Here is a 57,671-nt window from a genome sequence, read left to right on the forward strand (position 1 = left end):
CCATGGTAGGTGCCCTCCGTGTCCATGACGCCGAGCGTGCACGTTCTTGCATGCAAATCTAAACCGAGGTATGCTGTGTTCATCGGAATGAGAGGATGCTTGTGAGCAGATGTTGAGACCTTGATCATCTCAAGTTACTGCTGCAGGTGTCCTCTCTTCCACGTTACCCGTTATGCGGCGCAGACGCAGGTAAACCGCAAACGCAAATGAGCCCACAAGACTGCTCTTTCTGCAACATCGTATCAGACGGTTTGCCACCCCATGGGCTTTTTGAAACCGACAACTCGTTTGTTGTGCTCGATCGCAAACCGTTGAGCTTTGGGCATTGCATGGTCGTGCCGAAACGGCATGTCGTAAAGCTTTACGAACTCACCCCACACGAACACGCCAACGTCCTCGCACTTGCGCAGCGGTTTGCCCTTGGGCTGCATCGGTCGCTTGGGTGCCGATCCGTAGCGTATCTCGCGTTCGGTAGCGGCCTTCCCCATGCGCATCTTCATTTGGTTCCGCACGACGATCCGAATACGGTGCTGGAACCGCTCAAGCATGTGCGTACGCGCACAGACGAGCAGTTGGAGCGTGATGCAGATCGTCTGCGCGGGTTGCTGTCTGACGGATGGCACCAAGGCGAAAGCTAGCGCCACATAACCCCACGCTGCTTCTGACGAAGGGTGTTAGCTCTTTTCCAGCGATGGTGAATCCGGTACCGGGTTCGTATTATCTCCTTCCCTTCGCATTAGAACTCGACCGTTTAACCGGGTGCAGGAGCCACCACGATGATCGAAGAACTTCCGATCCCAGAAGGCTACCGCCGGAAAATAGATTCCGTCTTTCTTTCGACCGATCCGTTTACGGATGCGGCGCGAGAAGACGTGCCCGTGAGAGCCGTGCTCTCCCCTTCGATTAAGCAGGACGAGATCCCCTTTTCGTCTAGTGTGACCCGTGTTGTGTAGTCTGACCATAGCTACTCATTTGGTGCCAATCCTCTTTCTTGAATGAGAGGAATCGATGCTTCAGCCATGTCTCTGTAATTGTGACCGATACCTTCTGCATATTTGATCTTCCAGTCCAAAGTAAGCTCTTTTCTATCGGCAACTTGCTGAGCAAAGTCGAAGAAGTGCTTGCCTCTTTGTGGCCGTGATTCCCCCTGTTTCATTGCCTCGGACCGCGTCCGGAAACCACCTTGGTCCGGCGTGTCGTCAGACCCCAGAAAGACTACGAGGGGACGTTGAAGCGATTCATCGAGGCGGCGTTGGACCTTGGGAGCACCAGAAAGCCCGTATGGATAGTTCTGTTCACCATCGGGAAGGGTGTACCATCCGGAGTTGGCGGCTATAGCCAAATCGAAGCGGGCACCTGGGTTAAAAAGTACCATTCGGTGGACGAACTGTCCCCCGGCTGAATGGCCGAAGAGGACGTAGCGACCCATTACCCGGGAATCAGAGCGACGGAAAATCCCAAACAGTTTTTCGATAGATCTGAAATACCAATCCTTCTCAGGCAGGTCTCGGGAAAACCACGATACGACGTTGCCTGTCGTGTATCGATATTCGAAGCCACCTTCCGAGAGAGAACCCACAAATCCAATGATGTGCTCATCGGAAAATTCTGGAGCGACCACCAGAAACTGGTTCTCATCGGCAAAACGTATCCACGAGTCGAGATAGTCCTCCCCGTTGCGTCCCATCCCATGAAGAACCATAACCAAACGCAGAGAATCACGGACGAGGGGAGGGCGATAGTACCAGACCCGATTTATCCCCGGCAGTTGATCCTCATTCGTTTCGAAGGTGTTCTTGCCGATAGAGACTTCGATTGGTTCTGCCGGAACGGGTTGTTCTGAGTCGCAACCGACTAATAAAAGTGTAGATACAATAACGATAATAAGGGTGGGTGTGTTATGCATTTCTCCTGTTTTAGTTAGCGTTGAGCAGGGATGTGGCGGCGTTGCAGTCGAATTCATCCGACGGGAAATCGGAATCCGGTGAGCCAAGGCGTGCTCAGGAATCCCACAAATCAAATTGCGAATCCCCGAACCTTTGCGACACTCACCGTCCGGCAAGGGGGCGGCACGGCGATCGGTAGGACGGGAATCCGCTAAAGACCATTGCCTCGCGACGATCCGGTTCGAAGAATGGAAACCTGTACGTAACCTCACACGCCTGCCGTTACTGCGGCCATGCGCTGCGCTTCCGCCTCCATGTTGGAGATCGTCGTCGTCATCATGCCCCGAACTTGGTGGGCAATAAGCGGCGCCGCGATCTCGCCGAGAAGGCCTCCAGCCACTGTGTACTCGTACCAGACGGTGACGTCGGCGTGATCGCCGGCCGAGTCTATCGTCCACCCTCCATACATCTCCTTCAGCGGAAGCGGAAAGTCGGGGGCTTCAGCGTCGAACCGGACCGTAAGGGCCTGGGCGTGATCGTTCCACTCGATTACGTCCTCGGACCAGCGCTGTCCGCTCCGGTTCTTGCACGTGCGACGCGCTTCCATCTTCTCGCCCATTACTTCAACGCTTTCCAGGGACGGAGAGAATTCCCCGATGCGTTCCAGGTCGCGGACGATGTCCCAGACCACCGCGGGCGGGGCTTCCGCCCGCTTTGTGATTTCGAATGCGCTGCGCGCGGTCGTCGCGCCGCGCCGGTTGCGCGTAAGAGCCCGCAGTCCGGCAAGCTGGAGAAGGGCGCAGACCAGTACTACCCCGGCGACGCCGATGACGACGCGGGTTCCGGTGGCAGAAAGAGGCGTGGATGGTAGCAGCATGAGCACGGCGCTACCCGCGACCCATCCTAGATCCGCGCCGGTTATGAGCATTGCGTAGACCGGATGAGGCGTCGGGCGCCACACGTTCCATCCGAGGAATGCAGCAAACAGAAGCAGGCCGACCCCGAGGAGGAGCAAGATCCACGCGTCGACGTCCCCAATCATGGCGGCAGCCGATTCGGTGATGCTAATCAGAATGAGGCCGCACACGGCGGAGAAGAGGGCGTTGCCACCAAGGGCGATACGAAGCAGAGTGGGGTTCATGATCGATCATAGGTTGGGAAGCGATTTGGTTCGTGTCGGCTCTAAGGTGAGGCCGGAACATAATTCAGTCAATTACCTCCGAGGTAAGCATCGTGCCGTTCTGGGTGCGACCGTCCCTCCATTCCGGTTCTTTCCCCACTTCCACATGGATTATTTCGACGACCAATTCGAGGTAGGCGCGATGATTCGGCGCTGGCGAACGCATCGGGGGATGAGCCAGATGGATCTTGCCCTCGACGCGGACTTGTCGGCGCGGCACGTCAGTTTTGTCGAAACGGGCCGGTCCACACCGTCCCGGGAGGCGCTGTTTGCGCTTACGGACGCGCTCGACGTCCCCCTCCGCGAGCGGAACGTCGTGTTCGAAGCGGCCGGTTTTGCGCGGCCGTATTCCGAGGCAACGCTTTCGGAGTCGGAACTGGCCCACCACCGTCAACTGGTCGCGTCTATTCTCCAGCGCCACGACCCCTTCTTCGCTGTCGCGATCGACCGGCATTGGAACGTGCGGATGGCCAACCGTCCTGGGGAAGAGTTCCTGAATCAATTCTTCGGGCCGGGCGGCATCGAGGAGCCCTCAGAACCGAACCTCGCTCGGCTGCTGTTTCACCCGGCTGGACTGCGATCATGCATCGTCAACTGGCCGGAGGCGAGCGCTCATTTCTACGATCGTCTTCACCGCGAGTCGGTCCACAATCCACTCGACGAGGATCTCGCTTTGCTGCTCGACGAGATCGCGTCGTACGGGGACTTTGCCAAACGCCCTCCGACGCCTTCTCGCAACCCTGCGCTGGTGCTGCAATTGTCGATGGATGGGATGGAACTTCGCTTAATCGGGAGCGTGCTCGCCTTCGATTCGGCACAGGCGCCTGCTTTGGAAGAGCTACGGATTGAAACCTTCTTTCCCGCAGACGAGCGCACAGCGCGCCAGCTGGAGGCGAGGCCCCTGGCCGATTAGCCCGAAGGGCGGAGGGCTCTGGAAGAAGTCCCTTTCTCTAAGTAGAGAACGAGGCTCGCTGCAGGGGCAAAACCATGGATTCGTGAAGGTGAAGGCTCCCTGTCATTGTTGCATCTGGCCACTCTTGATCTGATACAGTGATATGACGTGGGGAGGGACTTCAACTTGTCTGTTCAAGAAGAGATGATGGGCCTGTACAACCAGTGCAGAGAACGAACTCAGAGTAGGAAAGACCACCTTCTGACAGAGGTCGTTGATCTCGTGTCCTCCTAGAGCGACGCTCACATTTGTCCTTGGCACCACGTTCGACCCGCTGGATTTGTAGGCTTCCCCGAAATTCGCCCGGTCGGAAATAGAAAAACGCCTTATCTTCGATCCGTGAAGAGATCCCGATTCAGCGAAGCCAAGATCATCTCCGTCTTGGGGCGCAACGAGCGCGGAGAGAAAGTGCCGGGCCTCTGCCGTGAGATCGGCATCAGCGGCGCCACGGGCGATTGAACATCGGCCTGTACAACTGAAAGGCCAAGTACGGCGGCCTGACCGCCAGCGACCTCAAACGCCTGAAGGACCTGGAGGGGGAGATCGCGCGGCTGAAGAAGACGTACGCCAACGTCTCGCTGGTGCACGACGCGCTGAAGGATGCCGTCGAAAAAAAGCTCTGAGCCCGGGGGAGAAGCGCAGGCTGGTCACGCACATGAACACCGAGCACCGCGTGAGCATCCGCAAGGGCTGCCAGGCCGTGGGCCTGGCCCGGGGCACGTACCGGTACACACCGAAGCCGAAGCAAGACGAAGCGGTGATCGACGCACTGAACGGGCTCGTCGCGAGGCACCCGGCGTTCGGCTTCTGGCAGGCGTACCACCGACTGCGATTCGCGGGGCGACCTTGGAATCACAAGCGGATCTACACGATCTACACGGCGCTCGGGCTCATTATCCGGCGACGCGCCGAGAAACGGCTGCCTGCTCGCGTGAAGCAGCGACTGTTCCAGTCGATCGGACCGAACCAGGTCTGGAGCCTGGATTACATCGACGACAGCTTGGAGCCGAACCGACATCTGCAGAATGGGCGAACGTTCCGCATCCAGAACCTGGTTCAGGATCGATCCGAGTAACGCCGATCAGCCCTGATCGCCCTGCAAAAGGTCTTGGATCTTGGTGTCGTCGATTGTAATCTCAATGGTGGCCATCACAAGTATGTCGGTTTGGGTGGAATGGTCTCTCTTCCAACCTGGCAGAACGCGATGGCTTTTTCTAGTCGCCACCCGGATTACACAATATTAAGGACTCAACCGCCTCCGGCGTGAACTCCTCAACGCGTACGTCTTCCGGACGCTCGACGAGGTCCGGAAGAAAGCGCAGGAATGGACGTATGACTACAACCACCGCAGGCCGCACACATCGCTCGGGCAATAGCCACCCGTGAGCCTGCTTCCCCTCGAACTCTCTACTTTTGACTGGGTCAGATAATGAGGAAGCTTACAGTAGCATGACACAATATATCGATGGATTTGTACTTCCGGTTCCACGAATTCACCTGGACGAATACAAGAGTGTGTCCGAACGAGTGGCTGATATTTGGAGAGAGTATGGAGCCATTGCTTATTTCGAATATGTCGGAGATGATTTGAAATTTGAAGGCACGCGTTCTTTCATTGACGCCGTGGATGTGAAAGAAGATGAAGTTGTTGTATTTGGATGGGTTGTTTTTCCCTCAAAAGAGACTCGTGACTTGGCAAATAAGCGAGTTCCTACCGACGCAAGGATGACAGAATTAATCACCCCGTTGACCGACGCTAAAAGATTGATTTTTGATGTTGAACGGATGGTGTACGGAGGCTTCCGGTCATTCGTTCAATCTCCGGATTCATCCAGTTAGATCACTGTATAACACGCGCGTCAGCGCGGACGTGCCTCGCCATTTTGTTGCTGCGTTCAATTTCCGACGTTCCGTAGTACATTTTTACGTAATCAACGTTGGTCTGCATGCCGATTACGCGCGAAGCCATTATCTAAATTCGGAATGGTACATCTTTTATCCCGCTTTCATACGATAGCTATACTCGGAATTGTCGTACTTCCGGGTCTGATCGCTTACGCCGCTCCGGACTCAACGAGCCGGCAGGTTCATGCGGAGTGTGCCCCCTATGAGTCACTGGAGCCGGGTACTTCTTGGTGGGAATTCGTAGGAGGGGAGCCCGTGTTTTCGTTCTGGCTGCCTCCAGGCTTGCAGCAAATCGACGAGGATGAAATCGGAATCGATTCATACCCAGGCACTTTTCAGGATTCGACGGCAAACTCAACAGTGTTCCGCATCGGTTTCGATTACGGTCGTTGGGGAGGAGGAATAGCTGAAGAGCGTCACTACTATGTGTGTCGTTCTGTAGACACGACAACAATAGCTGGAAAAAAGGCCATAGTCGGACGTTTCAAATTTGAACCGGAGTATCCGCACTGGGAGTACCGCCTTGAAGTTGTATTCCCGATAGACCGCCCGTTTCCCCTAAGCTTATGGGATTCGGTCACTGGCCAGAGCAATGAAGAACGGTTATTTATGTACGCAAACTGTCCGCGCCGTGCCGAATGTGCTGTTGCCCGAGGAGTCTTCCGGAGCGTTGAATTTTGAATGTATGTGGTGGTACTGAGCACATCGTACATATTTTCATTCCGCCAAGGTCACAGAGAGGAGTGCGTCCTACCAACGCATTGCACCTGAACTGGGCTGTTGCCATTTTCGTGCTGAGTAGGTACGGAAGGTTGAGTTTGCCGACCGGAAGCGACGTCACAAGCGGATGGAAACGCTGCCTTATACATCCGTTCAGGCGGCGTCAATCGGAGCAAACCGTTTCCCATACCCGGGTCAGGTGAACGAGTCTGTGATAAGCCTTATCTGATCACACTTCTTCAGAACAGCAGAGTCGCCATGTCTCGCTTTGTGTTCGTCCTCGCACTTGTGCTTCTGTTGCCGGTCGAGAGTCCTGCGCAGACAGATTCCCTCTCGACCCGCGAAAAAGTTTCAGATCTTCGGCAGTGGATTCTACCCCTCCATACGGTCGATCCGGCGGAGGAATCGTTTTCGGATCTGATGCCTCTCAAGCAGCACATCGGTAATCGACGGATCGTAGTTCTTGGAGAGCCGACTCATGGGGACGGAACAGCGTTTCGGGCAAAAGGTCGCCTCGTCAAGTTCTTGCATCAGGAGATGAACTTCGACGTTTTGGCCTTCGAAAGCGGGCTTTACGACCTGCGGCTGGCCACCGAGCGAGCGACGACCCCTGACGAATATCTACAGGCGGCCACGAACACCTTGTCCCGCCCGTGGGCAGAGAGCAAGCAGGTCCGCCCGGTGCTCCGCTACTACGCCGAGACGCAAACCACGGAGACGCCTCTTCACCTCGCAGGGATCGATGGTGCTTTGCGACCTCCAAGCGACTCCCTTTTCTTGGTTCGGCTAAAGAGCCATCTTCTGAGTCAGAATCAATGGGCGGAGGTGGTAGAAGGAACGAATTTCGAGCAGACCCTTCGCACGCAATTGAGGAATCCGCTCGCCCTCGCCCGTGACACGGCTGCGTACCGCCAGTTCATTACACAGGTCGACCGGTTGATTCAGCCTCTGGAGGACGGCTCGTCTAAAGACGAGTTCTGGGCGCTCATGCTCGAAAACGTGAAGGCGCAAGTGCAAACCGGTTTCCAGCGCAGCTACGAGCCTCGGAACCGTCAGATGGCACACAACCTGGTATGGTTGGCAGCAGAGGCGCACCCTGATAGAAAATTGATCGTATGGATTGCGAGCTCGCATGGCGTCCGCAATCTCAGTTCGATCGAGCGCATCACTGCCGATCGCTCATATGAAGGGCAAACGTCGATGGGCGACGTGTTGGCAGAGAAATTTGATGGAGGCATCTATACACTCGGAATTACAGCACATGGGGGGAAGTATGGGGCATTCTACTGGGACGATCAGGGGCCAACGACCCTTGACGAGCCGAGTGCGGGCAGTGTCGAGGCCTTATTGGGTACCCTTTCTCACGATTATTCGGTCCTCGATTTTACGGATGTGCCGAGCTCGCACTGGCTGTCCAAGCCGCAGGTGGCCCGCCCACTCGGCTACGAGGAGATGCGTGCGGACTGGACAGAAGTGATGGACGGGCTCCTTTTCATTCGAACCATGCATCCGAATACGAAAGTTGATCCGAATTCGAACGTTGATTAATAGGGCCTTGTACCGCTGCGCTTCACCTGACGAAAAGCAGACGCGGGTTCGCGTCGCACATACGCTTGACGCCTCGGTCAATTTCGAATGGGGTGCCAGGATTTTCGCAGATGAACACTACATTACGTGCTCTCTTGAACGTCAAGTGTCGACGGGACCCATCTGATAGAACGTTGTCCCGTCGAAGTCAGCCTTGTGCTTGAGCATTCCGTAGAGACTGTGTAGTCGTTGTACTGGCGTGAACCTTCGGTTTCGCATGACCACTACGACGGCGACCATTTTCGATTTGCCTTGTTCGGTCAGGTGTTGGTAGAAGGCCCCGACATGGGGCTCACGGCGCACCGCTACGAGGGCGGGCATGTAGTGTGCACGCCGGATGTGTACGTTGCCTTCCCGAGGTACGTGGGCGGGTTTCAACGGACCGACCGGACCGATGCTGCCGTACGTCGAGCCCGACGTAGGCCCCCCTCACACACGCTCATGTCTTTTGGCAAAGAAAGCCGTTCCCGCAGAAGCTGGATGGCGCTCTTCGCAACGATCTCCCGAACGCTCGTTGCATGAGCATAGGTCGCTTGCAGGGGCAGGATTGAGCGGACGAGTTTTCAGCCTTGCCGGACGATCTCCTGGATACGCCGAGCGAGATGACGAATGTTGACTTGAATGTCATTCACCACGATCGTGCTCATCGTGCGGCTTGCGTGGACGGCATGGAGACGATTCTTCTCCCGTGCCCACTCGACGGTGAGGTCTGCTATGCGTCGCGAGATCCATCGGAGTTCGACCGACTCGGCCTCCGCTGGGTGTTTGGTGCACCCATGGCCTGAGGTGCTATTCGGCATCGGCGGCGGCAGGCGGGGGCTGACGCAACGGACAGGCTCATCCGAACAGACACATGCTTCTGTCGCGGACTCATGCGGCTACGGACTCACCGGATCAAGACAAGGTAATCGACTCTCAGCCCTGACGCTTGTCTAAATACAACGCGGCCACAACAGCGTCCACCGTGAACTGGGCGTCGGGCTGAGCGTAAAGATTGGCCCAAAACTGGGAAGCATCTCTCAACATCGGATCTCGTCACACGAACTTGACGGAGAAAATCAACGAGCGGGTTCAGCAACTGCCGAAACGAATGCAGGCCGAAGTTCTCCACTTCGTGGAATACCTTCTCGCATAGCCGAGCGGCAGCAAGCGCGTCGGGAGGAGCAAGCGTGGTCTCGACAATCCTTGTCGCTGGCGATGCGAGGCATGGATAGCGAGGAAGGTCCCGAGTATACCCCGGAGGATTTTGAAGAACGCTTCTCCTCGTCATGAACGAGCCGGGCCGAATCGTGCTGTTTCAGTTCCCGCGAACGGATTTGTCGGAAGGCAAGCTTCGCCCGGCGTTGTTGCTCAGTGAGGTGCCAGGCGCCTACGAGGATTGGCTGATCTGTATGATCTCCTCGCAAGTGCATCAGCGAATCGACGGGTTCGACGAGATGATCGAGGAAGATGATGAGGGCTTTGCCCGCTCGGGACTCAACGCAAACGAGCGTGTTTCGGATTGGCCGTCTGGCTGTCGTGGAAGGTGAGATGCTGGAGGTAAGGATTGGCACGATCAGCCCGGAGCGAACACAACGGATCCGGATAAAACTTACCGAGTGGATTCGCGTCGGCGCAAAACGTTGAGCGGAAACGATGGCCGTATACCCGAGCGTTGCACCTGGCGAAAAGCGTATGCGCTTTTACTTTCGTATGGAAGTTCAGCACTTATTCTGCCTGTCCCAGAAGTGGTGCCGCAAGTTTCCACAGGTGAACTCGACCGGTAGATACCCTCTTGAAAGTCAAGCAGCAACCGGCACTTTCTCGGGCATCCGGTAGAAGCTCTCGCCGTCGAAGTCTTGGTTTGTGACTGCGCCGTTCGTGGATATCAGGAAAGAGGCGAAACGACTACTTCGTTTCTGGAAGACGTACGTACCGTCCAACTGCAACAGGCGGTACTTGGCCCCCCAATTCTTGAACGTACAGAGCGAGGTCTTGGGTTGGACCCAGTTGATGAAGAGACCGAGTTTCAGGAGAATGCGACTGAACTTGAACAGCGGGTGCTAGCCCTCAAGAACAGGTCGAAGGAGCGATTCGGCGCTTTAGCAATATGACTCGGTGCTGCACCGGACGGTGTCGGTGTGCGCGTAGAATTGACCGGCGCGTCTCGGTTGCTCACCGTGAGGCGCGGTGTGATCACGGCCGGTGAGCTAACCCATTGTGCAGAAGAGTGACATCATGGATGACTTCCCAACCGGTGCGGTGGAGCTAACACAGCTGCTGGTCGTCAGCGATCTCGATCGTTCGCGGGCGTTCTACTGTAACGTTCTCGGCGCTGACGTGCACAGAGAATATGGCGGGACCTCCCTCGTGCTCCAGTTTCAGGGAGTGTGGCTGCTGCTGGTGACAGGGGGCGGACCCACCGAGGACAAGCCGTCGGTGACGTTTGCGCCGCCCCCGGACCCCGATGTGGTCAGCCACCAGTTGACGATGCGGGTGCCGGACTGCCAGGCAGCCTATGAGATATTGCGGGGGCGAGGCGCGAAGTTTTTGACGCCGCCTCATGACCGCGGCGGTGAGATCCGCTGCTTCTTCCGGGACCCCGACGGACACCTCCTGGAGATCAGCGAGATCCCTGATGGATCCGCCTAACCCGCGTGCGGCAGACAGCGGGCTGGCGCTCATTTTTCCCGAGAGCGTCTTCCACGCGGTTTCCATCTATACGCCCTGTGCGGTGCGGCTACGTTTGAGCGGGAGACAGCACTCTTACAAAGCGGCGCCATGAGCACCGAGGCCATGCCTGGAAGCGCTCGGAGCGATGGGCGTGCGGCCGCGGGAATCCAGCGTTGTCAACCGCGGCTCCGGAACCCCTCCGAGTCCGCGAATTCCTGTCGGCGAAGGTGGTACCCGTGTCGGGCAGGAGGGAAGGAATGGGAAAATAGACGTATCCACTCAAGAATAGATTTGTGGGTTCAGTCAGGCCACCATGATCGTTTACGCCTAATATTAACTGTAAGCATTCATTTATCGGCTCGGGTCCCCCATGGCTCCAACCCTGCTCTTCGCCTATACAGCGTGTGGAGTTTTTCTCCTCACCGGTCTATTCACGGGCGCCTGGAAGTACTACCACATCCATTCTTCGGAGGAAGCTCAAGCCCCTGTCTATGTTGACATCGCGCATCGATCTTCGCTGATGTATAGCTTTGCCACACTGGTTCTGGCCAAATTTGTCGAACTGAGTCCCTACTCTGAGACGGTGACGTTCTGGTCGGCCCTCGCGCCCATCGTGTTTTTCGCTCTGGCGATTTCGACGTATGTGATCCATGGGATTCTGAAAGACACCGATAATCAAATGAAACGCCCGCACCGACTGGGATCATTTACGCTCCCAAACTGGGTGATCATCGCGTTTATGGGGGCGCTGATCGTTGCTGAGATCGGCGGTTTCGGGATTCTATTTGTTGGATTCTTGAGCACGCTCTAGGTCGCGGCGGGTCGCGCCGATTCTCTGCTTTTGACCGGCTAAATCACGGGGAGGGGAGTGGGGCACGGGGCGGGTCTCGGAGCAGGCGATACGTTTCCGCGGTCGGTAAGGAGCGCTGTGGCCCCGCTTGCAACCGAGGATGCCTGATGACTTTATAATCGTTGGCATGTCACGACCTTTCTCGACATGTCTCGAACGTCACGAAGCCCGGCGCGGCGGAAATCTCTCTACGTGCACCGCAACGATTGGCATAGAACGATGAACAAGGTGGAACTCAAGGGAATTCCCATCCTTCGCATCACCGATGTTCAGGTGGCTAAGCAGTTCTATGGGGAATTTCTTGGCTTCAAGGTGGACTGGGAGCACTACTATGCAGAGGATGCGCCGGTCTACATGCAGATGTCTCGCGATGGGCTCGTCCTTCACTTGTCCGAAAACGACCGTTTCGCAAGGGGCTCCGTTGTCTTCGTTGAGACCACCGGTATCGACGCGCTCCACGACGAGTTGTCCCAGAAGCCGGGTCCGTGGACACCTCCGGGGATTTCGTCAACGCCCTGGCAGACGAAGCAGATGGAACTCGACGACCCGTTTGGAAACCTGCTGCGATTCAACGAAAACAACGCGTAGCGAAGAAAGAATCGTGGCCGTGTCGCGAAGGCAGTTACGCTCAGGTGCGAATAACCATCAATGCGGCAGGCGGCTGGCTGCAGCCCCTCGGTTTGGTCGTGATTTCGCCGTCTATGTAATGCGTCGATATCCCGTCCTGGTTGAACTGAACCGATCGATTAAGAATAGGACAGAACGCGTCGGTAAAGGCGAGCGACGCGCACTTCGTTTGTCGCGCGAAGTGTTTGGCGCTTAAAATGGAGTTGCCGGCGTGAACGGAGGAAGAGGCGGGTTGAGCGGTGGCACGCGGACCCGGCTCCGTATTTCAGGCATCGTGCGTTCCTTGCTTGCGGCCGCTCAGGAGAAAGCGATCTCGGTCGAGGATGCGTCGACGGAACGGACCGAGCGTGCAGGCGGAGGAGCGTCTATGCCGAAATAAAAAGCCCCTGAACCACCGTCTCCGGCGCTCAGGGGCTAATTTCTGATCTGTATGATGGTAGGCCCGGGGGGACTCGAACCCCCAACCCACGGATTAAGAGTCCGTTGCTCTACCAGTTGAGCTACGGGCCTGGGTCATGCTGTCGCGGATCCTCTCCGTAAAGGTATGTGCCCAAACCTGCCGTGCGGCGGTCGGTTTCACGGATAAGGCCGATCACTGATGTTTCACACGCATCGGATGGCCCGAAAGGGTGTAACCGTTATTGCAAGTAAGCCAAGTTGGAAATCAGGGCGATCAGCCGGGTGGGTCGCGGGATCTCGTTCCACTCTGCACACCGGATCGCCGCGATTCAAAGCGCCTCCGGCACGTTGCGATCCAGCTCGTCAAGCCAGGCCTTTGCGCTGGCGTCCGACGGGGCACGCCAGTCGCCGCGAGGGGAGAGCGATCCGCCCGATCCAACCTTCGGTGCGTTCGGGATGGCCGACCGCTTGAACTGGCTGAACTCGAAGAATCGGCGAACAAAGACGCGGAGCCACGCCTTGATTTCGGCAATGTCGTACTCCTCCGACTCGTCGCCTGGCACACGCTCGGCCGATCCCGGCCCCCAGGCGTGGTGCGACAGAAAGGCCACCTTGCTCGGGCGAAAACCAAAGCGGCTGATGTAGTACAGGTTGAAGTCCTGCAGCGGGTACGGGCCGACGATGTCCTCCGACGATTGTGATGGTTGCCGGCCATCGGAGGATCCGGGCACGAGTTCGGGCGAGATCTCTGTGTCGAGAATGGAGCGGAGCACGTTCGTCGCAGCGTCGCCGAACGGGTCGGTTTCGCAGACCCAGTGGATAAGGTGACTGATCAATGTCTTCGGGACGGAGGCATTGACCGCGTAGTGCGACATGTGGTCGCCGACACCGTATGTCGCCCAGCCCAGCGCGAGTTCGCTCAGGTCACCGGTCCCGACCACCATCCCGCCCTCGTGGTTCGCCAGCCGGAAGAGAAGGGAGGTGCGCGCACCCGCCTGGACGTTTTCGAACGTGATGTCGTACTGCTCTTCCCCGTGGTGAAACGGGTGATCGAGCGCTTCGAACATGGCCGCCGTGAGCGGTTCGATGTCGATCTCGTTCGCAGACACGCCCAGCGCGTCCATGAGTCGATGGGCGTTCGTCCGGGTGCGCTCGCTGGTGGCATACCCGGGGAGAGTGTAACATAGAATGTTGTTCCGCGGCAGGCCCAGGCGGTCCATCGTCCGAGCCGCCACGAGCAGCGCCTGCGTCGAGTCCAGGCCGCCGCTGATGCCGAGGACGAGCTTGTCGATGCCCGTGGCGCGGAGCCGCTGCTCCAGCCCCTGAATCTGGATGTTGTACGCTTCGCGGCAGCGCTCGTCCCGCAGGTCTGGGTTGGCCGGCACGTATGGATACCGTTCCAGCGTCCGCTCGAGGGGAACCGATGCCGTCGGAACGTCGAAGTCGAACGGAATCCGCCGGAGCCGGGCGATGCGGTCGCTGTGCTCGCCGGCTGCGTCGTTGAAGCTCGTCATGCGCATTCGCTCCTGCTGTAACCGGCCGACGTCGATATCGGCGGTGATCAACTGCTCATCATCCGCGAATCGCTCTGATTCGGCCAGCCGGCGAGCGTTTTCGTAGATGAGGGCGTGGCCGTCCCATGCCATGTCCGTCGTCGACTCTCCGGGCCCGGAGGCGGCGTACAGGTAGGCGGAGAGGCACCGGCCGGACTGGTTGGCGCACAGTTGCCGGCGGTACCCCGCCTTGCCCATCGTAATATTGCTGGCGGATAGGTTGGCGCAGATGGTGGCGCCCCCCATGGCTGCATACGTGCTCGGGGGGATGGGCGTCCACACGTCTTCGCAGATCTCGGGGAAGACGGTGAACCCGTCGAGGCTCGTCGCCTCGTACATCAGGTGGTTTCCGAACGGCACCTTTTCCCCGAACAGTTCGACTGAATCCTGGACGGCGTCCCGAGCCGACGTGAACTGGCGTTTCTCGTAGAACTCCCGATAGTTCGGCAAATACGTTTTCGGAGAGACGCCGAGCACGCGCCCGCCATGAAGGGCCACCGCGGCGTTGAAAAGCTGTCCCCCGACGCGGAGCGGCATTCCGACCAGGAGCAGCGGTCGGAGCTCGTGGGTGGCATCGCGAACGTGGTGCAGCGCCTCCATCGCTGCGTCCAGAAGCGCATCCTGGTGGAAGAGGTCGTCGTTCGTGTAGCAGGTCAGGCCCATCTCCGGAAAGACGACCAGCCCGGCGTGGCGGTCGGAGGCCCGTTGCGCGAGCTCGATCGTTCGGTTTGCGTTGTCGGAGGGGGAGGCGACGCGCATCCGTGGCACGCCGACGGCGACGCGAACGAAGTCGTGGGCATAGAGCGACGAGAACGGTCGATCCATTCGGGGAGGGAGGCAATCGGCTCGGGCAGTAGCGGAGGGCGCCGCGTTCGTGGACGGCTGCTGGAGTGCGTACCCGGGCTACGGCATGGAGATCCGACAACCACGTGGAAGAACGGTCGGGCATGTGAGGATCGCCCCGACACCGGACTCGCGCATTGGCGCACGCCCGGATCGTGAAAACCGGGGACGCAGCCGACTGCCGGGATGGGTATTGTATCATTGGCGAAGTCGATGGAAAGCACGACGTGCGCTTCGCCGGAATCTCCACCCCGACCTGACGCTCCGCGGCCATGGAAGACGTCTCCGCTGCACCGCTCATTCATCGAATCGGCATCATCGGTTCCGGACCGACGGCGGCCTCATCCGCGCATGCGCTCCTCCGGGTGTCGCTCTCGCAGAGCTTGATTTCGGTGCCCGCGCCCGATGGCGCGCCGACCCACTCGCTGACGGATCTGATCCGAACCCATGCTCCCGTCGGTGCCTCCTCCCTCCGGGCAGGCACCATGGAAGAACTCTCCGGCGTGCGGGTCGTGGTGATGGCGATGGAACCGCTGGATGACCTCGCGGACACCCGGGCTCACATTGCATCGGTCACCCGGGCGCTCGATGAGGTGGCGCCGGACGCCGTCGTCATCGTGGCCGGCGAACCGATCGACGAGGGGACATGCGCCGTAATCGGGGCGACCTCTCGAGACGCCTCCCGTGTATTCGGGCTCGGTACCTGCGCGGAAACCCGCGAGCTCCGGTGCCGCGTATCCGACCACTATCAGGTCGATCCGTCGTCCGTCTACGCGCTGGTCATTGGTCACCACGGCGGCGGCGCCGTGCCCGTCTGGAGCCACGTCCTGATCGGTGCCCATCCGATCATTCGCGGGCAGGTGGCCGGGAAGACCTTCGACCGAGAGGCGATGTGGGACGCGTTCGCCCGCGGGTGCGAGCGAGCGGCGAAGCCGGTGGACGATCGCAGTGAGCGCGACGGGTTTGAGCAGTGCCTTAGCGAGTGCGTGCGGTCGGTCGTCCGGGACGAACGGCGCGTGCTACCCGTCTCGGCGCGCGTGGACGGTCCGTTTGACGTTCGGGACGTCTGCCTGGCGCTCCCGACGATTGTCGGACGCGATGGGTGCCATGGTCGGGTCCTGCCGGACCTGGCAAACGACGAGGTCCGCGCCTTCCAGAAAGCGGCATCCATGCTCGGCTCAGCCGCGTCCGTTGTATGACGAGTGCAGGCCGCATCGACTGCCGGGCTCAGTAGCGGAGAACGGCGGTCACAGGCGCGGTCGCCGGTAGCTCCGCGTCTGTCACCTCGTGCACCGTTCCACCCGATATGATCGTATGCGCCATGGCGGCCTCGATGCGTCCGTCCAGATCGGGCGAGGCAACGTCAAGTTGCGGCGCGGGTTCGTGTGCTCCGTCGCCACCCCGGTCCGGCGCGTCCTTCAACGCCCGAGCGAGAGCTCTCGGTGCTGTCGCGACCGCGCGGGCCCGATGAACGAACAACGTATCCACGCGGCGCGCTGCGGCTTCTTCAAGAATCGTGTGGGCATCATCGACGTAGCGCTTCGGCGCCGTGGTGCGCGTCTCCCTGAGCGCGCGCAGATCCCCCGCCATGCGTCTTCGTGCATCGTCCCGAGCCTTGGCGGTAATCATATCGTAGAGTACATCCGCGTCCGGGCACGCGCCCGCTGCGAGCGGGTCGCCCGAAATCACGGACCGGTGCACGTTGACGGAGGCGTATGCCTCGATCAGGGCGGGCATCCCCATCAGAACGATCGGATGGTGACGGCAGGGGAGAATCGGGTCCAGACAGCGGTCCACGGCGTGAAGCCATCCAAGCACGGGGCCCTTTGACGACATATCTGAGGATCGCTCCGGCGACATGGCGGCGGGTGGCGAGACTCCGATCGGCCGGTGACGTCGCCAGTCGCCGTACCCGTGAAATGCATGTGCCCCGTGAGGGCTGAGGTAGAGCCCGACGACGTATGACGGACGAAAGAGCGCCAGCAGGGGTTCGAGGAAAGGCGCTTCGCCGCGAACGAGGCGAGTCGGGACCGGCATCGGAAGGGACAGCCGGATCGCCTGCATGGGCGTGATGAAGCAGGCGATGCCCGCTGGGGGACCGTTTTCGGCTGCGAACGACCGTTGCACGTCAATCCGCTCTGAACGGATGCGATCGGCGATTTGGGCGAAGGCGTCATCCCGGCTCCCGTTCCTCTTCCGGAGCGTATGCAGCCCAGCTTTCAGCAACTGCGTGACCTCATCCTGTGGCGCGTAAATGGACACCACGGGCTCATCGCGCATGCGGAGCAGGGTGCGGAGGTCTTCGACCGAGGCGATGGAAGGACCGAGCGTGGGAGCATCCATGGCAGGAAGCCTGCGATCAAGGGAAACGGCCGTTCAGCGTGTCAGAGTGGTTCGCACCTTTCTCGGAGACCGGCGTCAGGCCGACATGCGTCCCGTCGTCCTGCGTTTTCACGCGACACGAGACAGGTCCCCTGACGCAATACCGATCCTCCTGTCGGAGCCGAACCGACATGTATAGTGTAATGACCCCACGGATGCGCGCCGTACCGCCTTTTCTCCGCTTCGATATCCTTTATTGCGATGTCGAATTGTGGGAAGAAGACTGACCGCAACCGGAGCGAAGGTCTATCCCGGCCCCGACGTGGAACGAATCGATGTATGAGCGATTGCGCACGGGCGGCACACACATCGTCATCTGAGCGAGCCGTTGATTCAGATCCCATCGTGGACGTGATGGGGATTCTGTCATCAAGATGGATCTACGACAGCCCGATGAAGGTTTGGTGTACCGTCAGGTGTCGGTCCCGGTGCGTCTGCGACAATACCTGATCCCTGACCCCGGTTCTCCCCCACGGCCGTGCTGCGACATCGTCGGTACGATATATTCCGAGTCACATTGACCCGTTGTCGCAGTCGATTCTCGCGATAATCTTTGCCGGCGACGGTTTGAGAGGGTAGAACTATGATCGAGTCGCCCTGGAAGCACGAAAGCGTTCCGGAGAGTTTCACCGTTGCGGTCTTCGTTGTAGACGACGACTGGCGGTTTCGGTATGTTGACACCGCCGCTTCGGACATTCTGCAGCGCCCGGCCGACGAACTGGAAGGGTCGCGGGTCTGGGACGCGTTTCCGGAAGCCGTTGATACGGTGTTTTTCCAGGAGTATCACCGGGCGATGGAAGAGGGCATCGCCGTCCGATTCGAGGCGTTCTACGATCCGCTCAACGTCTGGGTGCAGGTCTACGCGTATCCAATCGAGGACGGGTTGACCGTCATTTTTCAGGACATCACCCAGCGGAAGAATGCCGAGCGGAATGCCGAGCGGTTGCAGGCTCGCAATCGAGCCATCGTGCAGGCACTCCCCGATGACGTCTATCTCATCAGTGAATCTGGCATCATCGTAGAGGTTGAGCACGGCGGTGGGGAGGTATCGCCGGCTCGCGAGGCCATCCTGGGCCGAAGCATCGACGACGTGTTTCCGGTACGTGCGGCCCGGCTGTTTCGTGAGGCCATCGCCGATGTCCGATCCTCCGGGTCGATGCGCGTTCTCAGTTACAACCTACCGAGGACTGGGACGAACGAGCCGGTCGATGGCGGCGGAGGTGGGACGTCCGACGTGAGTGGGCGCTGGATGGAGGCTCGGATCGTGCCGGTCGAGGGGGATGGCGTCCTGGCCATCTTGCGTGACGTCACGACCCAGCGGAAACTTGAGCGGCAGGTTCTGGAGGTCGCCCGGCGAGAGCGAGAACGGATCGGCCGGGACCTGCACGACGGCATCGGGTCGTTGCTGTCCGGCATTTCGATGATGACGCGGAGTCTTGCCCGGGATGCGGAGGACGGCCGGGACGTGTCCGTCGAGCAGCTTCGCGAAATCAGCCGCCTGGCAAAGGAGGGCGTAACGCAGGCACGGGCCCTATCTCGCGGACTGAATCCGATCGACGTTGAGCCGGATCGCTTCGTTGCGTCCATCCGCGAGATGGCGTCGAACACAGAGACGATGACGGGCGTCCGCTGCTTTCTGGATGATCCGGACGACATTCGGTCCCTGAAGCTGGAAGTGGCGACGCAGCTGTACTGGATTACCCAGGAGGCCGTTAATAATGCCGCCCGCCACGCCGACTGCGACGAGATCGCGATTGGCGTATGGGTCGACAACGACGAGTTGATGGTTCGCGTCCGCGATGACGGCAAAGGGCTCTCGGAGGCGAGCAGCAGCGGCCTCGGGCAACAGACGATGCGCTACCGGGCGGAGGTGATCGGGGCGTCCATCGATATTACCAACCGGGAGCCGACGCCGATGCGGCGCGCCGCTGAAGACGATGCCGCTGAAGACGATGACGTAGAAGACGATGTTGACGTATCGGCGCACAAAACCGGTGTGGACGTCATCTGTCGCCTGCCCGTATGGAAAGCCATTCCGAACGACGTATCCGGCGCTGAAGAGCCATTCGGGAAAGAGGCGACGACCTAATCTGGCGCCTGGTTCTTGACTCCACCTGTTCCGGCCCTACGGCCATTCGCTCACACGATCACGGACTGCCGACAACCGACGATGATGCACGATATCTTCGTAGTAGATGATCACCCCGTCATGCGCCGCGGCTATGCGGCCCTGATTGGGCGGGAATCCGATCTTCGTCTGGCGGGGGAAGCGTCCACCGCCGAGGAAGCCCTGGAAAACGTCCAGGAGGACGAGCCGGACCTGATCATCGTCGACATTTCGCTGGAGGGAATGAGCGGCATCGAACTCATCAAGCATCTGCAGTCCCAGCATCCCGATCTGCCCATCCTCGTGGTGTCTATGCACGACGAGACGCTCTATGGCGAGCGTGCCCTTCATGCCGGCGCACGCGGCTATGTGATGAAGAGTGAGGTGGACGACGTCATCATCGAGGCCATCCGGCAGGTCCTGCAGGGAGGCTTTTACCTCACCGACCACCTCAACCGAAAGATTTTGCTCCAGTACACGGGGCGCGGCCCGCAGGAGGGGACGACGCTTGAGCAACTCAGCGATCGTGAGCTGGAGGTGTTCGAACTGATCGGACGAGGCCGCAGCACGCGCGATATCGCGGAATCCCTGCACGTCAGCGTTAAAACGGTGCAGTCGCACCGGAGTCGGATCAAGCAGAAACTCGCGATCGACAACATCACCGAACTGACCCGTCGCGCCGTCGTCTGGGTGCAGCACCAGAACTGACGCGCCGGTTACGCACCGTCGGCGTCTGTGCCGGCAAGCGCCTCCACCTCATCGATGGATTTTGGGATGGAGGGGCCGATGACGTCGGGTCCGTCGGACGTCACGTGCACATCGTCCTCGATCCGAATGCCTCCGAAGCCGACGAAGTCGTCCACGACGTCATAATTGATAAAGCGCGTGTGCTTCTCTTCCTCGCGCCAGCGTGCTATCAGCTGGGGGATGAAGTAGCAACCCGGCTCCACCGTCACGACGAATCCGGGCTCGATCGTTCGCCCGAGCCTGAGCGCGCTGAGACCGAACTGGTCGGACCGCTGCACTTCGTCGTCGTAGCCGACGTAGTCCTCCCCGAGGTTTTCCATATCGTGCACGTCCAGCCCCAGCATGTGCCCGAGTCCGTGGGGAAAGAACAGCGCATGGGCGCCTGCGGCAACGGCGTCGTCCGCCTCGCCGCGCATCAGTCCGATGTCGATCAGATGCTTCGTCAGGACGCGGGACGCAAGAAGGTGAATGTCACGGAAGGGCGTTCCTGGGGTGCAGGCCTCGATGGCGGATTCCTGCGCGTCGAGCACGGCCGCATACACGGCCCGCTGCCGGTCGGAAAACGTGCCGCTGACCGGCGTAACGCGGGTGACGTCGGCGGCGTAGTGCATGGACGACGTGGCGCCGGTGTCGACGAGTAGCAGATCCTCAGCCAGAAGCGGATTCGTGTAATGGTGATTGTGAAGCACCTCGCCGCGGACGCTGCAGGTGACGGGGAAGGAAAGCTCGCCGCCGCCTGTCCGGGCGAGTCCGGCCACGCGCGCCGCGATCTCCTGCTCCGTTTGCCCTGGCGCCGCCATCCGCATGGCGGTCTCGTGCATGGTCTTGGTCACCTTTACCGCCTCCTCCAGTTGTCGAATCTCCTCGCTCGACTTGATCGACCGCTGCGCTACCACCGCTCGGACCAGTCGCTCGGACGCGAAATCGCCGCTTCGATGCGCGGAGATTCCAAGCAGTGACGCCAGACGGAGCCGGTGCGCGTCGCGGTAGGGAGGAAGGATATGAACGTCGCGGTCCCTCTGGAGCGCGGACTGGATGTCGTTTCGGAGGTCGGACCGAGCCGATGTGCTCCCAATGCCGGAAACCTCCGCCCGGTCACCAATTGACGGCTTAGGTCCGGTCCACACCACCTCGTCGAGTCCGGCGTCGTCGCCGTACAGCGTGGTTTCGCCGGTGCCGGTATCGATTACCAGCGCAAGTCCCGGCTGGTCGAGCCCCGTGTAGTACAGAAAGGTGCTGTCCTGCCGGAAGGGGTACGGATTCCCATCGTAGTTCATCGGCGACTCCTCGTTGCCAAGAAGTAGAACGAGGCCGGACGGCAACGCATCGGCCAGTTCGCGGCGACGGGCGACGTACGTAGGAGCAGAAAACATGGCGGGAAGAGGCGGGTCCGGAGAATTCGGTGGTACGGGTAGACGCAGCATCACCCGTCGACGTGCAACGTACGTGGTCCCGATCAAAATTGTAATGAGAAGTGCGGAAAGACTCGTGATGGCACGTAGGAGGGCGAAGGTCGGGCGTAACGTGTCCGTTGACGGGCGAACCTAACGACGTGTCAACCGTCGCAGCCTATGGTTCGAATTCGCCGGACTTGCTTGTTTCATTGATCCGTCAAGACATCCCGAATGAAAGACTTTTTCGAGCAAAAGCGGCTCCACAGTGGATTCTCGTACGACGAATACAAAGAGGCCTGGCGTGAGAGCAAGGATCGGGCACCCGGCGACCTCGATCGGGACGAGCGAAAGATGCTGCACTATCTCCGGTATAACTGGGAGCGATCGCTTGCCGTCGAGAACGAGTACAACGTGTCCGACGACTTACGGTCAGCCGTTGAGGGTATCGACGAACCGCAGCTCTGGATGGTGATCACCGAGCCCTGGTGCGGCGACTCCGCGTTTTGCCTTCCCGTCATTCGTGCTGCCGCTGAGCGCAACGACCACGTCACGCTGCGCATCCTGCACCGGGATGACAATCTCGACATCATGGATCAGTATCTGACGGGCGGCAGCCGCAGTATTCCGAAGCTCGTGGCCTTTAGCCAGGAGGGGAGTGAACGCTTTCAGTGGGGACCGCGTCCGGACAAAGGACAGCGCGTGTTCGATCACCTCAAGGAGCAGGGACGGGACAAAATGGAGATCGTGCAGGAACTCATCTCCTGGTACGAAGACGGCGGCTACGTGCACGTCGACGAGGAACTGGTCGAGACAATTCAGTCGCACCTCACGGAAGCCTGACCGGACCGCTTCCGGCGTGACGTCTACGCGCTCGTTCGCCCGACGAAGATCGTCGTTCATGACCCGCACCTTTAGATCCAAACTTCGCAGCATCCGGGACAGTGTGAATTGCGTTTTGGGACACGTTCACTGTATCCTGCGAACTCACAAGCGGCATCGCTGAGGAATCTCCGATTGGCCTGGTATGGTTGACTCGAAAAACACCTGGACGCAGACGCATGATCTTGCGCTGTTGTATGTCGCTCTGGCATACGGCACGGACCACGACCTGTCCGACGACGAGGTGGTCGCTATTACCGGGGCCCTGAAAGACTGGGTCGTCGTTCCCAACGACACGCACGTCCAGGAAATCGTGATGGAAGCGGCGACGGTGTTCCTGGAAGGGGACGCGAAGGCGGAGTTGTCGCGGGCTATCGACACCCTCGGCGGTTCACTCGCACCCGACGAGCGGCGACGGGCCCTCACGGACGTCATTCGGATCGCGGAAGCAGACGGTGTTCTCCTTGAGCGTGAGCAGGGCCTCATTTCCCGGGTCGCGGACGCTTGGTCGCTGCGCCGGCTCGAGCGAGAGTTGATCGGAGACACCGAAGCTGCGATGCAGCCCGACGGCGAAGACTGGGGCCTCATTCACGAGCTGGCGTTCCTCTTCCTCGTGGTCGCTCACGTGGCAAACAACGAGTTGAGCGAGAGTGAGATCGCAGTGATCCTCGAGCGTCTCCAGGAATGGCAGCCGGATCTCGGCCCGGAGGAGGCCCGGGAGATCGTGCGGTTGTCTCTTCAGGTCTACGCAGAAGGTGAGCAGGAAGAGCTGATTCGCGACTCGATGACGACGCTGAAAAATGCCCTTCCGGACGTTCAGCGGCTTGCCGTGCTCGACGACCTTCACTGTGTAGCCCAGGCGGACGGCAACCTGTCGGATCGGGAACGGGATCTTATCACATCTCTGGCACGAGCGTGGGACGTGAACGTGCGGCTGAACGGTCGCTGCTAAGGCATCCGGTTCGCACCGCACTGTAGCCGCGTACCTATCCCTTTCAGCGTTGCGGCACTCCAGGCTCTGGCGCCTCGTTCTTCCTCGGAGGAGCGAGGCGTTTTTTTACGGGGGATGCGCATGCGACGGGCGGATGGCAGCGGGCAGATGGGCGCGACCTCGTGCTTACACACATCGTTGCGTTTCCGGCGGGGGACGCATGATTACGTTGGGTGCAGAAGCGTTCCCGAATCGAACTCCACCCGCGCCATGACTCTTCCTCAGCCTCGCGCTATCGTTTGCCTCGTCTTCGCAGGCATGGCGGCAGCGATTTTCGCCCGCCCGACTGCCGGGCAACAGCTCTCCGACCGAAACACACGATCGATTGCCGCCCATCTGGTTGATGCGAAGGAAAATGCGGTTGGTGCGGCCGACGATAGCCACCGGGTCGACGGGTCGCGCGTGAGTCCTGTGGCTGAACTTGCCTCGGCGCGTCACGCGGCGGAGCGGGCGCATCTGTGGCGGGTGGCCGCCTGGGGAGGCGTTAACGCCCTCGGTGGACTCGCCCTGGTGACGGGGACAGGCCGCACGGATCAGCCGCTCTGGTGGGGGTTCGGCGCGCAGTCCGGCCTGTGGGGTGTCATTAACGTAGGTATCGCAACCGCGGGGCTGCTCGCGTCCGGATCCCCGGAGACGGGATACGACGCCGCCCTCTCGGCCGAGCGGACATACCACGACATTCTGCTCTTCAACCTCGGCCTCAACGTCGCCTACTCCTCCGTCGGAACCACCCTCGTGTTGCTCTCGCATCGGGGCCTGGACAATCCACGCGCATTCCGCGGGCACGGCTACTCGTTGATCATGCAGGGCGCCGGTCTCTTCGTTCTCGACGCCGTCGCTTTCCTGGGATCACGAAGCCGACTCTCCGGACTCCTCGACGTGGCCGGGTCGCTGTCGGGGCGAGCCCTCCCAACCGGGTTCGCCCTTACGTGGTCCTTCTGACGATGACGAGCCGTTCGGTCGGGGCGGAGGACCCCCGTCTCCGGCTGGTGAGCCTCCCGGTCCGCTTCCGCTTGGTCCGCGCGACGGACCGCCCGGGCCGGCGGAGGGACCACCCGGACCACCCGAGGGAAAGCCGCCGAAGAAGCCGAATTGCATGTTTAGCGATCCATCCTGCATTTTCTTCTTCACCCGGTTCATCACCAGGCGCCGGATCAGGGCCCGGGAGGGCGGGATCAGACCGAGAAAACCGACGATGTCGGTTAACACCCCGGGCGTGATGAGCAACGCGCCGGCGATCAAGATGATGACGCCGTCGAGTAACTCTTTCCCCGGGAGGCCGCCCTGCGCGAGGCTGCGGTTCAGGCGCTGCCACGCCGAGAGGCCTTCGCGCTTCGCCAGAAAACTACCGGCAATCCCGGTCGCGACGATGACGGCGACGGTTTCCCAGAAGCCGATCCACTGGCCGACTTTCAACAGCAGGGCAAGCTCGACGGCCGGAGTGACGAGGAAAAGAACAACGAGACGGGCAAGCATAACAGCGGGAGTGTAGCGCGAAAAACCCGGCTAAGCGCACCGGGAGCGTCAGGCATTCGTGCACGGTGGTCCCGTCCCTCAAAGGAGGGCCGGGTATCGAACCGCCTATACGAACGATGGGGCGGGAGGCTCCCGATGAATGAGTCTGCATGGGGCGCGCAGATTCGTCGTCCAGGGGGACGGGACGACGCGGATCCGGTCGGGGCCGAAGGAATACAGGCACATGAGACGTTACGGTTCCATCCCGGTCCGGTGTCGGGTAGGATCGTATCGTTGATGTCGCACCTCATCTTCGACTTCCACAAGATCCTCCTCTCCTAACACATGGCGCGTCTCGCGATTGTCGGTGCCGGCCTTTCGGGCCTGGCAGCGGCGTGGTCTCTCCGATCGCATCCGATCGACATCACCCTCTTCGAAAAGAGCCGGGGATACTCCGGACGAGCGGCAACCCGTGGAAAGTACGGGGCGCGTTACGATCACGGTGCGAATTTCGTCACGCCGTCGTCCGACCGTGTGCGGTCCCTGTTGTTCGACCAACTTCCCACGGACAGCCTCGCTCAGATTGAGGGCGAGGTGTGGTCGTTCGACGCGTCCGGACGGATCGAGAAACCGTCGGCCGCGAACGGAAGCACGGAATCGTGGACGTACGAACGAGGGATCAGCACACTCGGCAAGCTTCTCGGACGGCGAACATCTGCTCAGACGTTGATGGAAACGCGTGTAGCGCAGCTTGGCCGGTCGAACGGGCGATGGAGGGTGACAGACACCGAGGCGGGCTCGCACGGCCCGTTCGATGCCGTACTGCTAACGCCCCCCGCGCCGCAGACGGCAACGCTCCTGAAGGATACCGCCGCGGCGCTGAGCGAGGCACGCCTGACGGATCAGGTCGCGAGCCTGGCAGACGTGGTCGACGACGTCCGGTACCACGCGCAATTCACCTACGTCTTCGGGTTCGACCGGACCATCGAGCGGGCTGGCCCTTACCACGGCCTGCTGAATACCGACGGCGGCCACGATATTGCCTGGATCGGTTTCGAACACGACAAGCCGGCCCGTGCGCCCGACGGAGAAAACATCATCGTGATTCAGATGTCGCCCGACTGGACGCGTTCGAGAGTAGATGCGGACCCGGATTCGTTTCTTCCGGCTGCGAAGGAGCATGCGAGCGACGTGCTGGGTGTGAGCCTGAAACGACCAACCTGGTACGACACGCAGCGGTGGCGGTACTCGATGCCGGCCGAGGGCGCCAACGTGGAGGCGCTGGCCGACGGCGCCGACGCCGGCCTCTTTTTCGCCGGGGATTACGTCGCTGGGGTGGGCCGAATCGGCCCGGCCATCGAGACGGGACTGGACGCCGCCGCCCGGATCGGCGACCATCTCCTGTGACCGTCGGTCAGGCCGACGCAGGCCTGTTCCGCCATGACGCTTCTACGCAGAGACCCGCTCGACAAAGTATTTCTCCTCGTGAATGACCTCCTCCGGCAGACCGGCTCGTGCGAGAATGCCCTGGGCTTTGTCGATCATCTGAGGGTGGCCGCAGGTGTACCCCGCGGTATCGTCGAGCGGCACTCCCCATCCGTCGAGGTGTTTTCGAAGGACGTCCTCCACTCGGCCGGTTTCACCGGCCCATTCGGTTTCGTCCCACGGACGGCTGACGGTTGGGACGTATGAAAGCCAGTCGTGCTCTTCCGCAAGGGTTGTAAGCTCCGGTACGTAACGCCCGAGCTCCCACGAATGACTGGCGCCGTGTAAGATCATGACCCGGTACGGCGTCTCGACCGCGCCCGTCTCCAGCGCGCGAAGCTGATCGCGCACGATGCTCACGTAGGGGCCCACGCCGGTCACCGTCGCGGCCATCAGGTGGTGGCGGCACGACGTGTCCAGTACGAACCGACCGACGAGCTTGTCTCGCATCCAAATCTCTGCGCCTTCCTCCAGCTCCCAGAGACGCGGCGTCAGCTTTCCCTCGTCTACGCGCTCGATAAAGAACTCCATCATCTCCTCGCCGGGTGCGGACGCGACCGAGTAGGGGCGGAGAAGCGGCCGACCCGTCGCGTCGTCCATTACGCCGAGCGTCGCGTACTGGCCCGGCTTAAAGTCGACCGGGGCGGGCGCCTTCATTCGAAAAAGCGCCAGATCGTCCGCAAAGTCGATCCGTTCGACGAGCGTTAGAGCACTGTAGCCGGAGAGATCCATGGTGCGGTGGAGTCGGTCAGCAGAAGATTTGGGTGACGTAAAAACGAGTTCCGTCGGTTGCGACAGCGATCGCTTCCCCGTCGTATCGTGGCTCCAGAAGGTTCGCGCGGTGACCCGGCGAGTCCATCCAGCCGTCAACGATCGCCTCCGCCAGACTCGACGCGTTCATCCAGTCGTATTCACGACGGACCTTGCGGCCGTCCTCGTAGATCTCGCGATACTCCCGGTAAAGCGTGCCTTTGAAAAGATTTTCCCCGAAGCCATGGGCGGTCGTCCGTTCGTCGATCTGTTTGTCGCAGGAGAGACCGAGCGAGCGTGCTCGGTCATTGACCGATGCACCGTCGGGGTTTTCGTGTCCGAAAAAGTCGCGGGCGGCCATATCCCGGCTGTGCATCTGCGCGAGGGGCCGCAGCGAGTCGCTGTATTGCAGGCGAGAGATTCCCCGACGGGAGCGGATCTGATTGACCCGATCGTGCACCAAACTTTGCACGCGAGTTAGGTTCAGGTCCGGTCCCGTTGTATCTGCCGCCACGGGGCTCTGGCCGTGAGGAGGGGCCGGCGATAGAGCCGATGCGAACAGCGTGATCGCAAGCAGGATGGGGCCGAGGATACGTAGCGGAAGCGGCATGGTGCGTGCAGGGTCGCGTAAGGAGAGGGACACGCGGTCGGATTTCCACCGTCAGGTTGCTACGGTGGGGCACTCACAGGTCGACGCGTGTCCCCTGCGTGCGTGCAGAGAGCAAACGTCCCGCACGGTTCTGGGTTCGCAATCCAGGTGTCGTTACGAGAGGGCGGAATCGGCCCGGACCCGTGCGACGCCCCGCGGTGGAAAGGCGCCGTTATACGCGTGTATCCAGCGACGATCCAGCCAGTGCTTCATTCGGAGCGCCGGTCGGCCGTGCCACCAGATACCGCGCTCGACCCACAGGCCGTCCGGTTCGCCGGTGGAGAGGATCAGGGGAGCGACGGGGTATGGCCGGAATACTCGCAACGTGTCGGGCGAGGGAGGCGCGCCGGAGCGGTGGAGGCTGTGAATGCTGCGTTCCAAGTTCTTGACCAGGTCGTGGCCCTGCTTGACGGCATGAACGCCGATTCTACCGAGGTCTTCGTCCCCGTCCACGAGAGCGCTGTCTCCGGCGGCAAGGATGCGGGGATGGCCGCAAACCTGCAGGTGTCGGCTCACCTTCACGAATCCACGCGCGTCCACCGGAAGGTCGCTACTTGTTAGAACCTCGGGGCCTTTTACACCGGTCGCCCACAGCAGACCGTCGGACGGGAGTCGGCGGCCGTCGCTCAGCGTCACTTCCGATTCCGTGGCGGTGGTGACGCGCACCCCCGTGAACACATCCACGCCGCGTCTGACGAGGCGCTGTTTCACGTGCGCTTGCAGACCGCGAGGAAAGCCCGGCAAGAGCGCGTCTTCTGCTTCAACCACGGTGCAAGACAGATCGTGGTGCCGGCCGGCGGCCTGAAAGCGAGCGGACACGTTTAGGGCGATCTCTACGCCGGCAGCGCCACCCCCAGCAATACAGAGGTGCAGATGATCCCCTGGCGAGTGAAGGACTCCCCGAACGCGCCTGTTCACATCCGGCAACCGGTGCAGCGGCTTGGTCGGCGTCGCAGCAGCGGGAAGTGCAGGATTTCGACCTCCGACATTCAGAACGAGGAGATCATACGGATACGACGCTCCGGAGGCGTCCACGACCGCCTGTTCATCCACGTTTACCTTGGCGATGGCATGTGCGCGAAACGGGATGCCCGCCCGTTCGCAGAGGGCGTCAAGCTCGATCGACACATCCCGTCGCTGATACACGCCGCCCAGCAGTTCCGGCACCATGCCCGAGTAGTAGAGTCGGGGATGGGCGTCGAAGAGGCGGACGGATGCCAGTCCGTCACGGACCCAGACGGCGGAACGGACGATGGTCGGAAGCATGGCATGCCCACCGCCGACGAGGAGGACACGTACCATGGATTCGGTTCATCCGTGTAACGTGATGAAGTCCGGCGGTGGGTCGATTACCCGACGAGTCGTTCGATGACGGTGACCGGCGTGATTCCGTCCGCTTCCGCGTTGAAGTTGGTCACGATCCGGTGGCGGAGGACGGGAACGGCCATTCGCTTGATATCGGCTTCCAGCGGCGTCATGCGCCCGTCGAGTGCCGCCAGCGTTTTCGCGCCGAGGACGAGGTACTGTGAAGCGCGCGGGCCGGCGCCGTAGCTAAGATACTCATTCACGAAATCCGGTGCTGCGTCGGTCTGCGGGCGCGTCTGCGTTACGAGTCGGACGGCGTACTCGATCACATTGTCTGCAACGGGGATCTCGCGGACGAACTGCTGGAAACGGAGCAAGGTGGCGGCGTCCATGACAGGGCGTACATCCGCGTTCTTCCCGGCCGTCGTCGACCGGACCACCTCTACCTCCTGGTCGAAGGAGGGGTAGTCGAGCCAGAGATTCAGCATGAAGCGGTCCAGCTGTGCCTCCGGAAGGGGATAGGTACCCTCCTGTTCGATCGGATTTTGTGTTGCGAGAACGAAGAAGGGCCGTTCCAGCTCAAACGTTTCGCCGGCAGCCGTAACGTGATTCTCCTGCATCGCCTCGAGCAAGGCCGCCTGCGTCTTGGGCGGCGTACGGTTGATTTCGTCCGCAAGGACCACGTTGGCGAACACGGGTCCGCGGGCGAACTCAAAGCTCCGCGCGCCGGTGTCGGATTCCTGGATGATCTCCGTGCCCGTGATGTCGGACGGCATCAGGTCCGGCGTGAACTGAATTCGGCTGAAATCCAGTTCGAGCGCCCGTGCGAGCGTCCGAACAAGCAGCGTCTTGGCCAGCCCCGGAACCCCGATGAGGAGCGTGTGTCCTCGCGCCAGCAAGCACACGACCACCATCTCGACGATGTCCTCTTGACCGACGATGACCTTTCCAATTTCCCGCCGCAACTCATCATACGTCTTGCTCAGCTCATGGAGCGTTTCGGGCGTCTGGTCGGCCATAGACACGGCAGGAAGGAAAAGGGGAGAAGGGCGGGCAGCGTTCAGAGGTGTACAAAGACCGGTGCCCGGGTCGAGGGCACCGGCCGGAGAAACGGGTTACCGCGTCGCGGTGAGGTCGTCCTTATCGACGCGGATGTCCACGAAGATCTCGTCTCGAAGCTCGGACAGCCACTCATCCATCACGCGCTGCTGTTTCTCGCGGAGGGCGGCCTGCCGGACGAGTTCGTAGTCCTGCTCGAGATTGATTCGGTGCGGCGGAAGACGACGCTGGAGAAGGACGATGTGGTACGCCCGCTCTCCATTCAGGAGGTTGACCTCGCTCGGCTCGCTGATTTCGCCAACCTCAATAGAGTTGATCGTCCGCTGCCAACTCGGTCCGAGGCGCTGCAGGGCAAGGTCTCGAATCCCCGTCTGCGGGTCCGTGACGCGGCCGCCGTTGCGTTTGGAGCGTTCCTCCTCGGAGTGTCGCTTGGCCATCAGCTCGAAGGGCACGTCTGGGTTGTTCACAAGCGTGTCGCGCACCGCTTCGAGATAGTCGATGGCAGGCGAGGCCTCAGCGCGGCTCTGGTCGACCCGGATCAGGATGTGGTTCAGGTCCACAATGTCGCCGCGCCGGTCGTTGACGCGAATGATGTGATATCCCTTGTGCTGCGGGTTATAGAAAATCCGGGAAACCTCACCGATGGGCGTGCGAGCGGCCACGGCGGCGAAGTCCGCCACGAAAGCGTCGAGCGGGAGGCCTTCGATGGCGCCGCCTTCGCGCGCCGACCCGGTATCGTCTGAGAACTGCTTGGCCATCTCCTCGAAGTTAGCGCCGGCGTTCACGATGGAGTCGCGAATCGTTTTCAGAATGCTACGGGCCTCCTTCCGTGCGGCTTCGCTCATCTCCGGGTAGCGCACGACGTGAGAGATCCGCACCGATTCCGGCTGCCGGGGCAGGGAGTCCTGCGGTTGCTTTTGGAACCACTGCTGAACCTCGCTCGGTGTGACCTCGATCTTGTTCAGCTTCTGACGCTGTAGCTGCTGCGCGAGGATCTGGTTTCGAATCTGGGGTGTCATCTCCTCTCGGACCTCGAGAATATCCATCCCGAACGCCTGTTCCAGCTGCTCCTGTCCGCCGTTCTGTTCGATCCACGAGTCCAGCTGCTGCTCCACCATCTCGTCCGTCGCCGTGATGTTGGTATCCCGACGGGCCTGTTCGATCAGAATGTTCTCGTCGACCATTCGGTCCAGGGCCTGCATCCAGAGATCGTTGCTGTAGGACGTGCCCCGCTGCTGTTGGAGCATCTGGGCGACCATCTGGTCAACGTCGCTCTTCAGCACGATCTCGTCGCCGACAACGGCCACGATACGATCGACGACCTGCTTGCTCCGGGCCTGCGAGGTGTCCTGTGCCTGCACCGGCGAAGCGACGGGACTCGATAGCAGGAGAACGAGCGCGACGAGACCCACGCCGATGCAATGCGTGGAGTACGAACGGGCGGGGGAGGAAAGCATGCAGTCGAAAATCGAGATCAGCAAAAAAAGGAGGTCAAATAAGGCGAAATCAGCGCGGGCAACTCGGTCGCACCGGCTCGGGATCATCTTGCCTGTCAACGCTAACCCGTCGGCGTGCCGGTTGTGTCTGTCGCCTCGGTCGTATCGCGCATACCGGGCGAAGGCTCAGGGGATGCATCCGAGGGTTCAGACGACGCATCGTCCAGCGACACGCCGGTCGTGTCGGTCGGCGGCTCCGCCGAAGGTTCGGATGATACCGCGGGCGGTTGCTCGGTGGCCGTATCGGGTGAAGCATCCGGCGCTTGCTCAGCCGGCATGTCGGTCGGTTCAGGCGAAGCATCCCGCGACCCGTCCGCTGAAGGGGCGGGTGACGCCTCCGGCGTTTCTGCCGGAGGCGAGGGCTCTGGTGCGCCCGATGCGTCTACATCGCCAGGTTCGGTGCTGAGCGTATCAGGGGAGCCGGGCGGCTCCTCGACGTGCTCACCGTCGGACGAACTGTAATTGGGCAGATCCAGCTCGTTCCGAGCAGCAGCTTGATTGCGAAGTTGTTGAACCTCGCGTGCATACATCTGTTTCCGCGAGCGAATCGTGAGGCGACGCCGGATCTGGTCCCTGACCCAGCGAAGCTCGGGCTCCGAACCGGCTGGGATCCGCTCCACGAGCTGGACGACGTGAAACAGGCTGTCGTCTTCGACCACCGGGGAAATCTGAGCCGGGCCGAGCTCAGCGAGTTCATCCCGCACGTACGGGTGATGTCCAAACAGTCGGGATTCCGGAACGAAGGTCGCTGCAAGCCGGCGCGATTCGGCGGGATGGTCCACGTACTGCGACAGCAGCACGTCAAACGTGCTGTCGAGCGGTGCGCCGCGGGTCGCGGCTTCCTGCAGCGCCGATCGGGCCTGCTCTGCTGTAGAACGGGAGGGCACCGCGAGGTGCCGAACCTGGACGAACGGTTCACGGAGCGTTAACTGGTCCCGATTGCTCTGGAAGTAATTCCGAATCTCGGTCTCCGAGGGGCCGACATCGGCCTGTTCGTACATGCGGTCGGTTAGCGCGGTCACGAGGATGGAGCGTTCCTGCTGACGGATCTGTCGCTGTACATCCGGTTCTTCGCGCAGGTTGAGGCGCTCGGCTTCGCGGAGGAGGAGCGTCCGCGTGACCCATTGCTCTACGATCTGCTGGCGCGCCTCTGCGGTGTCCACGTCGGCCGGAAGCGCACCGATGGATTGGCTCAGTTCCGCTTCCGTAAGGTAGGCGTCACCGACGCGTGCGACGTATGCTTCTGGCTCCTCGCTGCCGCCGCACCCGGTCAGGTAGGGCATCGTCAGGATAACGAGAAGGGCCGTAGCAGCGATTGACCAGAGGGACGACGCAGAGCCGGATCGATATGTGGGTTGGACGGCCGGAAAACGGTCCATGGAGCAGGTGCGTGTGGACAAAGGCGGGACGAAGCGGGGTCGACCGTATGGTTACGGCGTCTCTGTCGACGCGGTGGCATCGACATCCGGCAGGTTCTCCGGGAAGGTGCGGACCTCATACCGGTCGCGTAAACGGGACAGCACCTCCTGTTCGTATGCCTCCTGGTAGTCACGGATGACGCGACTGCGGGCTTCATCGAAAGTCATTCCGCGCGAGGGCACGGTCCCGGTTCGTACGTAGAGCACCCGGCGCCCATTGCCGTCGACCGGGCCGACGGCAGTGTTGTTTGCCGCGTCCATCACCGCCTGTTGCCGCTCGGGGACGCCATCGGCAAGGAACAGGGTGTCGGCCTGGACGAGGCTATCGGACGTCACGGATTCGGCGAGATCGACCGATGTGCCACCGGATTCCAGCCGCTCGGCGTACGGAATCAGGTTCGAATCAGCGGAAGCCGAAAGGCGCAGCACCCGGACGCGCTGCGGGTAGCGGTACCGATCCGAATGCTCACGGTACGTGCGTCGCAACGCGGAGGTGTCCTGGGATGCCGGCGTCCACACCCGCTCCTGCATGAACTCGAACAGGAGCAGACCGTCGCGATACTCGTCCATTTTCCGTCGAACATCGGGGTCGCGTTCTTCCAGAGACAGGGCCGCCAGCTGGATCGCGTAATCATCCATAAAGGCGGACGCGAGATCGCGAATCGTCTGCTGACGGGCGCCCCGCGTCGAACGGACATACTCGGCCACGCGCCCGAGGGTGATCGTCGAATCCCCCAGAACGCCAATCTGCGCATCGGTATCTGCCTCTCCGGCCGTCATCCGAGCGAGAGGAGATGCCAGTGAGTCCAGCGCCTCCGGTGATCCGTGGGCGGCAGCTGCGAGGGCGGAAGTGTCGATAGACGCCCCCTGTTGCTTCATAAAGCGCCGGGCAACCTCCTGTTCGCGGTGTGCGACGCGCGGCATGCGGCTGACGGTGCTCGACAGGTCGTCGTACGCGTCCTCGAAGGATGGACGCTCTTTTCGCTCCAGCAACTGAATGAGGTGCGCGCCAAACCGGGTGGAGATCACCGGCGATACGTCGCCGGGCTCCGCGAGAGCAAAAGCCGCCTCACGGAAGGCGACCGGCACGTTCTGTCCCGGTTGCAGCACGCCAAGTTCGCCCCCGCGCCGGGCGGTGCGGGTGTCGTCCGAGTGACGGGTCGCCAGGCTGTCGAACCGCGCTTCACCGGAGGTGAGAAGCGTGCGCAGCGAGTCGGCCTCGGCTCGTGCGGCAGTGGAGTCGGTGGTGCTGTCCGGTCGAATCAAGATGTGGGCGATCCGAACCGGCTGACTTCGCTCACGCCGGTCGTGGACTCGCAGCACGTGGAAGCCGTACTGGGTGCGGAAGATGTTTGATCGTTCCCCGACGGGCGTTGCGTACATTGCATCCTCAAAGGGCTCGACGAGCCGTCCTGCCGTCATGTAGCCGAGCCGGCCGCCCGCTCCCGGGCCATTCTCACGTTTCGCGGACGGGTCGTCCGAATTCCTGCGAGCCATCGCCGCGAAGGAGGTGCCACTATCCAGCGAGTCCACGATCGATTCCATTTCCCGATAGGCGGATACCGTGTCGGACGGCGAGGCGTCCGGTTCGACGGCGATGAGAATATGACTCACCTCAATCTCCTCGGCTCGCCGCTCATACATCGTTCGCACGATTGGTCCGAGGATCTCCTTCCGCATGAGCGTCGGTCGGGCGATCTGACGGCGATAACTGTCGATCTCCTGCTGAAGCGACGCGAGCGTGTCGAGCCCGGCATCCCTCGCCGCCTGTACCTTCAGACGAAAATCGACGTAGCGCTTCAGGAATTCGTTCGGCGATTCCGGAGCAGCATCCGTGGTGCCGGCGTCCGGCTGGTCCGCGGAGGAGACAGACGTAGCACTTCGCTCATACCACGCCGAGAACTCCGTTTGCGTGAGCGTGTCTCCAGCAATGACGGCTACGACGGGATCGGACGCCGCATCGCGAGGTGCATCTTGTGCGATGGCGGCGCCGGTGGTCATGAGGCTCAGCGCCAGAAGGGCGCCGAAAACAAGGAGCGCTCGCGCGGAGCGAGGAACGGGAGCGGGTGATGTCGACCCGCCAAACATCGGTGAAACGGTGTAGACATCCATGGACGCGTCGAGGGTGTGAGTCCGGTAGTCAGGGGACCGGGCCGCGATCCGACCCGCAGGAACAAAGTCCATCATAGGCACACGGCGCCGGGGATTGCAAGCGAACCCGGGGAGGCATGAGCGGATTCATTCGAGATCCGTTCGGCCGGCTTGCGTCCTGCGAAACCGTGGACCGATGCCCGTCTATACTTCCGATGTCGACCTGAGGAAGTACACCGCTCTCCTGATCGCCCTTTCCACGAACGCTACGTCATCCATGGCATCGACCCACGACGACCAGCCCGTCCGCGTCCGTTTCGCACCAAGCCCGACCGGCCTCCTTCACATCGGCGGATTGCGCACGGCCCTTTACAATTACCTGTTTGCCCGTAAGCACGAGGGTGCCTTCGTCCTCCGCATCGAGGATACCGATCAGGCGCGCTATGTCGAAGGGGCCGAGGACGACATCCGGGACGCCCTTGCGTGGACGGGCCTCGAGGTTGATGAAAGCCCGGACGCCGGCGGCGCGTTTGCGCCGTATCGGCAATCGGAGCGGGCAGACGCATACCGCAGCTATGCCGACCAGCTGGTCGAGCAGGGCGACGCCTACTACGCCTTCGACACGGAGGAAGAGCTGGAGGCGATGCGGGAGGAATACGGGACGGAGCACGCCGCGGCGAAGTACGATGCCTCTACCCGGCACAAGATGCGCAACAGCATCTCGCTACCTGAGGAAGAGGTTCAGCAGCTCCTGGACGACGGGGCAGAATACGTTATTCGGCTGAAGGTCCCATCCGAACGGTCGATCCGGTTCGACGACGAGATCCGGGGCACGGTCTCGTTCGAGGCCGCCGGGGTGGATGATCAGGTGCTGATAAAGTCGGACGGCCTCCCGACGTATCACCTCGCCAACGTGGTCGACGACCACCTCATGGAGATCAGTCACGTCATTCGGGGCGAAGAGTGGCTCTCGTCGACCCCGAAGCATATCCTTATGTATGACGCCTTCGGCTGGGAGCCGCCGCGCATGGCGCATCTGCCGCTCATCATGAGTCCGAAAGGCGGCAAGCTGTCCAAGCGAGACGCCGACGATCTCGGCATACCGGTGTTCGTGAATGAGTACGAGGACGCCGGGTATGAGCCCGACGCGCTCGTCAACTTCCTCGCGTTCCTCGGCTGGAATCCCGGCACGGAGCAGGAGGTGTTTGCGCTCGACGAGCTCTGCGACGCCTTCTCTCTCGATCGCGTGGGCTCCAGTGGTACGCAGTTCGACATCGACAAACTGAACTGGTACAACGAACAGTACATCCGCCGGCGCAGCATCGATCAACTGGTTGAGGAAGCCAGGCCGCTGCTGCGCGATGCGGGAATCGAGGCGTCGGACGATCGGATTGCCGAGGTCGCCTCTCTCATGCAGGATCGCATTACAAAGGTTCGCGATCTGGCGACGGAGGCCCGGTACTTCTTCGAAGACCCGGATTCCTATGAAGAGAAAGGCGTCAAGAAGCGCTGGAAAGATGATTCCGCTACGCTGCTCGAGACGTACGCGGATGCGATCGAAGAGATGGACGAATTCACCACAGACAACCTCAACGCCAGCCTTCGCTCTATCGCGGACGACCACGATGTTGGCGCCGGACGGATCATCCACCCGGCGCGCCTTGCCGTGAGCGGCCGAACGTACGGCCCTGGCGTGTTCGGACTGCTGCATGCGGTGGGGCAGGAGGCGTGCGTGCGCCGGATGCGGAAGGCCATCGACGTGCTTGGGTGAGGCTCCGGTCTGCCGACCGAAGATGTCTCCGGCTGAGCCAACGGGCTCACGTGCTGGAAAATGCCCGGCAGCGCGATGGACGACCCTGCACATTTCTGCCACATGAAGAGGGATGCGCCTCCAACACAAGGAGGCGCATCCCTTTTTTTCGCAGAACGGGGTCGGGGGAGGGCGTGGATGCGGCTCAACCGGCGAGTTCTTCCTGCAGAAGCTCGCGCGCTTTTTCAGGGTTGGCGCTTCCCTGCGTTCGTTGCATGACCTGGCCCATAAAGAAGCCGACGAGCCCTTTCTTGCCGTCCCGGTAGCGTTCCGTCTCTTCGGGATGGTCTTCCACGACCGTTTTGACGACGGCACGCAGCTGGTCCGTGTCATCGATCTGCCGGAGATTCTTGCGATCCACGATGGTCTCGGGATCGCCGCCCTCCTCGGCCAGCACCTCGAGAACGGTGCGCCCGCCGGAGCTGGACACCTCGTCCTCCGCAATCAGATTCAGGAGGCGTGCAAAGTCGTCCGCGTTGAACGGCAGGTCGGCGACGGGGCGCGCCTTCGCCAAGGCCAGAAGTTCGTTGACGATCCAGTTTGCCGCGAGCTGGGCATCGGAGCCGAGGTCGACAACAGTTTCAAACAGGGTGGATAGATCGTCGCGTCCTGCTATGATCGCGGCATCATCCGAGCTCAGCCCTCGCGCATCCCGGTAGCTGACGAACCGATCCCGTTCATGCTCATCCAGCGTCTCTGCGTGGTCCTTCTTGTTCGCGATCGATTTCTCCCGATTGAGGCGTTTCTGCCGCTCTTTTTCGCGGCGTTTGTCCTCAAGGTCGACCGTATTATCGTCCTCGGCCCACGCGTCGCGCAGCGGGACGATCTGATTGAACACGAGCCGGTCGTCTCTGGAGTCTGACGGGTCCTGCCAGAAGTAGCCGTTGCGTTCGAACTGAAGGCGCTGGTCGTTCGAAAAGTCGCGAATGCTGGGTTCGACGTACCCGGTCTGTACGACGAGCGACCCGTCGTTGAGGTGCTCGCGAAAGTCGGTTTCCCCGTCGTCGGGTGCGGGAATGTCGAACAGCCGGTCGTACAGGCGCGCCTCGAACGGAACGCCGTGATCGGCTGAGACCCAGTGAATCGTACCTACGGGCGAACGGCCGTCGGGGGCGGTCCCGTCTCGTGTCTCTGGATCAATCGTCCCGCGGAGTTCAGCGACCGAGCCGTCCGCTGCGTGGACGACCTCCTCGCACGTGAAAAAGTAGCCGTAGCGCAGGCGCACCTCCCGGCCTGGTGCGAGGCGGATGAAGTCGTCCGGCGGATCTTCCCGGAAGTCGTCTCGCTCGATGTACAATTCCTTCGAGAAGGGGACCGGTCGCATCTGCTCGCGGTCGATGTCGCGCGGCCAGTGGTTTGCCTCCAGGTGCTCGGTCCCCTCGTCCATGTTTGTGACGACGACCTTAAGCGGGTCGAGCACCGCCATCACACGCGGAGCCTTTTCATTTAGGTCGTCCCGAATGGCGTGCTCGAACTGAGCAATCTCGACGCGGCTCTCCGTCCGGGTGACGCCGACGTCCCGGCAGAACGTCTTGATGGCGTCCGGCGTGATGCCGCGACGTCGCATCCCGAAGATGGTAGGCAGTCGCGGATCGTCCCATCCATCGACTTGGCCTTCTTCCACGAGCTGGAGCAGCTTGCGCTTGCTCATGACCGTGTACGTCAGGTTCAGCCGCGCAAACTCGTACTGGTGCGGCCGGTTGTCGACGTCATCGGGGTCGAGGCAGTTTTCGAGCACCCAGTCGTACACCCGGCGGTTGTTGTCGAACTCGAGGGTGCAGAGCGAGTGTGTGACGTCTTCAATGGCGTCCTCGAGGGGATGGGCGAAGTCGTACATCGGATAAATGCACCACGTATCTCCCCGCCGGTAATGATGCGCGTGCTTGATGCGAAAGAGGAGCGGGTCGCGCATGATCATGTGCGGCGACGCCATGTCGATCTTCGCCCGGAGAACGTGCTCCCCGTCCTCAAACTCGCCCTCACGCATGCGGCGGAAAAGAGCGAGATTCTCCTCAACGGACCGGTCGCGATATGGCGACTCTTTGCCGGGTTCATTGACCGTGCCCCGATATTCGCGGATTTCGGCCTCGTCGAGGCTGTCGACGTACGCCAGACCTTTCTCAATGAGCACAACGGCGAAGTCGTAGAACTGCTCGAAGTAGTCCGACGCATGATAGAGATGCTCGTCCCAGTCGTAACCGAGCCAGCGTACGGCCTCCTTGATGGACTCGACATACTCCACCGACTCCGTCTCCGGGTTCGTGTCGTCAAACCGAAGGTGGCAACGCGTGTCGGCCCGATCCGCGTAGTCCCGCTTGATACCGAAGTTGAGCACGATCGATTTGGCGTGACCAATGTGGAGATACCCGTTCGGCTCCGGGGGGAAGCGTGTCACAACCCGGTCGCCATGGCGGCCCTGCTTCAGGTCTTCGTCAATGATGTCGCGAATGTAGTTTCTGGGCTCCGAGGCGGGAGCGTTCGAGTCGGTCACTGCGGGCGGCACCTTCGGTGAAACAAGCGGTCGATGGACAATTCCTTGACGGCATAGACGTACGCCGCCAGTGGTGAGCGTGTTGTACGAACGCGTAAAAAAATGATCCGCCGGGGGACAGGCCCGGCGGATCGAGGAAGGAGCATGGAGGCCCGACGACTCGGGCGATGTCCGGTGTGTCGCTATCGGCAGTGCTTCTCGGCTTCGATCGTCAGCGGGTCGCAGCCAAGATCAACGTTCGGTTCGTAGTAGCCGGTGCTGTGCACACGCCGTGCAGAGAGGGAACCGTTGATTCGATCGGAGGAGCCGCGATGGCGGAAATTCTGTGACGTGGTGACGTCCCAGATCGGCCGTTCGTAGTACGCGGTATACTCGTCGTTCTGGACGCGACCGTAAATCCGAATCTCGTCCAGATCCAGCTCAAGTCGTTGCCCTCGGTAGCTGACGTCGACCGGCACGGTGCCGATGCGCCGGTCGCGCAGCGTTCCCTGCAGCCGGCCCTGCACCATAGAAATGCGAATGACGCCTTCATCCAGAACGTCCGATCCCGCCATGGCGCGATACTTCCAGGTGCCCAGGACCTCGTTTGAGTTGCCTCGAGCGGCCGTCTGCTGCGTCGACGTGCACCCGCCGAGGAGTAGAAAGCAAGCCAATAGTAGAATCGTGAACGTGGTAGATCTCAGCATGGCGGCACCTCAACATACATCGCGCATCGTGTCACGAGGATCGATCCAATCGGAACGTCCTCGATTTCTTTATATTATGCTAATGTTAACACGGCGTTCCATCGTCCTGTGACGGAAGCCGTGGATCGGGCCGGATGGTCTCGTGTGATGGGATTCGTCAATCGTTTTCGTCCTTTCGTTTCGCACCCAGGTAGGCCTCGAGCAACTGGTCTGCGGCGGCAAACGAACTGAGTTGCCCCTCCAGTACGTGCTGTTCGATGTCATCGATCTGGCTCCGCACGCACTCGTGGCCGAAAAAGTCTTCCATCAGTCGGTGTTCGATCGTTTGTCGCATCCAGTAGCGGGCCTGGCGTCGCCGCTGCGTCTCGAAATATCCGCTCGACCGCGCCTGATGAACGTACTCTTGAACGGCCTGCCAGACCTCATCGATGCCTGCGCCGGTTTCTGCGGAGCAGGTGAGGACCGGCGGCACCCAGCCAGACTCCGTCGGCGGGAATAGGTCCAGTGCGTTCGCGTACTGCCGCCGGGCCCGTTCTGCCGGTCGGACGTTCTCGCCGTCGGCCTTGTTGATGGCGATGATGTCAGCCATTTCGACAATTCCGCGCTTGATCCCCTGCAGTTCGTCGCCGGCACCGGCGATGCCGAGAAGGAGAAAAACGTCTACCATGGAGTGCACAGTGATTTCGGACTGCCCGACGCCGACGGTTTCGACGAAGATGGTGTCGTAACCGGCTGCCTCGCAGAGCATGATCGTCTCGCGTGTTTTCCGGGCGACGCCCCCGAGCGAGCCGCTCGTCGGGGAGGGGCGGATATAGACGTGCTCGTCTTGCGCGAGTCTCGCCATCCGTGTCTTATCCCCGAGAATGCTGCCATGCGTCCGCTCGCTACTGGGGTCGATGGCGAGCACGGCCAGGCGTCCGTCGTTGTCGACCAGGCGCATCCCGAGCGTCTCAATAAACGTGGATTTCCCCGCACCGGGTACGCCCGTAATTCCTACGCGGACGGAGCCCCCGGCCTGAGGAAGCAGTCGATTCAGGACCTCGCGCGCCAGGCGCCGATCCCGGTCGCGCGTGCTTTCAATCAACGTGATGGCCCGGCTGAGCACCATCCGGTCGCCGCTCAGGACGCCATTCACATAGGCGTCCGGGCTCAGCCGCTGCGACGGCCCGGTTGAGGCAGACAGATTCGGATTCAGGTTCGATGGGGCCATACGGGCCAGCCAGTCGATGAAGAGGATGGGGAGGGAAAATCCCAGAGAGGAGGTCGATCGTCCCGTTGTCGTGACACACGGACAAGCGGGCCATCAATGCTTTCCTCCAGCGGGGATTCCCGGAGGATGCGACGAACCCAGGGGTGCCGTCGTCTGGATCGATGGTCGCCTCGTGGTGCTCGACGTGTTCGAGGGCGATCGCACGATGAAAGGCTATCCGGCGTTTTCGATCGGTTCCTCGCTCTCCCGGTCGATCATGACATCCAGAATCTGCGCGGCCGCTTCGGAAATGACGGTTCCCGGCCCGAAGACGCCGGTGACGCCCCGGTTGTAGAGGAAGTCGTAATCCTGGTGCGGAATCACGCCGCCCACGATGACGAGAATGTCGTCACGGCCGAAGTCGCGAAGCGCGTCGATCACCTCCGGAACCAGAGTTTTATGCCCGCCGGCGAGACTGGAGATCCCGAGGATGTGAACGTCGTTCTCCACGGCCTGGCATGCGGCCTCCTTCGGCGTCTGGAAGAGAGGACCGACATCGACGTCAAAGCCGAGGTCGGCGAAGGATGTTGCGATGACCTTCGCGCCCCGGTCGTGTCCATCCTGACCCATCTTGGCAACCATGATACGAGGTCTGCGGCCCGCTATTTCCGCAAAGCGATCGGCTTTGTGTCGGGCCTCCTCGAACGAATCGTCTGCGCCCGCCTCAGCAGCGTACACGCCGGTCACCGTCTGCGTCTGCGCGGTGTGGCGACCGAAGACGTTCTCCATGGCATCGGAGATTTCGCCTAACGTCGCCCGGTGGCGTGCGGCCTGAACCGCCCGCTGAAGGAGATTCCCGTCGCCGGTCTCTGCCGCTTTCGTGACGGCCCCGAGCGCATTCCGGACGGCGGCCTCGTCACGCTCCTCACGTATGCGCTCCAGCTGCCGGACCTGCTGGCGGCGCACCTCCTCGTTGTCGATCTCGAGCGTGTCGATCGGCTCTTCGTCCGCGGTCCGAAAGCGGTTCACACCTACGACCGTTTCCTTGCCGGTGTCGATGCGCGCCTGTTTGCGGGCTGCAGCCTCCTCAATGCGTAGCTTGGGTAGTCCCTGCTCGATCGCTCGCGTCATGCCGCCCTCGTCCTCGACCTCCTGAATGAGTGCCCAGGCGCGACGGGCGAGGTCATCGGTCAGCTTTTCCACATAGTAGGATCCTGCCCAGGGGTCGATCGCCCGCGTGATGTCCGTCTCCTCCTGCAGGTATAGCTGCGTATTGCGGGCGATGCGAGCGGCGAATTCACTCGGCAGGGCAATGGCTTCGTCCAGGGCGTTGGTGTGCAGCGACTGGGTGTGGCCGAGTCCGGCAGCCAGCGCCTCGACGGTCGTGCGCACGACATTGTTGTAGGGGTCCTGCTCGGCCAGGCTGTACCCCGACGTCTGACAGTGCGTCCGCAGCGCCATCGACTTCGGGTTTTCCGGATCGAAGCGCTTGACCAGCTTCGCCCACAGCATGCGGCCTGCGCGCATCTTCGCGATTTCCATGAAGTGGTTCATGCCGATCGCCCAGAAGAAGGACACGCGCGGGGCAAAATCATCCACGTCAAGACCGGCCTCGATGCCCGTACGGAGGTACTCCAGCCCATCGGCCAGCGTGTAGGCCAGTTCAATGTCGGCCGGGGCGCCGGCCTCGTGCATGTGGTAGCCGCTCACACTGATGGCGTTGAAACGTGGCATCTCGCGGCTGCAGTAGGCGAAGATGTCCCCGATAATGCGCATCGACGGCCCGGGCGGGTAAATGTACGTATTCCGCACCATGAACTCCTTCAGGATGTCGTTCTGTATGGTGCCGCTCAGTTGCTCATGCGACCCCCCCTGTTCTTCGGCCGCGACGATGTAGAACGCCATCACGGGCAGCACCGCCCCGTTCATCGTCATCGAGACCGACATTTCGTCCAGCGGAATCCCGTCGAAGAGCGTCTTCATGTCTTCCACGGTATCGACGGCGACACCGGCCTTGCCGACGTCCCCGCGCACACGCTCGTGGTCGGAGTCGTACCCGCGGTGCGTGGCCAGATCGAAGGCAACGGACAGCCCTTTCTGGCCGCTGGCGAGCGCTTTCCGATAGAAGGCATTGGATTCCTCAGCCGTCGAGAAGCCGGCATACTGCCGAATCGTCCAAGGACGGAAGTTGTACATCGTGCTGTACGGGCCCCGAAGATACGGCGGGAGTCCGGCTGCGTACTGCAGGTGGTCGAGGCCGTCGAGGGAGGTAGCGTCGTAGGTGGCAGATACATCGATCTGCTCCGGCGTACGCCAGGCATTCTCGGAAACGGATGGAGACCCGTTGATGTGGGAGCTGGCGGACGGGGCGTCGACGGACGAAAAATCGGGTCGCATGGCGGACGGGTTAGATCGGCGGAGGCAGTCGGGGCGACGAGATAGAGTCAGGCAGACGGGTCAATGCCGAGATCCTGGACGACGGACTCAAGGGTGTCGAGCAGGGGAGCCCGCCGGTGAACGAATGTATCAGCGTTTGACCGAACGGCGGGATCCAGGTCATCGCGGGTGCCTGCGACAACCAGCAGGGCGCGGGAATCGGCCGCGTCGAGCGCGGCGCGCAGATCGGGGACGAACTCGGCGTACGTTTCGTCGCTGCTGCAGGCGACGACGACATCGGCGCCCTCATCCACGGCGGCGGTCGCCGCGGCGTCCGCGTCGTCGAAGGATAGCGGCGACACGATGCGGAGGCCGGCGACCCCGAGGAAGTTCTGGGCAAAGGTCGCCCGGGCACTGCGATACCGGGCCGGTCCGACAGGTGCGAGGAGGGCGGTCGGGCGTCGGCCGGTTCGATCCGTGTACGCCTCGACCCGGAGTCGCAACCGTTCGAACGGGCGACTCAGGCGCACGGAGGGTAGGGCTGCTACATGAGGATCCCCGCCGGCCGGCGGGGCCGCCAGAGAGGCGACGATGTCCCGCAGGCGTCCTCCGTCCGTCCACGCCTCCCGGAGCGGCGACAGCACCGAGGCGGCGGAAACCGCTGGAATCGGGGTGCCGTCTGTGTCCGATTGGTCGGCATCGGGCGCCGGCGAGATTCCGTCCGGTATGCCTGGACCCCTCGTGTTCACATCGGACAGGCGGTCCTCAGCGGTGTCGGGATAATGGGTGGTGCCGACGAGGACGTGCCCGCGACGGTTCAGGCGGGCACGGCGCTCGTTACGAACCTCCTTGATGTCAGCCGCCACCGTTCCCGCGGCCATAGCGGTCAGCAGGCCTCCGTTGTCTTCAATGGACTGAAACAGCGGCCACGCCTCGTTGATGAGGGCGTCGGTCACTGCCTCTATATAGTACGACCCGGCTGCCGGGTCGGCCACCTGATCGAGGTGGCTCTCGTGCCGGAGGATGAGTTGCGTGTTGCGTGAGAGGCGTGCTGAAAAGTCGGACGGCTGGCTGAATGCCTCATCGAACGGTGCGATGGTGAGAACGTCGCACCCGCCGATGACGGCCGCGGCCCCCTCGGTCGTGCCCCGCAGCATGTTGACGTGGGCTCCGTAGACCGTCTGCGTCCGTCGGGACGTGTGCGCCTGAAGGTGAAGATCGGACGGGTCGACAGTTGATGCGTTGCCTGATGCTTTGGCGAACGTGTTCACCACCTTCGTCGCGAGGAGCCGCAGCGCGCGAAGCTTGCCGATTTCGATGAAGTACGACGTGTCGACCGGCACGGCGACATGAAGCCGGCGAATGGCCTCCGCGAGCTCGACGCCCCGTTCCGTGACCTGATCCAGCGATTCCGACAGGGCGGCGATGGTGTACGCCAACTCCTGCACGGCTGATGCCCCGGCGTCGTGATAGGGCCGGGCATCCACCATCAGCGTGCGCAATCCGGACGCGTCGGCGCTCGCTTCGATCGTATCGACTGCGAGACGGAAAGCCAGCGTTGGGTCGGCCATGTGGCCGGTTGCCAGGCTGCCGATCGGGTCGAAGCCGACGCTGCCCTTGATTTCTTCGTCCGTGCCCTGTGTACGGGCACAGGACAGGAGGTCTGGCACGACGACCGCGGCAAGCGGTCCGCCGCACAGGTGGATCGCCGTGCAGGCGGCGTCCAGCGGGGCGAGCACTGTGGCAATGTCATCCGCGGATGCGATCCGAATGCCGTTGGTTCCGGACGACCTATGGTCGGGCAGGGGAGGCGAATAAAGCTGAAGGCCAATCTCTTCTGCGCCGCCTGCAACGGCTCGTTCCGCCCGGCGGGCTGCTTCTTCCGGTCGGGAATCGGCAATGTCCTGGCGGATGGCCCAGGCGTTGCCGGCGGAGGCGTGCGATGCCGTAACATGAGCCGGGCGCTCCGAGGCGAGGCAAAGCCCGTCTGCCATTCCGGCGATATGATCGAACGCCTCAAGATCTTCCTCCCGGTAGAACGGCCGGAGGGTCACGCCGTCGACAGACGCCCAGTTGAGATGCTCCAACGGCTTTCCGCGCAGGTCAGCCTCGATCTTCTTCTTCCAGGCCTCCGTAGAAACGGTCGGAAAGTCGTCGTTGAAGGAAAGGTCCGGGGCCTTTCCAATGTCGGACCGGTCATCAAGGGGCTGACTCATGATAGAAGCGGGTGGGACAAGGAGGGAGGCACTTCATTCGGCGGCACGGGGACCGGCAGGATTCGGTTCCGCCGGCAAACATACGCATCGGCGTCGACGGACGCTGTATATATTACGCCACATGACCAGACGCCACATGATCAAGGAGGACGAAAGACGGTTCGCCGATCGCCCTACTTGCCGACGCAACGGGTTCAGGTACCGTCAGCGGGGGGATTCGGAAGTTCTGTCCTTGTTGTGATCGGGCCGGCTTCATCCGGCAGGTCATGAAGCTGCCGATACCGGCGGATCAGGTGCGATAGCGCGATTCCGAACGCAACGCCGACATTCAGCGAGTGCTTCATTCCATACTGCGGGACCTCGAGCGCAAGATCCGCCGCCGCCACAAGGTCGTCGTCGACCCCTGTCACCTCATTTCCAACCACCACAGCAAGCGGAAAGGCCGACGCCGCGGTTTCGGCGGGGTGCGTCGGCTGGTCGGTGATCTCGAGGACGCCGATGGTGTAGCCGCGAGCGCGAAGGTCGTCTACCACCGCGCTGGCATTCTCGTGCGATGACCACGGGACGACATCCTGCGCGCCGAGCGCGGTCTTGTGCAGGTCCTTGTGATCCGGCGTCCCGGTATACCCCGTCAGATACATATGCTCCACGCGTCCCCCGTCGGCAGTTCGAAACATGGAGCCGACGTTGTAGATGGAACGCACGTTGTGAACGATGACCGACACCGGATGGGCGTCGGCCGAACGGGCGTCGGATGGGGAGAGGCGCGGTATGTCCGCGGGCGACAGCTTCTGCATACAGTCGGAATGCACAGGTGTGGGGATGTGTGCGTAGCGGGCACGGGTGGATGGACGCCCAGATGCCTATCGTCATGAACGCCGCATCTGCGGCCGTCGTGCCGATTCCGCTTGCGCGGTTTTTGTGAAGCGGCGAAACCACGACGGCGCTCGCGGGTGGGCACGGGCGACGTAAAGTTGACAGAGCCGCATGGACGGACTCTGCCGCCTTTTCAGCATACGATATATCTCCTCCTGATGAAAGATTTGCGCAAGCGGATACCGGTAGCCGCTATCATCGCGGGCCTGGGTTTGATGATCGCTTTGCTCATGTCCGGCTGTCAAACGCTGCGTGAGGTTAGCAACCTCCGCCAGGTCGATTTTCGCCTCGACCGCGTGAGTGACGCTCGGCTGGCCGGCGTCTCTCTTCGGAACGTTGATAGCTACGATGACATCGGAGCTGCCGACATGCTCCGGCTGAGCTCGGCCATCGCGGACGGACAAATGCCGCTCGCCTTCACCGTACATGTGGCCGCTCAAAACCCGTCCGAGAACGGGCAAAACGCCCGTCTTACGGAACTCGACTGGCGTCTCTTCCTCGATGACAAAGAGACGATTGCCGGGAAGTTTGATCGGGAAGTTGTGATTCCGCCGGGCGAGCCCACGGACATTCCAATCTCTATGGAGCTTGACCTTGTCGATTTCTTCGACGGTAATCTACGGGAGATCGTAAACCTCGCGCTGGCGCTTGGTGGGGAGGGTGAGCCGACCAACGTGAAGCTCCGCGCCCGTCCGACGATCCAGACCGCGATCGGCCCGATCCGGTATCCCAACGAAATCATGATCGTCAACGAGGACGTCAATAGCGAGACCGTCGACCGGTAGCTGCGTTGTTTGCACACGGGCCGTTCGGCATGCCTTGTCGCTCCTGCGCCCGATCGATCGCGCCGGGTCAGTTAGCCGCTTCGGCTTCAACGCGTTCTCCGTCTGCCTTCGGACCGCCCACGGCGGTTCACCTCTCCGCTGATCTCTCACGAAGCTCTTCAGTTCATCGTGATCGTCACCATCGACGGGCCCGCCGGGTCCGGGAAAAGTACGACCGCTCGTGCCGTGGCCCGGCGGCTCGGCTTCGTGTATCTCGATACCGGTGCGATGTATCGGGCGATTGCCCTCGCTTTTCTCCGCAACGACGCGGAAGCAACGGCCGACGCCGCGCAAGCGCTCCTCCCGGACGTTCACGTGAACGTCCGCTACCAGGAGAGTGAGATGCGTGTGTTCCTGAACGGGGATGATGTTTCGGGAGCGATCCGCACCGTTACTGTTGGCAACATGGCCAGCCAGATCAGCGCTCTGCGCAGCGTCCGCGACAAACTCCTCGACACGCAGCGTCGCGTCGGGCGCGAGCAGGCTGAGAAGCACGGCGGGATCGTCGTGGACGGCCGCGACACCGGGACGGTTGTTTTTCCGAATGCGGACGTTAAAATCTTCATGGTGGCCGACGCCCGGGAGCGGGCGCGACGGCGGCTCGAGCAGTATCACCGCCAGGGTGAGGACGCCACGTTTGAAGAGGTTCTCCACGAAATCGAGGAGCGGGACCAGGCGGATCGGAATCGCGACATCGCCCCGTTGACGCGCGCCGAAGACGCGCTTGAACTGGATACGACAACGCAGACGATCGATGAGCAGGTCGACTTCGTCGTCGACCGCGTGGCAGAAGCTCGCGCGGAAACAGCGTGAGTGTGAGCCGTCACCGTAGGATCGCCGTGAGCGTTTTATCATCCCCGCGCGTCGTCTACGCGCTACGCCGAGTCTCTCGATCGCACCTCGAGTGAGTGCCATGGGAGGGACGTTCACCTTCAGCGATAACCCCGAGTCTCCAACGCGTCTGTTTCTTTGAGAACGAATCGGTTGAAGCTGTCCTGTCTTGTCGTGGAGGCTCGCTGAATGGCGGGGCCATCCGTTGTTCGGAGAGGTTCGTCCGGGCCCGATGACCGACCGGCCATATCACGTCCTTCCTTAGCATTTGTCGACTATCGCGTCCGTCGATTATCGTCTCTGTCGAGGGAGCATCACGCAACCGATGGTTCGCCGGTTGAAACTCACGGGCCCTTCGCGAACTCGCCGAAAAACGGGGAACGTCGATTGCCTCGCGCAATACAACATGATTCCGACCCGAAAAGCCAGCCGTCACTACGTGCGCGACCGGCGACCCGATCGCCCGGTGCCGCCCGACTCAACGTCGGAGCGTAGAAAGCCCTGGTCTGCAGGCGCTTCGGTGTCGGCTACCTACACACTATTCGTTACGAACGTCCTTGATGGAGCACCAGGCGCCGTCAAGTACAAACGCACCAGAATTGTAGGGGTCTCCCGCCCGGCGTCCGGATGCAATGACGCGTCCGTTACCGATGTCGAGCACGGATCCCGCACCAACCTATATGGCAGAAAACCAAGAGAAAACCGCTACAACTGAAGAGACGGAAGCTGCTCCGGTAACCGAGACCGCGACGGAAGCGGAGGCGGGAACCGAGGAAGCCTCTGCTGCGACCGACGCCGATGCTCCGGCTGCAGATGTGGAAGGGGACGGCGCACCCGCCGCAACGGCGGAGGAGGTTCCCGCGGAAGACGCTGTAGAAGGAGGCGTCGCCGATACGGAAGCCGCCGATACGGAAGCCGCCGACACGGAAGCCGCCGACACGGAAGCCGCCGACACGGAAGCCGCTGAAGAGGTCGAAGAGGATCCCGAGCCAGTGGGTCCGGTCCACCGGATCCTGGAGGAGGCCGTCGAAGCCGCCGCTCAGGATTTCGCAATTCCGTCAGGCGACGATGCCGACATTGACTTCGTTGATACGAAGGAGCCGGGTCAGACCGTGACTCTGGACGAGCTCGAGCGCACGGAGGAGGCGCAGGGCTTCACCGGCGAGATGTTCGGTCGGACCGTCTCGCTGGATGAGCTGGAAGCCGAAGAACGGGAGCGCGAGGAGGACCCCGTATACAGCCAGTTCCGGCAGCTCATTGATCAGACGTCGATTGATGTCCGTGAAGAGGATATCGTCGAGGGGCGCGTTCTCAAAGTATCCGACGATGATGTCGTCATTGACATCGGGTACAAGAGCGACGGCATCATCAACGCGGATGAGTTCTCGCGGAAGCTGAAGCCGGGTGACACTGTTGAGGTCTATCTCGAGCGGAAGGAAGATCGTGACGGACAGCTGGTCCTGTCGAAGGCGAAGGCCGACAAGGTTCGCCGCTGGCAGCGAATTGAAGAGATCTACGAGAACGAAGAAATTATCGAAGGAACGATCGTCCGCCGAATCAAGGGCGGCATGATTGTCGAACTGTTCGATGATCTGGAGGCGTTCCTCCCGGGTTCGCAGATCGACGCACGTCCGGTGCGCGATTTTGACGCGTACCTGGACAAGCGGATGGAGTTTAAGATCGTTAAACTTAATCCGTCGAACGAGAACATCGTTGTTTCGCACCGCGAGCTCATCGAGGAAGAGCTGGAGGAGCAGCGCCAGCAGATTCTCGAGCAGCTTGAGGTCGGTCAGGTGCTTCGCGGCACGGTCAAGAACATCGTCGACTTCGGCGTCTTCATCGATCTCGGTGGTGTTGACGGCCTGCTGCATATCACGGACCTCTCCTGGGGACGCGTCTCGCACCCGAGCGAGATCGTCGATCTCGACGAGGAAATCGAGGTTGTGGTTCTGGACTACGAGGAAGAGCGTCAGCGTATTTCGCTCGGCCTCAAGCAGCTCCAGCCGCACCCGTGGGATAACATCAGTGAGAAGTACGACCAGGACGAAACGGTTGAAGGAAAGGTCGTCTCGATTACCAACTACGGCGCCTTCGTGGAGCTGGAGAAGGGCATCGAGGGACTCGTCCACATTAGCGAAATGAGCTGGACGCGTCACATCAAGCATCCGAGCCAGATGGTTTCGCTCGGACAGCTCGTGGACGTCAAGATCCTGAATATCGACGAGGAGGAGAAGAAGATCTCCCTCGGTATGAAGCAGCTCCAGCCGGATCCATGGGACGGCATCTCCGATCGCTATCCCGCCGGCACGGTGCTCACCGGAACGGTGCGCAACATCACCAACTTCGGTGTCTTCGTTGAGATTGAGCCCGGCATTGACGGCCTGGTCCACATCTCGGATCTGTCGTGGACGAAGAAAGTCCGGCACCCCGGCGACATGATTAATAAGGGGCAGGACCTCGACGTCGTTATCCTCAACATCGACGAGGAACGCCGGCGTATTTCACTCGGCCACAAGCAGGTCAAGACGAATCCGTGGGATCAGTTCGCCGACGCCTACAGCGAGGGCAGCGACACGGAAGCCGAAGTCGTCCGCGTGGAGGACAAAGGCCTCGTCGTGGAGCTTCCGCTCGACGTCGAAGCGTTCGTTCCGGGCAGTGAGCTGAAGAACGGCCCCCGCGACTTTCAGAGCCACTACGCGCAGGGCGACGAACTCGAGCTGCGCGTCATCCGGTTCGACAAGTCCCGCAAGGACATCGTCCTCAGCGAGACCGCGAAAGACCGGCAGGAGGCACACCAGGAGCGCGAAGCCGAACGCCGCGAGGAGCGCAAGAAGAAGCAAGAGGAGCGCCGCAGCGTCCAGCAGTACCAGGATGACTCGGGCGACGACTCGACCTCCGGACCGACGACGCTTGGCGAACTCTCCGGTCTCGCCGATCTCAAGGCGCAGATGCAGGAAGCGGAACGTCGTGGCGACGCCGACCAGCAGGCCGCGGAGAAAGCCGCCGCGAAGAAAGCGGCTGCTCAGCAGGCTACCGAGGAAGCCGAAGACGATGCGGAAGCAGACGAAGCGCAGGCAGACGAAGCGCAGGCAGACGAAGCGGCCGCAGAAGATGATGCGCTCGACGTAGCCGAAGCGGAAGAGGCAGGCGAAGAGGCGGCAGAAGCGTCTTCCACATTCGATGAAACGTCCGGATTCCCGGACGGCTTTCCCCAGGTGGGACGTCTCGAGAACGCCGGCGTGATGTCGATCTCCGACCTCCGCGAGTATGCGGATGACTTCACCGAGATCAGCGGCATCGGCGATGCCTATGCCGAGGACATCGAAGCCGCGCTCGCCGAACTCGACGAGAAGGCGTAGTACAAATACAGCGCATCAGGCGGGGCATGTGCATGTCCCTGTCACGCTGGAACGGATGCAGACGGGCGATCTCCACACCGGGGGTCGCCCGTTTTCTGTTGGGTGTACCGATAGTTGCGATGCCCTGCCCGGGTTGTTGACCCGAGGTTCACAGACACCACCCTCGTTGCCTTCGCATCGGCATGTTCTATGCACCGGTGGGCACAGCCGACGGATGAAAAGATTCGGTTTACCCATCGGCTTTCATCCTGCATTCGCGAACAGCGTCCGGTCTCACCCATCGCACTGTTCGTGTCGCCGGAGACCGGAATACGGTCAAAATCATATCGGCGACAATTGCTTTGCCCTTTTCCATCGTAGCTACCCCCTCACGCGAGGTGGGATCTACGTCCTCTTCACGGACTCAACGCCTTCATGGACGACATTCCCGATTATCTCCCCAGCGCCAGCAACTCCGTCACGCTTCGCCTGGACATTACCAACCGTCCGGGCATGCTTGCCGAGGTGACCTCTGCCATCGGCGCACGCGGCGGCAACATCGGGGCGATCGATATCGTCCGAGCCAATGAGAACGTGATGGTCCGTGACATCACCATTAATGCGCGGTCCGTCGACCACGCTCGGGAGATTGTGCACGAGATCCGTTCGATTGACGGCGTGACCGTCCAGAACGTCTCCGACCGCACGTTTCTGATGCATCTCGGCGGGAAGCTGGACGTTAAGAGCAAAACGCCGCTCACGAACCGCGACCAGTTGTCCATGGCCTATACGCCGGGCGTCGCCCGGGTGTGCGAGTCGATTGCGGACAACCCGGAGGATGCGCACCGGCTCACGATCAAGAGCAACACGGTCGCCGTGGTGTCCGACGGTACCGCCGTCCTCGGTCTGGGCGACATCGGGCCCAAGGCAGCCATCCCCGTAATGGAGGGGAAGGCCCAGCTGCTTCGGGAATTCGCCGGGGTCAACGGCTTTCCTCTCTGTGTCGATGAAACCGACGTGGATGCCTTCGTGGAAACCGTCGCCCGCATGGCGCCCGTCTTCGGGGCGATCAACCTGGAGGATATCGCGGCACCCCGCTGCTTCGAGATCGAACGGCGCCTGAAAGAGCGTCTCGACATCCCGGTCTTTCACGACGATCAGCACGGAACGGCCGTTGTTGCCGTGGCTGCGCTTCTGAACTCGCTGAAGATCGTTGACAAGGATCTCGAGGACCTCAAGGTCGTGATCGTGGGCATCGGAGCGGCGGGTACCGCCGTCACCCATATGCTGGACGAAATGGGCGTCGGCAACATCGTCGGTGTCGACCGTCAGGGTGCCGTGCACAACGGCCGGAAAGACCTCGATGAGGCCAAGCGCGCGTACGCCCGGGTCACGAACCCGAACGGGGAGACCGGCTCGCTGTCGGAGGTGATGGAGGGGGCCGATGTGTTCATCGGCCTGTCTGGCCCGGATGTCATCGGGATCGAAGATCTGCAGCGGATGAATCGGGATCCCATCGTATTTGCGATGGCCAATCCGCGTCCGGAAATCATGCCGGAGGTGGCGTATCCGCATGTGGCTGTGATGGCGACGGGACGGAGCGACTATCCGAACCAGATTAACAACGTGCTCTGCTTTCCGGGGCTGTTCAAGGGCGTGCTGGATTGCCGTGCGACCGACGTCACCGACGGGATGAAGATCGCTGCTGCACACGCCGTGGCCGATACCATCGCGGAGGACAGCCTGACGTCGGACTACGTGATTCCGAGCGTGTTCGACCAGCACGTCGTGAACCGCGTCGCCGAGGCGGTGAAAACCGCCGCATGGGAAGAAGGTATCGCCCGCCGGGACCGTGTCCACTCCCGGTAATCGCTGCTGACCGAACAGGCCGTGCGCGTCTCTGGTTTGGCCCAGAAACGTTGGCACCCCGCATATGTGTTGCCGCAGAAGAAAACCGGCTCCCCGTCGATGGATGAGAGAGCCGGTTTCCTTATTTCCCGCCTCGACGGCGGGTGTGGATGATCGTGTATCGGGCGTCAGGTTGTGGCCAGCACGTTGAAGCGCTCGTAGGCTGCTTCACGGAGCGTTTCGCGATGATCCGGATGCGCGATGGCGATCAGAGCCTCGGCGCGTTCCCGAAGGTTCTTGCCGTAGAGACTTGCCACACCGTATTCGGTGACGATGTAGTGGACGTGGGCGCGCGTCGTCACGACGCCTGCGCCTTTTTTCAGGAAGGGGACGATTCGCGAGATGCCTTTCCGGGTCGTCGAGGGAAGAGCGATGATTGGTTTGCCGCCCTCCGACAGGGAGGCACCGCGGATGAAGTCCATCTGCCCGCCGACCCCGCTGTACTGATACGTCCCGATCGAGTCCGCGCACACCTGCCCGGTGAGGTCGACCTCAACGGCCGAGTTGATCGCCGTCACACGCGGATTGCGGCGGATGACCGCCGTGTCATTCACGTAGGCGACGTCCAGCATCTGGACGAGCGGGTTGTCGTCCATGAAGTCGTAGAGGCGGCGCGTTCCCATGGCAAAGCTGCTAACGATTTTGCCGGGGTGGATGGCCTTGTTGGCTCCCGTTACGACGCCTTTCTCCACAAGATCGATGACACCCTCGGAAAACATCTCCGTGTGGATGCCAAGGTCCCGGTGGTCGGTCAGGGCTTTCAGCACAGCGTCCGGGATGGCGCCGATGCCCATCTGGAGCGTGGCGCCGTCGTCGACCAGTTCGGCGCAGTGCTTCCCGATCCGGATTTCCACGTCGGACAGGACCGCATTCGGTGCCTCCGGCAGCGCCATGTCTGATTCCACGGCGTAGTCGATCTGCGACACGTGAATCAATCCATCCCCGTGCGTGCGGGGCATTTGCGGGTTAATCTGAACGCACACCCGGTCGGCCATCTCGAGCGCCGCACGCGACACGTCAACGGATACGCCGAGTGAGCAGAAGCCGTGTTTGTCCGGCGGGGAGACCTGGAGGAGAGCCACGTCCAGCGGCAGGACTTCATCACGAAAGAGCGCCGGCACTTCGCTCAGGAAAACCGGGATATAGTCGGCTCGACCCTCGGCGACGGCCTGGCGTACGTTGCCGCCGACGAAGAGCGCATTCGTATGGAACGTATCGGCGTATTCTTCTGCTGCATACGGGGCATCTCCTTCCGTGTGCAGGTGGACGATTTCAACGTCCTCGAGCTCAGGCGCCCGATCGGTGAGTGCGTGAACAAGCTTCTGCGGCGCTGCGGCGGCTGTATGTACGAAGACGCGATTGCCGGAGGTCACAGCCGAGAGGGCGTCGGAAGCAGAGACGATATTCATATCGGAGGTCCGGAGTGAGGAGAAGGCGGGAGTCACGGCATGGATCCCACCGGACGACCGGGACACAGCCCGAGCCGGAGGGCGGTTTGAACATAGCACGACGCATCCGAACGAACGACGATCGACGGGCGGCTTAACCGAACCTTTTCCGGGGTCCGGGAGATGACGGGGACAACCCACGGTTGGATGGTGGATTTCCCCACACTGTTTCGCGGGATGTCATTTCGACACGAGAGCGACGGGGCGGGGGACCGGCAGGTCGCCGCTTGGTCAGGCGACGGACTCGCCGAGAGAAAAGCCGGCGATGTCATCGATCCGGGCCCGCCAGAGCTTGTCGGATGCGGACAGGCCGGCACTCAGGTAACGGACCTCACGCATGTGCAGGAAGTGCGGGGTTTCCAGCTCCGTTTCCCCTTTTCGAACCTGCTCCTTGTGCCGCTTGACGGCATCTACGGAATTGGCACCGGCCTGCTGGAGCGTCTCCGTGATCGCGTCGGCCCGGGAGGGAAAGACTTCTGCCAGGTCGTCCGCCGTTCGCTTGTAGTATTCCGCGACGCCGATGAGCGTGCCTGTGATCACGCTTCCACCTACGGTCACGGTAAGCGGAATAGACCCGCCGTGCTCGTTCACGTGATCGACGAGAAGAGCGAGAAACCAGTCGCGGTCAGGAGTCGATTCAGTATGATTCATTCCGCCAGTCTGATATTGAATTGATCGAGTCTGAGATGGGGTAGAACGAGCATCTGGGGGAGAACGAGTATAATGAAAGGCATGGCCGGGGATGTCAAGCTGTACACAGTGAAGACGCTTGAGCCGTCACCATCGAGTCTGGCCTCCAGTCAACGCGTCCGTTCGTTCACCACGAATGCAGCCAAAGGCTATTTCCCGTGGCTGCATCGGGCCGAATCATGCCAATAGACGTTGCCTCTTTCCCCTACGCTCGTCTGGAAAGGTGAATATGTGCCTTCTCTACGATATCTTAACGGGTGCTTGCTGTACGAGAAGATCGCGCTGGCATGGCGGTCCAGACGCGGCTCGACGCTCAGTACAGGAGGCCCCGCGCTGTTCGGATAAAACGATTCCGCTCTCTTCAGCGAATTCGTCCTGTAGATCGGGTTTGCAAGTCGGTGTTTACGGGCTTGCTTCATCCACAACGTAGATAGAAACGTAGATAGACATGACCGATTCCACCACGATCGTCACGCCTGGGTTGACCCAGTCCGAAGGTAACGCAACGCGTTCGGAGGACAGCGAGACGGGTACGAACGACTCGCCGGTACATGACGGAGAACAGGAATATTGGGGCACGTATCGGCAGGGGAAGAGAGGAGCATCTGTATCGGACGGCTCCGACGTCGTCCCGGTTGTTGGAATTGGGGCGTCTGCCGGTGGAGTCGGTGCTCTGCGACAACTCTTCGCGCACCTGCGTCCGTCGACTGGCATGGCCTATGTTGTCATACTGCATCTGTCCCCGGACGTGAAGAGCAATCTCGTCGAGATCCTTCGGCAAGTCACCGATCTGCCCGTCGAAACCGTCGAGTCCGGTAAAACCGTCGAAGCCGATCACGTCTATGTCATTCCACCGGGACGCAGGTTGGAGATTCAGAATCACGTCCTTTATCTACATGATGTCGAGGATCCGCACGCGCCGACGACCATCGACCGGTTCTTCCGCTCGCTCGCCAGAGATCTGAACGAGCACGCCATCGGTGTTGTGCTTTCTGGGACGGGAGCGGATGGAACGATCGGGTTCAAGTCGATTCGTGAGTATGGTGGTGTCACGATGGTTCAGGCTCCTCAGGATGCCGAATATGATGGTATGCCCCAGAGTGCGCTTTCGACGGGGCTCGTGGACGTCGTCGGCACTGCATCGGAAATTGCGGATTCGCTTCGCACGTATGGAGACAATCTCGACCAGATCCAGCTCGAACGTGGACGTGCGGAAGAAAAAATTGGCGATTCGAGCTCAGATCTGGATACGATCTTTCGACTTCTTTATTCGGCTACGCATCATGATTTCTCGAACTACAAGTGGTCGATGGTGCTGCGACGCGTCGAAAGACGAATGCAGCTGTCCGGTATTGAGTCGCTTGAGGGGTATATCTCGCGTTTAGAGCAGGATGAAGATGAGATTCTGTCGCTACGACGCGACCTGCTCATTAGCGTCACGAGTTTCTTTCGCGACCCTGATTCGTTCGAGCGCCTGGAGAAGGATGTCATCCCCGAACTATTTGGCGACAAGAAGGCGGGAGAGTCCGTCCGTGTGTGGGTGACAGGGTGCGCGACGGGGGAGGAGGCCTATTCACTGGCGATTTTACTGCGCGAGGTGGCGGATCGGCATGACTCCGCACCGGA

The 57,671-nt window shown here is 61.3% G+C and carries 46 protein-coding genes, 1 tRNA gene and 2 pseudogenes (1 of these 49 running past the window's edge); 24 read left to right on the forward strand and 25 right to left on the reverse strand.

Annotated elements, in window-relative coordinates; genetic code table 11:
* Positions 1-206: 206 nt before the first annotated feature.
* On the forward strand, positions 207-638 hold the full coding sequence (locus ACFCU0_RS06035; protein ID WP_434972765.1) for an HIT family protein: 432 nt from the start codon (positions 207-209) through the stop codon (positions 636-638).
* Positions 639-964: 326 nt separating this feature from the next.
* Here the strand turns inward: ACFCU0_RS06035 and ACFCU0_RS06040 are convergent, their stop codons facing one another.
* Positions 965-1,963, reverse strand: a complete 999-nt coding sequence (locus tag ACFCU0_RS06040) for a hypothetical protein (protein WP_434972766.1) — start codon at positions 1,961-1,963, stop codon at positions 965-967.
* A gap of 191 nt (positions 1,964-2,154) precedes the next feature.
* Positions 2,155-3,027 carry an SRPBCC family protein gene (locus tag ACFCU0_RS06045; protein WP_434972767.1) on the reverse strand — a complete coding sequence of 291 codons (873 nt, stop codon included), beginning with the start codon at positions 3,025-3,027 and terminating at the stop codon, positions 2,155-2,157.
* Between the two features lie 145 nt (positions 3,028-3,172).
* Between ACFCU0_RS06045 and ACFCU0_RS06050 the strand changes: the two genes are divergently transcribed.
* Together ACFCU0_RS06050 and ACFCU0_RS06055 are read left to right on the forward strand one after the other, a co-directional pair.
* Positions 3,173-3,979, forward strand: coding sequence for a helix-turn-helix domain-containing protein (locus ACFCU0_RS06050; RefSeq protein ID WP_434972768.1), 807 nt, complete (start codon positions 3,173-3,175; stop codon positions 3,977-3,979).
* A 694-nt stretch (positions 3,980-4,673) separates the two neighbouring features.
* Positions 4,674-5,093: a hypothetical protein gene (locus tag ACFCU0_RS06055; protein ID WP_434972825.1), complete on the forward strand. Its 420-nt coding sequence runs from the start codon at positions 4,674-4,676 to the stop codon at positions 5,091-5,093.
* On the opposite strand, the pseudogene ACFCU0_RS06060 reads toward ACFCU0_RS06055, so the two are convergent.
* Positions 5,037-5,168: pseudogene (locus tag ACFCU0_RS06060) on the reverse strand (IS256 family transposase); the annotation flags it as partial. The gene ACFCU0_RS06055 and the pseudogene ACFCU0_RS06060 overlap by 57 nt on opposite strands.
* A gap of 112 nt (positions 5,169-5,280) precedes the next feature.
* On the opposite strand from ACFCU0_RS06060, the pseudogene ACFCU0_RS06065 reads away from it, so the two are divergent.
* Positions 5,281-5,394, forward strand: a pseudogene (locus ACFCU0_RS06065) (integrase core domain-containing protein); the annotation flags it as partial.
* Positions 5,395-5,467: 73 nt separating this feature from the next.
* On the forward strand, positions 5,468-5,857 hold the full coding sequence (locus tag ACFCU0_RS06070; RefSeq protein ID WP_434972769.1) for a DUF1428 domain-containing protein: 390 nt from the start codon (positions 5,468-5,470) through the stop codon (positions 5,855-5,857).
* Between the two features lie 273 nt (positions 5,858-6,130).
* Here ACFCU0_RS06070 and cas5 read toward each other — a convergent pair whose 3' ends face one another.
* Positions 6,131-6,214 (reverse strand): CRISPR-associated protein Cas5, encoded by an 84-nt coding sequence (gene cas5 / locus ACFCU0_RS06075; protein ID WP_434972824.1) that lies wholly within the window; start codon positions 6,212-6,214, stop codon positions 6,131-6,133.
* Here cas5 and ACFCU0_RS06080 point away from each other — a divergent pair.
* Both ACFCU0_RS06080 and ACFCU0_RS06085 read left to right on the forward strand, forming a co-directional pair.
* Positions 6,179-6,604 carry a hypothetical protein gene (locus ACFCU0_RS06080; protein WP_434972770.1) on the forward strand — a complete coding sequence of 142 codons (426 nt, stop codon included), beginning with the start codon at positions 6,179-6,181 and terminating at the stop codon, positions 6,602-6,604. The genes cas5 and ACFCU0_RS06080 overlap by 36 nt on opposite strands.
* Before the next feature lie 576 nt (positions 6,605-7,180).
* On the forward strand, positions 7,181-8,191 hold the full coding sequence (locus tag ACFCU0_RS06085) for an erythromycin esterase family protein (RefSeq protein WP_434972771.1): 1,011 nt from the start codon (positions 7,181-7,183) through the stop codon (positions 8,189-8,191).
* A gap of 602 nt (positions 8,192-8,793) precedes the next feature.
* On the opposite strand, the gene ACFCU0_RS06090 is transcribed toward ACFCU0_RS06085, so the two are convergent.
* Positions 8,794-9,030, reverse strand: coding sequence for a hypothetical protein (locus ACFCU0_RS06090; RefSeq protein ID WP_434972772.1), 237 nt, complete (start codon positions 9,028-9,030; stop codon positions 8,794-8,796).
* A gap of 468 nt (positions 9,031-9,498) precedes the next feature.
* Between ACFCU0_RS06090 and ACFCU0_RS06095 the strand changes: the two genes are divergently transcribed.
* The 4 genes from ACFCU0_RS06095 (at position 9,499) to ACFCU0_RS06110 (ending at position 12,320) form a co-directional block, all read left to right on the forward strand.
* The gene (locus tag ACFCU0_RS06095; RefSeq protein ID WP_434972773.1) at positions 9,499-9,759 is read left to right on the forward strand and encodes a hypothetical protein; all 261 of its coding nucleotides are present in this window, start codon (positions 9,499-9,501) and stop codon (positions 9,757-9,759) included.
* 688 nt (positions 9,760-10,447) lie between these two features.
* Positions 10,448-10,861, forward strand: a complete 414-nt coding sequence (locus ACFCU0_RS06100) for a VOC family protein (RefSeq protein ID WP_434972774.1) — start codon at positions 10,448-10,450, stop codon at positions 10,859-10,861.
* 391 nt (positions 10,862-11,252) lie between these two features.
* Positions 11,253-11,693: a hypothetical protein gene (locus ACFCU0_RS06105; RefSeq protein ID WP_434972775.1), complete on the forward strand. Its 441-nt coding sequence runs from the start codon at positions 11,253-11,255 to the stop codon at positions 11,691-11,693.
* A 186-nt stretch (positions 11,694-11,879) separates the two neighbouring features.
* Positions 11,880-12,320, forward strand: coding sequence for a glyoxalase superfamily protein (locus ACFCU0_RS06110; protein WP_434972776.1), 441 nt, complete (start codon positions 11,880-11,882; stop codon positions 12,318-12,320).
* Between the two features lie 473 nt (positions 12,321-12,793).
* Here ACFCU0_RS06110 and ACFCU0_RS06115 read toward each other — a convergent pair.
* Together ACFCU0_RS06115 and ACFCU0_RS06120 are read right to left on the reverse strand one after the other, a co-directional pair.
* Positions 12,794-12,869: transfer RNA gene (locus tag ACFCU0_RS06115), tRNA-Lys, on the reverse strand.
* A 218-nt stretch (positions 12,870-13,087) separates the two neighbouring features.
* A complete protein-coding gene (locus ACFCU0_RS06120; RefSeq protein WP_434972777.1) occupies positions 13,088-15,136 on the reverse strand; it encodes an NAD(+) synthase in 2,049 nt (682 codons plus the stop codon).
* A gap of 290 nt (positions 15,137-15,426) precedes the next feature.
* Here ACFCU0_RS06120 and ACFCU0_RS06125 point away from each other — a divergent pair, with 290 nt between their 5' ends.
* Positions 15,427-16,353, forward strand: a complete 927-nt coding sequence (locus ACFCU0_RS06125; protein WP_434972778.1) for a hypothetical protein — start codon at positions 15,427-15,429, stop codon at positions 16,351-16,353.
* Between the two features lie 28 nt (positions 16,354-16,381).
* On the opposite strand, the gene ACFCU0_RS06130 is transcribed toward ACFCU0_RS06125, so the two are convergent.
* On the reverse strand, positions 16,382-17,497 hold the full coding sequence (locus ACFCU0_RS06130; protein WP_434972779.1) for a hypothetical protein: 1,116 nt from the start codon (positions 17,495-17,497) through the stop codon (positions 16,382-16,384).
* Positions 17,498-18,119: 622 nt separating this feature from the next.
* On the opposite strand from ACFCU0_RS06130, the gene ACFCU0_RS06135 reads away from it, so the two are divergent.
* Together ACFCU0_RS06135 and ACFCU0_RS06140 are read left to right on the forward strand one after the other, a co-directional pair.
* Complete coding sequence (locus ACFCU0_RS06135; RefSeq protein ID WP_434972780.1) at positions 18,120-19,625, forward strand: PAS domain-containing sensor histidine kinase; 1,506 nt, start codon at positions 18,120-18,122, stop codon at positions 19,623-19,625.
* 81 nt (positions 19,626-19,706) lie between these two features.
* Positions 19,707-20,351 carry a response regulator transcription factor gene (locus tag ACFCU0_RS06140; protein WP_434972781.1) on the forward strand — a complete coding sequence of 215 codons (645 nt, stop codon included), beginning with the start codon at positions 19,707-19,709 and terminating at the stop codon, positions 20,349-20,351.
* 8 nt (positions 20,352-20,359) lie between these two features.
* On the opposite strand, the gene ACFCU0_RS06145 is transcribed toward ACFCU0_RS06140, so the two are convergent.
* The gene (locus tag ACFCU0_RS06145; RefSeq protein WP_434972782.1) at positions 20,360-21,763 is read right to left on the reverse strand and encodes an aminopeptidase P family protein; all 1,404 of its coding nucleotides are present in this window, start codon (positions 21,761-21,763) and stop codon (positions 20,360-20,362) included.
* A gap of 252 nt (positions 21,764-22,015) precedes the next feature.
* Between ACFCU0_RS06145 and ACFCU0_RS06150 the strand changes: the two genes are divergently transcribed.
* The 3 genes from ACFCU0_RS06150 to ACFCU0_RS06160 all read left to right on the forward strand — a co-directional run bounded on the left by ACFCU0_RS06150 (position 22,016) and on the right by ACFCU0_RS06160 (position 24,596).
* The gene (locus ACFCU0_RS06150; protein ID WP_434972783.1) at positions 22,016-22,624 is read left to right on the forward strand and encodes a thioredoxin family protein; all 609 of its coding nucleotides are present in this window, start codon (positions 22,016-22,018) and stop codon (positions 22,622-22,624) included.
* A 184-nt stretch (positions 22,625-22,808) separates the two neighbouring features.
* A complete protein-coding gene (locus tag ACFCU0_RS06155; protein WP_434972784.1) occupies positions 22,809-23,615 on the forward strand; it encodes a TerB family tellurite resistance protein in 807 nt (268 codons plus the stop codon).
* Between the two features lie 249 nt (positions 23,616-23,864).
* Positions 23,865-24,596, forward strand: coding sequence for a DUF6992 family protein (locus ACFCU0_RS06160; protein ID WP_434972785.1), 732 nt, complete (start codon positions 23,865-23,867; stop codon positions 24,594-24,596).
* Here the strand turns inward: ACFCU0_RS06160 and ACFCU0_RS06165 are convergent.
* Entirely contained in the window at positions 24,504-25,130 is a 627-nt protein-coding gene (locus ACFCU0_RS06165) for an FxsA family protein (RefSeq protein WP_434972786.1), read from the reverse strand. The genes ACFCU0_RS06160 and ACFCU0_RS06165 overlap by 93 nt on opposite strands.
* A 324-nt stretch (positions 25,131-25,454) precedes the next feature.
* Between ACFCU0_RS06165 and ACFCU0_RS06170 the strand changes: the two genes are divergently transcribed.
* Entirely contained in the window at positions 25,455-26,516 is a 1,062-nt protein-coding gene (locus ACFCU0_RS06170) for an NAD(P)/FAD-dependent oxidoreductase (RefSeq protein WP_434972787.1), read from the forward strand.
* A 42-nt stretch (positions 26,517-26,558) separates the two neighbouring features.
* Here ACFCU0_RS06170 and ACFCU0_RS06175 read toward each other — a convergent pair whose 3' ends face one another.
* The 7 genes from ACFCU0_RS06175 to ACFCU0_RS06205 all read right to left on the reverse strand — a co-directional run bounded on the left by ACFCU0_RS06175 (position 26,559) and on the right by ACFCU0_RS06205 (position 35,458).
* Positions 26,559-27,326 carry a ferredoxin--NADP reductase gene (locus ACFCU0_RS06175; protein ID WP_434972788.1) on the reverse strand — a complete coding sequence of 256 codons (768 nt, stop codon included), beginning with the start codon at positions 27,324-27,326 and terminating at the stop codon, positions 26,559-26,561.
* 16 nt (positions 27,327-27,342) lie between these two features.
* Positions 27,343-27,954, reverse strand: a complete 612-nt coding sequence (locus ACFCU0_RS06180; RefSeq protein WP_434972789.1) for a CAP domain-containing protein — start codon at positions 27,952-27,954, stop codon at positions 27,343-27,345.
* A 153-nt stretch (positions 27,955-28,107) separates the two neighbouring features.
* Positions 28,108-29,295 (reverse strand): NAD(P)/FAD-dependent oxidoreductase, encoded by a 1,188-nt coding sequence (locus ACFCU0_RS06185; RefSeq protein ID WP_434972790.1) that lies wholly within the window; start codon positions 29,293-29,295, stop codon positions 28,108-28,110.
* Positions 29,296-29,342: 47 nt separating this feature from the next.
* Complete coding sequence (locus ACFCU0_RS06190; protein ID WP_434972791.1) at positions 29,343-30,317, reverse strand: AAA family ATPase; 975 nt, start codon at positions 30,315-30,317, stop codon at positions 29,343-29,345.
* Positions 30,318-30,413: 96 nt separating this feature from the next.
* The gene (locus tag ACFCU0_RS06195) at positions 30,414-31,814 is read right to left on the reverse strand and encodes a peptidylprolyl isomerase (protein WP_434972792.1); all 1,401 of its coding nucleotides are present in this window, start codon (positions 31,812-31,814) and stop codon (positions 30,414-30,416) included.
* A 101-nt stretch (positions 31,815-31,915) separates the two neighbouring features.
* Complete coding sequence (locus tag ACFCU0_RS06200) at positions 31,916-33,232, reverse strand: peptidyl-prolyl cis-trans isomerase (RefSeq protein ID WP_434972793.1); 1,317 nt, start codon at positions 33,230-33,232, stop codon at positions 31,916-31,918.
* A 51-nt stretch (positions 33,233-33,283) separates the two neighbouring features.
* Positions 33,284-35,458 carry a peptidylprolyl isomerase gene (locus ACFCU0_RS06205; RefSeq protein WP_434972794.1) on the reverse strand — a complete coding sequence of 725 codons (2,175 nt, stop codon included), beginning with the start codon at positions 35,456-35,458 and terminating at the stop codon, positions 33,284-33,286.
* 100 nt (positions 35,459-35,558) lie between these two features.
* Between ACFCU0_RS06205 and gltX the strand changes: the two genes are divergently transcribed.
* Complete coding sequence (gene gltX / locus ACFCU0_RS06210; protein ID WP_434972795.1) at positions 35,559-37,133, forward strand: glutamate--tRNA ligase; 1,575 nt, start codon at positions 35,559-35,561, stop codon at positions 37,131-37,133.
* A 184-nt stretch (positions 37,134-37,317) separates the two neighbouring features.
* On the opposite strand, the gene ACFCU0_RS06215 is transcribed toward gltX, so the two are convergent.
* From ACFCU0_RS06215 to ACFCU0_RS06240, 6 genes are all read right to left on the reverse strand, one after another.
* The gene (locus ACFCU0_RS06215) at positions 37,318-39,663 is read right to left on the reverse strand and encodes a glutamine--tRNA ligase/YqeY domain fusion protein (protein WP_434972796.1); all 2,346 of its coding nucleotides are present in this window, start codon (positions 39,661-39,663) and stop codon (positions 37,318-37,320) included.
* Between the two features lie 182 nt (positions 39,664-39,845).
* A complete protein-coding gene (locus ACFCU0_RS06220; RefSeq protein ID WP_434972797.1) occupies positions 39,846-40,349 on the reverse strand; it encodes a hypothetical protein in 504 nt (167 codons plus the stop codon).
* A 157-nt stretch (positions 40,350-40,506) separates the two neighbouring features.
* Positions 40,507-41,559, reverse strand: a complete 1,053-nt coding sequence (meaB, locus tag ACFCU0_RS06225; RefSeq protein WP_434972798.1) for a methylmalonyl Co-A mutase-associated GTPase MeaB — start codon at positions 41,557-41,559, stop codon at positions 40,507-40,509.
* A gap of 213 nt (positions 41,560-41,772) precedes the next feature.
* The gene (gene scpA, locus ACFCU0_RS06230; RefSeq protein ID WP_434972799.1) at positions 41,773-43,935 is read right to left on the reverse strand and encodes a methylmalonyl-CoA mutase; all 2,163 of its coding nucleotides are present in this window, start codon (positions 43,933-43,935) and stop codon (positions 41,773-41,775) included.
* Positions 43,936-43,982: 47 nt separating this feature from the next.
* Complete coding sequence (locus ACFCU0_RS06235) at positions 43,983-46,130, reverse strand: methylmalonyl-CoA mutase family protein (RefSeq protein WP_434972800.1); 2,148 nt, start codon at positions 46,128-46,130, stop codon at positions 43,983-43,985.
* Positions 46,131-46,324: 194 nt separating this feature from the next.
* On the reverse strand, positions 46,325-46,927 hold the full coding sequence (locus ACFCU0_RS06240) for a TrmH family RNA methyltransferase (RefSeq protein WP_434972801.1): 603 nt from the start codon (positions 46,925-46,927) through the stop codon (positions 46,325-46,327).
* A 309-nt stretch (positions 46,928-47,236) separates the two neighbouring features.
* Here ACFCU0_RS06240 and ACFCU0_RS06245 point away from each other — a divergent pair, with 309 nt between their 5' ends.
* From ACFCU0_RS06245 to ACFCU0_RS06260, 4 genes are all read left to right on the forward strand, one after another.
* A complete protein-coding gene (locus ACFCU0_RS06245) occupies positions 47,237-47,791 on the forward strand; it encodes an LEA type 2 family protein (protein WP_434972802.1) in 555 nt (184 codons plus the stop codon).
* Positions 47,792-47,959: 168 nt separating this feature from the next.
* A complete protein-coding gene (gene cmk, locus ACFCU0_RS06250; RefSeq protein WP_434972803.1) occupies positions 47,960-48,643 on the forward strand; it encodes a (d)CMP kinase in 684 nt (227 codons plus the stop codon).
* 698 nt (positions 48,644-49,341) lie between these two features.
* Positions 49,342-52,020: a 30S ribosomal protein S1 gene (gene rpsA / locus ACFCU0_RS06255; protein WP_434972804.1), complete on the forward strand. Its 2,679-nt coding sequence runs from the start codon at positions 49,342-49,344 to the stop codon at positions 52,018-52,020.
* Between the two features lie 414 nt (positions 52,021-52,434).
* Positions 52,435-53,868 (forward strand): NAD-dependent malic enzyme, encoded by a 1,434-nt coding sequence (locus tag ACFCU0_RS06260; protein WP_434972805.1) that lies wholly within the window; start codon positions 52,435-52,437, stop codon positions 53,866-53,868.
* Between the two features lie 167 nt (positions 53,869-54,035).
* On the opposite strand, the gene ACFCU0_RS06265 is transcribed toward ACFCU0_RS06260, so the two are convergent.
* A complete protein-coding gene (locus tag ACFCU0_RS06265; RefSeq protein WP_434972806.1) occupies positions 54,036-55,316 on the reverse strand; it encodes an acetyl-CoA hydrolase/transferase family protein in 1,281 nt (426 codons plus the stop codon).
* A 270-nt stretch (positions 55,317-55,586) separates the two neighbouring features.
* Complete coding sequence (locus ACFCU0_RS06270; protein ID WP_434972807.1) at positions 55,587-56,006, reverse strand: hypothetical protein; 420 nt, start codon at positions 56,004-56,006, stop codon at positions 55,587-55,589.
* A gap of 487 nt (positions 56,007-56,493) precedes the next feature.
* On the opposite strand from ACFCU0_RS06270, the gene ACFCU0_RS06275 reads away from it, so the two are divergent.
* A protein-coding gene (locus tag ACFCU0_RS06275; protein ID WP_434972808.1) for a CheR family methyltransferase crosses the window boundary here: on the forward strand, positions 56,494-57,671 show its beginning. Its footprint extends 2,170 nt past the window's final position; the window shows 1,178 of its 3,348 coding nt (coding positions 1-1,178); its start codon is at positions 56,494-56,496; its stop codon lies off the right edge, out of view.

The sequence above is a fragment of the Longibacter sp. genome, assembly GCF_051155795.1.
GTDB lineage: Bacteria > Bacteroidota > Rhodothermia > Rhodothermales > Salinibacteraceae > Longibacter.

Coding starts and splice junctions, on each gene's coding strand:
- ACFCU0_RS06035 (WP_434972765.1), top strand. CDS start 207: ATGAGCCCACAAGACTGCTCTTTCTGCAACATCGTATCAGACGGTTTG.
- ACFCU0_RS06040 (WP_434972766.1), bottom strand. CDS start 1,963: ATGAATTCGACTGCAACGCCGCCACATCCCTGCTCAACGCTAACTAAA.
- ACFCU0_RS06045 (WP_434972767.1), bottom strand. CDS start 3,027: ATGAACCCCACTCTGCTTCGTATCGCCCTTGGTGGCAACGCCCTCTTC.
- ACFCU0_RS06050 (WP_434972768.1), top strand. CDS start 3,173: ATGGATTATTTCGACGACCAATTCGAGGTAGGCGCGATGATTCGGCGC.
- ACFCU0_RS06055 (WP_434972825.1), top strand. CDS start 4,674: ATGAACACCGAGCACCGCGTGAGCATCCGCAAGGGCTGCCAGGCCGTG.
- ACFCU0_RS06070 (WP_434972769.1), top strand. CDS start 5,468: ATGACACAATATATCGATGGATTTGTACTTCCGGTTCCACGAATTCAC.
- ACFCU0_RS06085 (WP_434972771.1), top strand. CDS start 7,181: ATGAACTTCGACGTTTTGGCCTTCGAAAGCGGGCTTTACGACCTGCGG.
- ACFCU0_RS06090 (WP_434972772.1), bottom strand. CDS start 9,030: ATGCCGAATAGCACCTCAGGCCATGGGTGCACCAAACACCCAGCGGAG.
- ACFCU0_RS06095 (WP_434972773.1), top strand. CDS start 9,499: ATGAACGAGCCGGGCCGAATCGTGCTGTTTCAGTTCCCGCGAACGGAT.
- ACFCU0_RS06100 (WP_434972774.1), top strand. CDS start 10,448: ATGGATGACTTCCCAACCGGTGCGGTGGAGCTAACACAGCTGCTGGTC.
- ACFCU0_RS06105 (WP_434972775.1), top strand. CDS start 11,253: ATGGCTCCAACCCTGCTCTTCGCCTATACAGCGTGTGGAGTTTTTCTC.
- ACFCU0_RS06110 (WP_434972776.1), top strand. CDS start 11,880: ATGTCTCGAACGTCACGAAGCCCGGCGCGGCGGAAATCTCTCTACGTG.
- ACFCU0_RS06120 (WP_434972777.1), bottom strand. CDS start 15,136: ATGGATCGACCGTTCTCGTCGCTCTATGCCCACGACTTCGTTCGCGTC.
- ACFCU0_RS06125 (WP_434972778.1), top strand. CDS start 15,427: ATGGAAGACGTCTCCGCTGCACCGCTCATTCATCGAATCGGCATCATC.
- ACFCU0_RS06130 (WP_434972779.1), bottom strand. CDS start 17,497: ATGGATGCTCCCACGCTCGGTCCTTCCATCGCCTCGGTCGAAGACCTC.
- ACFCU0_RS06135 (WP_434972780.1), top strand. CDS start 18,120: ATGATCGAGTCGCCCTGGAAGCACGAAAGCGTTCCGGAGAGTTTCACC.
- ACFCU0_RS06140 (WP_434972781.1), top strand. CDS start 19,707: ATGATGCACGATATCTTCGTAGTAGATGATCACCCCGTCATGCGCCGC.
- ACFCU0_RS06145 (WP_434972782.1), bottom strand. CDS start 21,763: ATGTTTTCTGCTCCTACGTACGTCGCCCGTCGCCGCGAACTGGCCGAT.
- ACFCU0_RS06150 (WP_434972783.1), top strand. CDS start 22,016: ATGAAAGACTTTTTCGAGCAAAAGCGGCTCCACAGTGGATTCTCGTAC.
- ACFCU0_RS06155 (WP_434972784.1), top strand. CDS start 22,809: ATGGTTGACTCGAAAAACACCTGGACGCAGACGCATGATCTTGCGCTG.
- ACFCU0_RS06160 (WP_434972785.1), top strand. CDS start 23,865: ATGACTCTTCCTCAGCCTCGCGCTATCGTTTGCCTCGTCTTCGCAGGC.
- ACFCU0_RS06165 (WP_434972786.1), bottom strand. CDS start 25,130: ATGCTTGCCCGTCTCGTTGTTCTTTTCCTCGTCACTCCGGCCGTCGAG.
- ACFCU0_RS06170 (WP_434972787.1), top strand. CDS start 25,455: ATGGCGCGTCTCGCGATTGTCGGTGCCGGCCTTTCGGGCCTGGCAGCG.
- ACFCU0_RS06175 (WP_434972788.1), bottom strand. CDS start 27,326: ATGGATCTCTCCGGCTACAGTGCTCTAACGCTCGTCGAACGGATCGAC.
- ACFCU0_RS06180 (WP_434972789.1), bottom strand. CDS start 27,954: ATGCCGCTTCCGCTACGTATCCTCGGCCCCATCCTGCTTGCGATCACG.
- ACFCU0_RS06185 (WP_434972790.1), bottom strand. CDS start 29,295: ATGGTACGTGTCCTCCTCGTCGGCGGTGGGCATGCCATGCTTCCGACC.
- ACFCU0_RS06190 (WP_434972791.1), bottom strand. CDS start 30,317: ATGGCCGACCAGACGCCCGAAACGCTCCATGAGCTGAGCAAGACGTAT.
- ACFCU0_RS06195 (WP_434972792.1), bottom strand. CDS start 31,814: ATGCTTTCCTCCCCCGCCCGTTCGTACTCCACGCATTGCATCGGCGTG.
- ACFCU0_RS06200 (WP_434972793.1), bottom strand. CDS start 33,232: ATGGACCGTTTTCCGGCCGTCCAACCCACATATCGATCCGGCTCTGCG.
- ACFCU0_RS06205 (WP_434972794.1), bottom strand. CDS start 35,458: ATGATGGACTTTGTTCCTGCGGGTCGGATCGCGGCCCGGTCCCCTGAC.
- gltX (WP_434972795.1), top strand. CDS start 35,559: ATGCCCGTCTATACTTCCGATGTCGACCTGAGGAAGTACACCGCTCTC.
- ACFCU0_RS06220 (WP_434972797.1), bottom strand. CDS start 40,349: ATGCTGAGATCTACCACGTTCACGATTCTACTATTGGCTTGCTTTCTA.
- meaB (WP_434972798.1), bottom strand. CDS start 41,559: ATGGCCCCATCGAACCTGAATCCGAATCTGTCTGCCTCAACCGGGCCG.
- scpA (WP_434972799.1), bottom strand. CDS start 43,935: ATGCGACCCGATTTTTCGTCCGTCGACGCCCCGTCCGCCAGCTCCCAC.
- ACFCU0_RS06235 (WP_434972800.1), bottom strand. CDS start 46,130: ATGAGTCAGCCCCTTGATGACCGGTCCGACATTGGAAAGGCCCCGGAC.
- ACFCU0_RS06240 (WP_434972801.1), bottom strand. CDS start 46,927: ATGCAGAAGCTGTCGCCCGCGGACATACCGCGCCTCTCCCCATCCGAC.
- ACFCU0_RS06245 (WP_434972802.1), top strand. CDS start 47,237: ATGTCCGGCTGTCAAACGCTGCGTGAGGTTAGCAACCTCCGCCAGGTC.
- rpsA (WP_434972804.1), top strand. CDS start 49,342: ATGGCAGAAAACCAAGAGAAAACCGCTACAACTGAAGAGACGGAAGCT.
- ACFCU0_RS06260 (WP_434972805.1), top strand. CDS start 52,435: ATGGACGACATTCCCGATTATCTCCCCAGCGCCAGCAACTCCGTCACG.
- ACFCU0_RS06265 (WP_434972806.1), bottom strand. CDS start 55,316: ATGAATATCGTCTCTGCTTCCGACGCCCTCTCGGCTGTGACCTCCGGC.
- ACFCU0_RS06270 (WP_434972807.1), bottom strand. CDS start 56,006: ATGAATCATACTGAATCGACTCCTGACCGCGACTGGTTTCTCGCTCTT.